The organism is Rhodococcus kronopolitis (assembly GCF_042654025.1).
Taxonomy (GTDB): domain Bacteria; phylum Actinomycetota; class Actinomycetes; order Mycobacteriales; family Mycobacteriaceae; genus Rhodococcus_G; species Rhodococcus_G kronopolitis.
The window spans coordinates 1-57,671 of the sequence record NZ_JBHSFO010000012.1 but is presented as its reverse complement, the minus strand read 5'-3'; the positions used below and the strand labels follow the sequence as shown (position 1 = coordinate 57,671).

The window sequence follows — 57,671 nt, the reverse complement described above, 5'->3', positions numbered from 1 at the left end:
CGATGTGGTGTCAAGGAACTCCCCGGCTCCGCTTCCTGCCGAGTCAATGCCGTCTGCCGCCGCCGAGCCGGCACCGCCGACCAGGGCTCCCGCCAAGGCAGTAGCCACCACGATCGTAGAGATGATTCGACGCGCGGAATGATGGGACATCTGGATCCCCTTCTGTGAGAGAACGCTAGACCTCCGGTAAGGCCCGCGATGGCGGCCGAGACCCTGGAACACTGCAACCATCAGGCCGCCGGCCAGCGGAAGATCCGATACGCGAACCCACCACGTCGGCACCATACCCTGACTTCACTGTCGCAATTGTCGATATAATCAACTGCACCACAAAATGATTCGTCAAACGCAACGAGGATCGTTCGGCGTCGCAACCGGGCGATCACGACCGACGACCACTCGTAACTCGGCCCCAAAACACCAACGACACCGCCGACGCGGCCTGCGCGCAGCAGCGCCTGTCACGAACCCCACACGCGACGGCGACGGCACGGAAACTCACCACCCGATCGCCCGCTTGCCACAGATACCCATGTGGGTATGTTCGCCGCGGGATACCCCCACCCCACATAGGTATAAAGAGACAGCGATGGACACCGCCACCTACTATTCGGTCGCTACGAGCACGCCTACCTCGTTGCGAACGAACGCTTCCCACGCAAGACCGAGTCCGCCGACCCGATCGACCGGGACGTGCGCACCTTCCTACACATGCACCCGGCGAGCGAGTTCAGCACGGTCGGCGAGATCCTTTCCGCCGAGACCAACCCGACCCCCAGAAGCCGTCGGCATCCGCACCGTGATGCACGCCAGGACCACGCGGAGTTCGAGGCGATCCACAACATCGACCGGGCCCGCGAGGTCGGTTCGGTGCACTCCATCGTGCCTGCCGCGGACCTGCGTCCGCGCCTGGTCGACGCCGTCGAGCGCGGCATGGGACGGACGCTGGCGCAGTCCACGGAGTGAGCTGACCGCGAGTCGGACCGACTGAGGCCACCGAGGCCCGGCACCTGCACAGGTGCCGGGCCTCGGCGCTTTTCGAAGCCCGCGATCGAGGACAGCAGCTGTCCGCGATCGGTGGCAGGGTGGAGCCATGCGCGAGACCTCGGCGAGACTGCTCCGGCTCCTGTCACTGCTGCAGATGCGCCAGGAGTGGGCCGGCGCGGACCTCGCCGAGCGACTGGCCGTCACCACCCGGACCGTCCGCCGCGACGTCGACAAGCTGCGCGACCTCGGCTACCCGATCGACGCCCACGTCGGCGTCGGCGGCGGCTACCGGCTGGGTGCCGGCGCGCAGATGCCGCCGCTGCTGCTCGACGACGAGGAGGCGGTGGCCGTCGCGTTCGCGCTGCAGTCCGGCGCGGTCGGGCCGGTGCAGGGCATCGGTGACGCCGCGCTGCGGGCGCTGACCAAGCTCCGGCAGGTGATGCCGTCGAGGCTGCGGCACCGCCTCGATGCCCTGCGGATCGAGGTGGTGCCGCAGGGCCCGACGCCCTCGGCCGTCGACGCGAAGGTGCTCACGGCCCTGGCCGCCGCCTGCCACGCCCACGAGCGGCTGCGCTTCGACTACCTCGCCCACGACGGCACGCCGACCCGACGGGAAGTCGAACCGCACCGACTGGTGCGCTCGGGTGCCCGCTGGTACCTCGTCGCGTGGGACCTGCGCCGCGCCGACTGGCGCTCGTTCCGGGTCGACCGGATGACCCCGAAGACGCCCACCGGTCCCCGCTTCACGCCCCGCGAACTGCCCGCAGGCGACGCCGCGGAGTTCGTCTCCCGCGGCATCGGCCGGGCGCTGGCCCAGGCCCGGGCCCGGGTGCGGCTGGACGCGCCGATCGAACAGATCGCGCCGATGGTCGACGAGTTCTGGGGCGCGGTCGAGTCGGTCGACGAGCACAGCTGCGTGGTGGAACTTCGCGGCGAGTCACTGGCGGGCATCGCCGGCTGGCTCACCGCGTTCGGCGTCGGCTTCACCGTGCAGGACCCGCCGGAGCTGCGCGCGGAGTGCCGCCGGCTGGCGCAGCGGCACTCCGAGTTCAGCGAGCAGTACCGCCGGGCCGCGGACGCACCCTCGCCTGCAGCGCCGCCAGCGCACACCCCGCGGCGCACCGCAGCACGGCCCTGAGCCGGGGGTCGTCCAGCCGCGCCGCCACCTTCACGCGGGCCATCAGAGCGCCACCGACTCGGGCTCGCGCTCGGGCACCCGCGAGCCGCGCAGCGTGAGCGCCGCCAGGGCGGCCCCGACGAGCGCGATCACCGCGGCGACCACGAAGGCCGCGGAGAACCCGTCGGTCAGCGCGCCCAGGTCCCCCAGCGCACCCGCACCCGCCGTCGCCGCAACGGCCGTCGCCGCCGCCAGCCCGAGCGCCGACCCCAGCTGGTAGCTGGTGTTGACGATGCCCGATGCCAGGCCGCCCTCCTCCGGTCGCGCGCTGGAGATCGCGGTCCCCAGGGAGGGGATGAAGGCCAGCGCCATGCCCAGCGCGGAGACCAGCGACGCGGGCAGCACGTCCACCCAGAAGTTGCCGTCCGGCCGGACCAGCGACAGCCATCCCAGGCCCGCCGCCAACAGCACCAGGCCGGCCACCACCATCGCCCTGGGCCCGAACCGCGCGATCATCCGGGGCGCGAGCACGATCATCACGATCATGACCAGCGCGGTCATCGGGATGAGGGCCGCTCCGCTGGGGAACGCCGAGTAGCCGAGCACCTGCTGCAGGTACAGGTTCAGGAAGAACCACATCGGGATCCAGGCGGCGCCGAGCAGGAACTGCGCGAGGTTGGCGGCGCCCAGATTGGGCGTGCGGAAGATCGCGAGCCGGACCAGCGGTTCGCGCCGCCGGGCCTGGATCACGACAAACCCGGCGAGCAGCACCGCGGCGGCGAGCAGGGTCCCCCACGTCTGCGCCGCACCCCAGCCGACCTCGGGCGCGCGGACGATGCCGAAGACCGCCGCGCCGATTCCGAGCGTGGCGGTGAACGCGCCGAGCAGGTCGACTCCACCCGTTGCGGCGCCGCGGCCGCCGGGCAGCAGGGCGGGCGCCGCGACCAGGGCCAGGATCGCGATCGGGATGTTGACGAAGAACACCCACGGCCACGACGCGTACTCGGTGAGCAGCCCGCCGAGGAACACCCCGGCCGTGCCGCCCGCGGGGGCCGCGGCGCCGTAGACGGCGAGCGCCCTGGTCAGCTCCCGGGGACTCGACCCGAACAGCATCATCAACAGGGTGAGGGCGGCCGGCGCGATCAACGCGGCACCGACACCCTGCACGGCGCGACCGACCAGCTCCACCGGCACGTTTCCGGCGAACCCTGCGATCGCCGAACCGACCAGCAGGATCAGCCAGCCGAGACCGAACATCCGTCGGGCGCCGTAGAGGTCCGACAGCCTCCCGCCGAGCAGCAGCAGTCCGCCGAACACGACGACGTATGCATTGAACACCCAGGTCAGGTTCTCCTGGGTGAAGCCGAGATCAGTGCTCATCGCGGGCAACGCCACCCCGATGATCGAGGTGTCCATGATGACCATGAACTGGGCTAGCGCAATCAGGCTGAGTGCCAACCACTTTCGTGTCGGACCCGGAATCTTCCTCTGGTTCACTTCGATCACTCCTCGATACGTTCGAACGACTGTCACGGTGATCACCGCATTCGATTCATACCCCCCAGGGGTATAAATCCGCAAGCAGGACCCGGGGGTTGCGCCAGGTACCCCCTATGGGTATGTTCGTCTCTCGTAAGCCCTACCCCCCACCGGTATGGGATACTGAATCAGAGGAGATTGACATGGAGACCACGAACTACACCGTCACCGGCATGACCTGCGGACACTGCGCGGGTTCCGTGCGCACAGAGGTCGCCAAGCTCGACGGGGTCACCGACATTTCCATCGACGTCCCCACCGGCCGCCTCACCGTCACCAGTTCCGCCCCTCTCGCCGCCGCGGCCGTACTCGGCGCGGTCGAAGAGGCCGGATACGCAGCCAGCCCCGCCTAGGAGCGGTCATGAAAACCTCCACCACACTCGTCGCCTACACCGGGGGGCTCGCCGTGATCTTCGCGGCGGCCCTCGGGGTGGGCGCCGCCACCGGGAGCCCGATCGACATGTCAAACGACCACAGCAGCCACACCACGACCACCACCGTCGACGCCGGCCACGACAGCCACGACGCGGCTGCCGGTCCGGCCACCCCGGCCGGCCTGCAGACCTCCGAGCAGGGCTACACCCTCTCGGAGATCACCGCCCCCGCCGAGGTGAACCGCCCCGGCACCCTCGACTTCCGCATCCTCGGTCCGACCGGGGAGCCCGTCACCGCCTTCGACGACCAGCACGAGAAGAAGCTGCACCTGATCGTGGTCCGCACCGACACCAGCGGATTCCGGCACGTGCACCCGAGCCTCGCCGCCGACGGCACCTGGTCTCTCGACTGGACCTGGGACCGCGCCGGCAGCTACCGGGTGTTCGCCGACTTCCAGGCGACCGGCGGACCCGCGCTCACCCTCGGCCGGGGCGTCGACGTCGCGGGAGGGTTCGTACCCGTGGCCCTGCCTGCGGAGTCCCGCGTCGCCGAGGTCGACGGCTACCGCGTCACCCTCGACGGCGACCTGAGCACCGCAGGCGGACCGCTGCGCCTGAGCGTCTCACGCGACGGTGCACCGGTGACCGACCTGCAGCCCTACCTCGGCGCCTACGGGCACCTGGTCGCGTTGCGCGCCGGGGACCTCGCCTACCTGCACGTACACCCGCAGGGCGAGCCGGGCGACGGCGTCACCCCCGCGGGCCCGGACGTCAGCTTCCACGCCCAGGCACCGAGCGCCGGAACCTACCGGCTGTACCTCGACTTCCAGCACGAGAACGTGGTCCGTACCGCGGAGTTCACGGTCTCCACCCACGAAGGCCACTGACATGAGCGCCGAGTACCTCACCCCCACCGCACCCGGGTCCACCGACAGCATCGAACTCGCCATCGGCGGCATGACCTGCGCGTCCTGCGCGGCCCGTATCGAAAAGCGACTCAACAAGCTCGACGGCGTCACCGCGTCGGTGAACTACGCCACCGAGAAGGCCAAGGTCGTGTTCGACGACTCGGCCGCCGCGCTGTCCGCCGCCGACCTCGTCGCCGAGGTCGAGAAGGCCGGGTACTCGGCGACCGTGCCCACCCCGCCCGCCCAGCAGCCGGACGCGGCCGCGTCCGACGAACCCGACGACGAGCCGTCCCGGGCGCTGGCCGCGCTGCGGACCCGACTGATCGTCGCGACGGTGCTGTCCGTCCCGGTGATCGCCATGGCGATGGTCCCGGCGCTGCAGTTCACCAACTGGCAGTGGCTCTCGCTGACGCTGGCCGCGCCGGTCATCGTGTGGGCCGGCCTGCCGTTCCACCGCGCCACCTGGGCAAATCTCAAGCACGGCGCCGCCACCATGGACACGCTGATCACGGTCGGCACGTCCGCGGCCTTCCTGTGGTCGCTGTACGCGCTGTTCTTCGGCACCGCAGGCACCCCCGGAATGACCCACCCGTTCGAGCTGACCATCGGGCGTTCCGACGGCGCCGCGAACATCTATCTCGAGGTCGCCGCCGGCGTCATCACCTTCGTGCTGGCCGGTCGCTACTTCGAGCAGAAGTCCAAGCGCCAGGCAGGCGCGGCACTCCGGGCGCTCTTCGAGCTCGGCGCCAAGGAGGTCTCGGTGCTGCGAGACGGCACCGAAATCCGCATCCCGGCAAGTGAACTCGTGGTCGGCGAGGAGTTCGTGGTCCGTCCGGGCGAGAAGATCGCCACCGACGGCGTGGTCACCTCGGGCCGTTCCGCGGTGGACCTGTCCATGCTCACCGGCGAGTCGGTGCCCGTGGAGGTCGAGGCCGGCGACGCCGTCGTCGGCGCCACCGTCAACGCCGGCGGCCGGCTCGTGGTCCGTGCCACCCGCGTCGGCGCCGACACCCAGCTCGCGCAGATGGCGGCGCTGGTCGAGGACGCGCAGAACGGCAAGGCCGACGTGCAGCGCCTGGCGGACAAGATCGCCGGTGTGTTCGTGCCGATCGCCATCGCGATCGCCGTTGCCGCGCTCGGCTACTGGATCGGCACCGGCAACCCCCTGGAGATGGCGTTCACCGCCGCCGTCGCCGTGCTGATCATCGCCTGCCCCTGTGCCCTCGGGCTCGCCACGCCGACCGCGTTGCTGGTCGGCACCGGGCGCGGGGCCCAGATGGGCATCCTGATCAAGGGACCCGAGGTGCTCGAGTCGACCCGCAAGGTCGACACCATCGTGCTCGACAAGACCGGCACGGTCACCACCGGCGTGATGACCCTGCAGGACGTGATCGTCGCCGACGGCGTCGACCGGGCCGAGGCGCTGCGCCTGGCCGGGGCGCTCGAACACGCCTCCGAGCACCCCATCGCCCGAGCCATCTCGGCCGCGGCCGCCGCCGCGGGTGAGCTCCCCGAGGTGGAGGGCTTCGAGAACGTCCCCGGCCGCGGTGTGCAGGGCATCGTCGACGGCCACTCCGTCGTCGCCGGCCGCACCGCGCTGCTCGAGGACTGGTCGCAGCACCTGCCGGAGTCGCTGGAGCGGGCCAAGCTCGAGGCCGAACACGCCGGCGGCACCGCCATCGCCGTCGGCTGGGACGGGCAGGCGCGCGCCGTCCTGGTGGTCGCCGACGCGATCAAGGAGACCAGCGCCGAGGCGATCGAGCAGTTCCGCAAGCTCGGGCTCGAACCGGTGCTGCTCACCGGCGACAACGAGGCCACCGCGCGGACCGTCGCGGCCCAGGTGGGCATCTCGACCGTGCTGGCCGAGGTCATGCCGTCGGACAAGGTGGACGTGATCAAGGACCTGCAGGCCCGCGGCAAGGTGGTCGCGATGGTCGGCGACGGTGTCAACGACGCGGCCGCACTGGCCCAGGCCGACCTGGGACTGGCGATGGGCACCGGCACCGACGTGGCGATCGAGGCCAGTGACATCACCCTGGTGCGCGGCGACCTGCGCTCGGCCGCCGACGCGATCCGGCTCTCCCGCCGGACGCTCGGCACCATCAAGGGCAACCTGTTCTGGGCGTTCGCCTACAACGCGGCGGCGATCCCGCTGGCCGCGGCCGGCCTGCTCAACCCGATGCTGGCCGGCGCCGCGATGGCGTTCTCGAGCGTCTTCGTGGTGAGCAACAGCCTGCGGTTGCGCCGGTTCAAGTAGCAGCAGCTCCGCTGCTCGTGCGCGGTTGACGGGTCCACAGACCCGTCAACCGCGCACCGGGCTTCAGCCCTGTTCGGCCAGGCGGACGAAGGCCGCGGCGTCGAGGGTCTCGCCGCGCGCGGACGGGGCGATGCCCGCCGCGACCAGTCGCCGTTCCGCCTCCGCGGGCGAGCCCGCCCACCCGGCGAGCGCGGCTCGCAACGTCTTGCGCCGCTGTGCGAACGCCGCGTCGACGACGGCGAACACCTTGCGGCGGGTCGCCTCGTCGAGCGACCACGGCGCGACGGCGTAGCGGTCCACCCGGACCAGGCCGGAGTCCACCTTGGGCACCGGCCAGAACACGTGCGGCCCGACGGACCCGGCGCGACGCACCTCGCCGAAGAAGCAGGCCTTGACGCTGGGGATTCCGTAGATCTTGCTGCCCGGGGCCGCGGCGAGGCGGTCCGCGACCTCGGCCTGCACCATCACCAGCGCGGTGCGCAGGCTCGGGAACTCGCAGAACAGGTGCAGGAGCACCGGCACCGCGACGTTGTACGGCAGGTTCGCCACCAGCGCGGTCGGCGCGGCGGGCAGGTCCGCCGGCATCACCCTCATCGCGTCCGCGCCCACCACGGTGAGCCGGTCGGCGAGTTCCGGGGCCCGCTCGGCGGCGGTCGTGGGGAGCCGGGCGGCGAGCACCGGGTCGATCTCCACTGCGATCACCGAGTCGACGGCGTCCATCAGCGCGAGGGTCAACGAGCCCAGGCCGGGCCCCACCTCGAGCACCACGTCGTCGCGGCCGACGCCTGCGGTGTTGACGATGCGGCGCACCGTGTTGGCGTCGTGCACGAAGTTCTGGCCCAGCTGCTTCGTCGGTCGCACGCCGAGCTCCGCGGCCAGCGCGCGCACCTCGACGGGGCCGAGCAGTGCGGCCTGGCCACGCGGGCCTACCTCGGGGTTGGGCTGGTTCAGCTCGGCGTCGGACACACCGGTGAACCTATCGCCTGGTCGAGCCGGGCGGAAATCAGCCACGTGCGGAAATCACCGCATGCCCAGGCGGGAGGTGCACGACGGCCACGCACCCCAGCCCTGGGTCCGCTGCGTCTGCGAGGCGATCGCAATCTGCTCCTCGCGGGTGGCGAGGTCCGCGCGGGCCGCGTACTTCAGGCCGCCCTGGCGCTCCCAGGTGTTCTGGTCGAACTGCACGCCGCCGTAGTAGCCGTTGCCGGTGTTGATCGCCCAGTTGCCGGTGGCCTCGCACTGCGCGAGCGCGTCCCAGGTGGCGCCGTTGGTGACCTCGGGCACCTCGGTGCCGGGCTTGGCGCCGACCCGCACGACCTTGGGCTGGCCGGGGGTGGTGACGACCTTGCCGATCTCGGTGCGTCCGGACTCGACGCCGTTGACCGTGGTGACCGCGAAGGTCACGTCGTGCACGCCGGGCGCACCGGCGTTCTCCACCACGGTCCGGCTCATGTTCATGGTCGGATCCTCGATCCGCTGCGGCTCCGGCTCGAACGGCAACGTCTCGGTGCGGTTCTCGGTGCGGGTACGGGTGACCGTGACCTGCATGCCGTCGACGACCGGGGTCTCGACGGCCGGCTCGACGATGTCGGCCGCCTCGAGCGGCGCACCGTGGGCGGTGAGCAGGTCGCCGACCGTCGGGGCCGCCAGTCGCACCTCTGCGGGCGCCGCGGCGCCGTCGAGCAGGCGCACCAGCTTGGGGCTGACCACGTCGAGAGCGGCGCCCTCGAGGGGCAGCCGCTGCGACCGGGACGCCGAGACGTGCACGTCACCGCCGAGGCGTTCCTGTGAGAGGGCCTCGTCGACGGTGAGGGCGGTGGTCCACAGGGTGCGCGGCTCGCCGTCGACGGTGAGCGTCACCTCACGGGCCCGCCGCAGCACCACGGTCTCGCCGTCGGCGACCTTGGCGTCGGTGGACGGGGCCACCACGTCCTTGTCCCCGACCGTGTACCCGGCGTCACGGAGGACGCCGCTCACGTCGGAGGACATCGTCCTCAGCGCGACCGTCTCGCCGTCCACGTCCAGGGTGATCGTCTTGTGCGAGAGCACCGCCAGACCACCTCCCGCGAGCAGTGTCAGCAGCAGTGCGCCGATGACGAGGCGGAGGAGGGGCGAATTGGACTTGTTGATCCGTTCGAGACGCGACACACGAGTTCCTGAGGCTGTTTGGTAACCGAATGACAACACCCGGTCCTAATCGATCACAATACGGTAACGAGAGAACCGCGACCCGGCAACCAGTCGGCCGCCGCGGATCGCCGGAATGCCGACACACGTGCCTTCGTGACCTGTACGAACGGGCTTCGGGGTTAATCTCGAATCCCTCGTCACACCCCCGCGAACGGCACCTCGGAAAGCTGGTTCGGATGCGCACACGTTCACGCCGGAGGCTCACTCACCTGCCCGCCGTACTGGCGGTCCTCAGCGTCCTGGCCCTGATGTTCGGCACCGGCACCGGCGCCGCCGCCGCGCAGACCGACCCCGACAAGACCTACGTCATCGCGACCGACGTCACGTTCGCACCGTTCGAGTTCCAGAACGAGCAGGGCGACTTCGTCGGCATCGACATGGACCTGCTCAAGGCGATCGCCGCGGACCAGGGCTTCAAGTACACGGTCAAGCCGCTGGGTTTCAACGCCGCCGTGCAGGCCCTGCAGTCACGTCAGGTCGACGGTGTCATCGCAGGCATGTCGATCACCGACGACCGCAAGCTCGTCTTCGACTTCTCCGACCCCTACTTCGACTCCGGCGTGCAGATGGCGGTGGCGAAGTCGAACGACGACATCGAGTCCTACGAGGACCTGCGCGGCAAGCGGGTCGCGGTCAAGACCGGCACCGAGGGCGCGATGTTCGCCGACTCCGTCAAGGACAGGTACGGCTTCACCACCGTCACCTTCGACGACTCCGCCAGCATGTACGACGACGTCAAGACCGGGAACTCCGTCGCGGTCTTCGACGACTACCCGGTGCTGCTGTACGGCATCGCGCAGGGCAACGGGCTCAAGGCGGTCGGCGAGAAGGAGGCAGGCAACTCGTACGGGTTCGCGGTCTCGAAGGGCGAGAACGCCGAACTGCTGACCAAGTTCAACGCCGGCCTGGCGAACCTGCGGGCCAGCGGGCAGTACGACGAGATCCTGCAGACCTACCTCGGTGAGGGTGCGCAGCAGGCGCAGGGCGGCAACACCTTCTTCTCCCTGTTCAAGGACAGCTTCCCGCTGCTGATGAAGGGCCTGTGGCTGACGCTCGTCCTCACGGTCACCTCGTTGGCGATCGCATTGGTGCTCGGCCTGGTCTTCGGCTTCTTCCGGGTCTCGACCAGCCGGATCCTGCGCGGCATCGGCGTCACCTACGTCGACATCTTCCGCGGCACCCCGCTGCTGGTGCAGGCCTTCTTCATCTACTTCGGCATCCCTGCCGCGCTGAACTTCCAGATGCCGGCGATGACCGCGGGCATCATCACGCTGAGCCTCAACGCAGGCGCGTACATCACCGAGATCATCCGCGGCGGCATCCAGTCCGTCGACAAGGGACAGATGGAGGCCGCGCGCAGCCTCGGCATGGGCTACCTGCCCGCGATGCGCAAGGTGGTGCTGCCGCAGGCGGTGCGCACGATGATGCCGTCGTTCGTCAACCAGGCGGTGATCACGCTCAAGGACACCTCGATCCTGTCGGTGATCGGCATCGCCGAGCTCACCCAGACCGGCAAGATCATCATCGCGAGGAACTTCGAGTCCTTCAACATGTGGCTGATCGTCGGCATCTTCTACTTCGTCATCATCATGGCGCTGACCAAACTGTCCGACCGGCTCGAGAAGAGGATCAACGCATGAGCACCTCGCCCGCGTCCCCCGCCGACGCGCAGGCCCCGACCGCGAAGATCCGGGTCACCGAACTGCGCAAGTCCTTCGGCGACAACGAGGTGCTCAAGGGCATCGACGTCGACATCGAGAGCGGCGAGGTGGTCTGCGTGATCGGGCCGTCCGGCTCCGGCAAGAGCACCTTCCTGCGCTGCCTGAACAAGCTCGAGGACATCACCGGCGGCACGGTGGTCGTGGACGGGTTCGACCTGACCGACAAGAAGGTCGACATCGACCAGGTCCGTCAGCACATCGGCATGGTGTTCCAGCACTTCAACCTGTTCCCGCACATGACCGCGCTGGAGAACGTGATGCTCGCGCCCGTGCAGACCAAGCGGACCACCAAGGCGGAGGCCCGCGAGACGGGGCAGCGACTGCTGGCGCAGGTGGGGCTGGCGGAGAAGGCGGACGCCAAGCCGGCCAACCTGTCCGGCGGCCAGAAGCAGCGGGTCGCGATCGCCCGGGCGCTGGCCATGAGTCCGGACATCATGCTCTTCGACGAGGCCACCAGCGCGCTGGACCCGGAGATGGTCGGCGAGGTGCTGCAGGTGCTGCGAGACCTCGCCGCGCAGGGCATGACCATGGTGGTGGTGACCCACGAGATGGGCTTCGCCCGCGAGGTCGCCGACCGGGTGATCTTCATGGCCGACGGCGTCATCGTCGAACAGGGCCCGCCTGCCGACCTGTTCGGCAGCCCGCAGCACCCGCGGACCCAGGACTTCCTCGCGAAGGTGCTCTGAGGGTCACAGGTCGGCCAGGAAGACGTACTCGGCCGAGGATGCGACGTTCGGCACCGCGGTGCCGCGCGGCACCGCCAACTCGATCGCCACCCCGGTCTGCACTCGGCGCTCCTCGCCGTATTGCAGCCGTTCGCTGCCACGAAACCATCTGGGGCTCTTCCAGATCCGTTGCAGAACCGCCGAACTGGGCACCGGCCGCCACACACCGACCGCGTCCTGCCGGTAGTTCTGGGTCAGCAAGTGCACGCTCAGCACCGTGCCGGTGACGGTGCGCGTGATTCGTTTCCCGCCGTGGGCCGTGCCCCACACGTGCCCGTCGGACTCGCCTTCGAGCAACTGCCAGGTGGACTGCCCACCCACCTGCGGTGGGGACGCACAGCATTCGATCTCCCACGCGGCGATGCGGATGCTGACGATCTCGACGGTCGAGTCGACCGGGGTGGGTTCCGTGAACCGATGACGCATGTGTCGCGCCCGCGCACTAGGGAGGTCCGGGGCGCGACGGCCCCGGGCGCGGGCGTACCTGTGCGGCCCAATCTACGCGCCGAGTGCGCAGTTGCCGTCCGTCGCTCTCGGCGATGCCCCGAGAACTGCACACTCGGCGGGCGGCTAGATGCGGTAGACCCGCCGGGCCGTCGCGGTCGTCGCTGCGGCCAGGTCGAACGGGTCCTGGCCGCGGGTCTCGGCGAGCGCACGGACCGTGTACGGCAGGCAGTACGACTCGTTCGGCGCGCCGCGGAACGGATGCGGGGTGAGGAACGGCGCGTCGGTCTCGACCAGGATCTGGTCGTCGGGCACCAGCTTCGCGGCCTCGTGCAGCTCGCGGGCGTTGCGGAAGCTGACGGTGCCGGAGAAGCTCAGCACGTAGCCGGCCTCCACGCAGGCGAGCGCCATCGTCGCGTCGGAGGAGAAGCAGTGGAAGATCACGGTCTCCGGGGCGCCCTCGTCGAGCAGCACGGCCAGCAGGTCGTGGTCGGCCTCGCGGTTGTGGATCATCAGCGGCTTGCGCAGCCGCTTGGCCAGGTCGATGTGCCAGCGGAAGCCCTCCACCTGCTCCTCGACGGTGGCGCAGCCGTCGAGCTTGCCCGGCCAGTAGTAGTCGAGTCCCGTCTCCCCCACCGCCACGGTCCGCGGGTCCGCGGCGAGCCGCTCGATCTCCGCCTTCGTCGCGTCGTCGAGCACGTTGGCCCGGGTGGGGTGGATCGAGACCGCGGCGTACACCCGCGGGTCCCAGTGCGCGGCGGCCACCGCGAACCGGGCCGCCGCCAGGTCGTCGGCCACGGTGACGACCTGGCCGACGCCGACCTTCTCGGCCCGGTCCACGATCGCCGCGACCGACTCCGCATCGGTGGCGCCGCAGGCGTCGAGGTGGGTGTGCGAGTCGATCAGCGGCGCGAGCGGGGTGGGCAGGTCCGGGGCCGGACGGTCTTTGCTCATGCGCCCATTGTCCCCACCGGCGGCGACCGCCGGGCCGCGGCCACCCCGTCCGGTGGACCGCACCGGGCGTTCCCCAGCGCAACCTCGGCTCCAGGCGGCACCATGTCAGCAGGTGACCGACCTACCTGAGAGCGAGACCTACGTGAAGCAGAGAACCCTCGCCGGACGAGTCGTCGCGGTGACCGGCGGCGCCCGGGGCATCGGGCGCGAGATCGCCGCCCAACTCGCGGAGGCAGGCGCGAAGGTGGCCATCGGAGACCGGGACGGCGACGCGGCCCGCGCCACCGCGGCCGAGCTGACCGGCACCGCGCTCGGCCTCGACCTCGACGTCGCGGACCGGGACTCGTTCGCCGCCTTCCTCGCCGCGGTCGAGGAGCAGTGGGGCCCGCTCGACGTGCTCGTGAACAACGCGGGCGTGATGTGGGTCGGCCCGTTCGACGTCGAACCCGAGTCGGCCCGTCGCCGCATGTTCGACGTCAACGTCCACGGCGTCATCAACGGCGTCACCCTCGCCGCGCCCGGCATGCGCGCCCGCGGCCACGGTCACATCGTCACCGTGGCGTCCGCCGCCTCGAAGCTGGCGCCGCCCGGCGAGTCCAGTTACGCCGCAACCAAGCACGCGGTGTTCGGCTACCTCAGCGGGGTCCGCGCCGAACTGCACCGCAGCGGCGTCCAGCTCACGGTGGTGATGCCGACGGTGGTGGACACCGAACTGGCCGTCGGCACCGCCACCGGTGCCGCCGCGATGCTGCAACCGGCCGACGTGGCCCGAGCGGTCGTCGGGGCGATCACCCGACCGCGGTTCGAGGTGACCGTGCCCGGCTACCTCGGCCCGCTGGTCCGCGCGGTGAACGTGCTGCCGCGGCCGATCCGCGACCTGATCACCCGGCAGATGGTGCCGGACCAGGTCCGGGCGGTCCGGGGCACCGCGACCCGCACCGAGTACGAACAACGCGCCCTCGACCGACGGTGACCGGTCTGCCCGTCACGCACGACGGCTGCGCGGATAGAGTGTGGGCACCATGACTTCGCCCGCTCCCTCCTCCCGGCCCTCGTTCTACGTCACCACCGCGATCGCGTACCCGAACGGCGTCCCGCACGTCGGGCACGCCTACGAGTACATCTCGTCGGATGCGATCGCGCGGTTCAAGCGCCTCGACGGGTTCGACGTGTTCTTCATGACCGGCACCGACGAGCACGGTCTGAAGATGCAGCAGACCGCCGTCAAGGAGGGCGTCGACGTCCGCGACCTGGCGGCGCGGAACTCCGACCGGTTCGAGGCGCTGGACAAGGCCCTCGACATCTCGTACGACCGGTTCATCCGGACCACCGACGAGGACCACACGGCCGCCTGCCAGGCGCTCTGGCAGAAGATGGTCGAGGCCGGCGACATCTACCTCGACACCTACTCGGGCTGGTACTCGGTGCGTGACGAGGCGTTCTACACCGAGGCCGAGACCACGGTCGAGGAGGACGGCACCCGACTCGCGACCGAGACCCGTACCCCGGTGGAGTGGACCGAGGAGTCCACCTACTTCTTCAAGCTCTCCGCGTACCAGGACCGGCTGCTCGCGCTCTACGAGTCCGACCCCGGATTCCTCGAGCCCGCGACCCGCCGCAACGAGATCGTCAGCTTCGTCAAGGGTGGCCTCAAGGACCTGTCGATCTCCCGCACCACCTTCGACTGGGGCGTCCCGGTCCCCGGCGACCCCGAGCACGTGATGTACGTGTGGGTGGACGCGCTGACGAACTACCTCACCGGCGTCGGCTACCCCGACACCGAGTCGGCGTCCTTCCAGCAGCGCTGGCCCGCGGACCTGCACATCATCGGCAAGGACATCTCCCGCTTCCACACCGTCTTCTGGCCGGCGTTCCTGATGTCGGCCGGCCTGGAGCTGCCCAAGCGCGTCTTCGTGCACGGGTTCCTCTACAACAAGGGCGAGAAGATGTCGAAGTCGGTCGGCAACGTCGTCGACCCGCTGGAGATGGTCGAGCAGTACGGCCTCGACGCGCTGCGGTTCTTCCTGCTGCGGGAGATCTCCTTCGGCCAGGACGGCAGCTACAGCCACGAGGCCATCGTCACCCGGATGAACGCCGACCTGTCCAACGAGCTGGGCAACCTCGCACAGCGCTCGCTGACCATGGTCGCGAAGAACTGCGACGCCCAGGTGCCCACGCCCGGCGAGCTGTCCGAGGACGACGAGGCACTGCTCGCGAAGGCCGACGCGCTGCTCGAGACCGTGCGCGCGGACTTCGACAAGCAGGCGCTGCACCTCGCGCTCGAGTCGGTCTGGGCGGTCCTCGGCGAGACCAACCGGTACTTCTCCCAGCAGGAGCCGTGGGTGCTGCGCAAGACGGACCCGGCCCGGATGGCCACGGTCCTCTACACCACCCTCGAGGTGGTGCGGATCGTCGGCATCCTAGTTCAGCCGGTCATGCCGGGATCGGGCGCGAGGATCCTGGACCTGCTGGGACAGGGCCCCGACGCGCGTGACTTCGCGGCCATCGGCACCCGGATCGTGGCCGGTCACCCGCTGCCCGCACCGGCGCCGGTGTTCCCGCGGTACGTGGAGCCCGAGACCGCCTGACCTGTCGGAGAAGTGGCTGCGGTGAGCAACGACGGGCAACCTGCCGACGAGGCCCTGGCCCTGCTGGCCGCGATCACGGACGCGTACGAACGTGGCTGGCAGCCGGCGGACCTGCCGCACCTGACCCGACGCGGTGACGAGTCGCCGCCCGAGTTGGCCGCGGCCGCCGTGCTGTACCAGGCCCGGGTGGCCCGCGCGGCGGAGCGGGCGCCTGCGCACTGGAACGGCCAGCTCGACGCCGTCGCCGAGCAGTACCCGGCGCAGGCCCGACTCGCGGCACAGGTGCCGGTTCCCGATCCGCGCGGCGCGGCGTTCGCCGCCGCCCTGGTCGCAGGCCGGGCAGGATTCCTGGGCTACCAGCTGACCGAACTGGCCGCGGAGTGGAACCGACTGCCGCGGTGGACCCTGCTCACCGCACCGCCGTCGCAGTGGCCGGCCGACGCCGCCGAGGCCGGGAACCCGACCGTCGAGACGGACGCGGACCCCAAGATGCTGAACCGGGTGCGGGGCCTGCTCGCCAAGGCCGAGCGCACCGACTTCGACCAGGAGGCCGAGGCGTTCACGGCCAAGGCGCAGGAACTGATGACGCGCTACGCGATCGACGCCGCCCTGCTGCGCTCGCGCGCCCACCAGGGACCGACGAACATCCGCAGTCACCGGGTGCACCTGGACAACCCGTACATCAAGGAGAAGGTGCACCTGCTGACCGCGATCGGCGAGGCGAACCGGGTCCGGGCCGTGTGGTTCGACGATCTCGCCATCGCCACCGTGGTCGGCACGCCCGCCGACCTGGCACAGGTGGACCTGCTGTTCACCTCGCTGCTGGTCCAGGCGAACCGCACCCTGCAGTCGAGCGCCGGGCAGGGCCGGGCAGGCGCCCGGACCACCGCGTTCCGTAAGGCGTTCCTGGCCGGGTTCGCCGGCCGGATCGGGCAGCGTCTGCGCGAGGCCGAGGCACGCGCCACCGAGTCGGCCGCCGCCGCCGAGTCCATGGCGGTCGGCGACCTGCTGCCGATCCTCGCCACCACCGCCGCGGCGGTGGACACCGAGTTCGAGCGCCTGTTCCCGGGTACCCGGCGGGCCCGGGCCCGGTCGGTGGACGCCGCGGGCTGGCATGCGGGCCGAGCCGCCGCGGACGACGCCTCGCTGTCGCCGGGCGCGCGTCGGGTCGGCCGCAAGTAGCTCCTGACCTGCAACGGGGAAACTTGTCGGTGCTCCGGTGCACACTGCCGACATGAAAAGTAATCGAACTGACATTCGAGGTCTGATCGGCTGCCTGTCCACCCTGTCGCAGGCGTACGAGCGCGGCTGGCAGCCCGCGGACGTCCTGCACGTGACGAGGCGGTCGCTCCCGGCGACGCTGCTGACGCCCGCCGCCGTGCTGATCCTGCACGAGTCCCGCCGCAGCGACGCCTGGTCGCGCGCACCCCGGCCCTGGCTCGACCAACTGCGGACGATCGCCGAAACGCATCCCGGTGCGGACGCCGCCACCGAGATCGACGAGTCGCAGGCCCAGGTCGTGGCGCGGTTCTGGTGGGGCCTGCACGCGTGGACCGCCCTGTGCCCACCGCCGTCGGCGTGGCCGCCACACCGCGACACCGCGGAGCACCGGCCGGATTCCGAGGCGACGGCCGCAGACACCAAGGTGCTCAACAAGATCCGCGGCCTGCTGGCGAAGGCCGAGAGCACCCAGTTCGTCGAGGAGGCCGAGACGCTCACCGCCAAGGCCCAGGAACTGATGACGCGCTACGCGATCGACGCCGCAGTCCTCGAGGCCGCGGCGCCCGGCGCCACGGTCACCGTGGACAGCCGACGAGTTCACCTCGACAGCCCGTACGTCAAGCAGAAGGCACTGCTGCTCAGCGCGATCGGCGAGGCCAATCACGTGGCGGCGGTGATCACCGAACGAACTGCCACCGTCACCATGGTCGGGGCGCCGGTGGACGTGCGGCAGAGCGAGATGCTGTTCACCTCGCTGCTGGTCCAGGCCACCCGGGCGATGCAGGTCGAGGGCGACAAGGGCTCCCGCTCCACCGAGTTCCGCAAGGCCTTCCTCTTCGGCTTCGCGGTGCGGATCGGCCAGCGGCTCACCGAGGCAGGTAAGGCAGGCACCGCCCAGGCGGTGGCCGACTCACAGATCGAGTTCGCGGACCTGCTGCCGATCCTGGCCGCGCGGGAGGTGGCGGTGCGTGCCGAGGTGACCCGGATCTTCGGCCGGACCAAGACCATGCGCGGCTCGGCGACAGACGCGTCCGGGCTGCGGGCCGGCCGGTCCGCGGCCGACGCGGCCACCCTGGGTACCGGCAGCGGCGCCATCGCCGGCTGAGTCCACCGTTCGGCCTGCACGATTCGGGCTGGCGGCCACCGCCGTGACAGGCTGGACGAATGCGGATCGACAGGCTCGGCGAGGGCGGCACCCCGGCCGAGGTGCTGCGCGCCCTGGCCGATCTGGCCACCGCCCAGGGGACGCCGCCGCCGGCCGCGCTGATCGGAGACTGGTTCGGTCGTCGGGCACTGCTCGCACCGAGCCTACTCGCGGTCCCGGTGGATCCGCGGGACGCCTTCGCTGCTCCGCCGGGCCGCGCGGCAGCAGGTGACCGGGTCGGCGACGACTCGATCGACGGCGGCCGGATCGGCGGTGGCTGGATCGGCTACCGCGCCTACCCGGACCTGCCGACCTCCGGACTCACCCCGGCGCTGCCCGAGGCCGCGGGCGGATGGACGGACAGCGTCCTGGTCCAGGACGCCGACGGCTGCTGGTGGTACGAGTCGCTCACCGACCGGCCGTGCCCCGAGCAGTGGGCCGGCGCGGCGACCCGGCCGCGGGCACACCGCCGCCCCTGGCACATCGACTGGACCGCGCCGGACCGCGATGCCCACCGGCACGGAGTCGAGCAGTGCCTCGAGGCGATCCGCGCGGGCGAGGTGTACCAGGCCTGCGTGTGCACCCAGTTCCGTGGGCGCACACACGGCGACCCGGTCGACTTCTTCGCCGACGCCGTCGAGGCCACCCGCCCCGCGCGCGCCGCGTTCGTGCAGGGCAGCTGGGGTGCGGTGGCCTCCCTCTCCCCCGAGCTGTACCTCGCGCGCCGCCAGGACCGGGTGTCCTCGAGCCCGATCAAGGGCACGCTGCCCGTCGCTGCGGACCCGGCCCTGCTGCGCGCCTCGGTCAAGGACATCGCCGAGAACGTCATGATCGTCGACCTGGTGCGCAACGACCTCGGCCGCCTCGCGGTCCCGGGATCGGTCACCGTCACCGACCTGCTCGGCGTGTACCCCGCGCCCGGCGTGTGGCACCTGGTCTCCACCGTGGAGGCGACGGTGCCGGGCGGCACCACCACCGGCGACCTGCTCGACGCCTCCTTCCCGCCCGCCTCGGTCACCGGATGCCCGAAACACCGAGCCCGGCAACTGCTCTCGCAGTGGGAGCCGAGTCCGCGTGGCGTCTACTGCGGCACCGTCGGCTTCGCGGCCGCGCACGCGGGCGTCGAGCTGAACGTCGCCATCCGCACCGTCGAGTTCGACTCGCACGGCAACGCCACCCTCGGTGTCGGCGGCGGTATCACCATCGACTCGGATCCGGACGCGGAGTGGCAGGAGTGCCTGGACAAGGCGTCGAGCATCCTGGCCCTGCACCACTGAGGGCCCCGCACCACTGAGGGCCCCGCGCCCGGACGGGCGCACCGCGCGGTGCTCTCAGTCCGTCGTGCAGGCGCCGCCACCCGAGACCGACAGCTCGAACTCCGCGGCCCGCTCGGCCGACAGTTCCGTCGTCGCCGAACAGATCCGGTCGATGATCGCAGGCGCGCCGAGGCCCCAGGCCCGCAGCACCCCGTCGCCGGCACCGGCCACGACGGTCTGGGTGCGCGGCAGGAAGGCCACCTGCCAGCGGCCGGTTCCGCCGATCGCGATCGGTCCGCCCACCTCGCGTTCGTTCCCCGCGTCGGCGACGTCCCACAGTCGAACCGTGCCGTCGTCGCTGCCACTGACCAGGCGACTGCCGTCCGGACTGAACGAGACCGAGTAGACGGTTCCGCTGTGCCCGGGCATCGGCTCGCGAGGCGTCAACGACCCGACGGAGTCACGGTCCCACACCACAACCGTCTGGTCGTCGGTCCCCGTGGCCAGCATGGTGCCGTCGGGGCTGAAGGAGATCGCGTTGATTCCGCCACCGTCGTCGCCGATGTGCGAGACCTGCACCGCCCCCGGTCGCGTGGGATCGCGCACGTCCCACTCGTACACGCCGCCGTCCGCGTCGGCTGCCACCAGGCTCGTGCCGCCCGGGCTGAAGGCCGCGGTCCGGACCAGGTTGCTCGCCCCACCGAGCGCCGTCCCCCACGGCACCGGCCGGGCGGGGTCGGAGACATTCCACAGCCGGACGCTGAAGTCGTCCTCGCCCATCGCGAGCGTCGATCCGTCGGGGCTGAAGGCGAGTTCCCAGGTGAAGCGTGTGTTCGTCGTGATCGGCTCGCCCAGCCGAATCGGGTGGACGGGATCGCTGACGTTCCACAGCTGCACCGTGCCGCCCTTGGTCGGCGTCGTCGCCATCAGGTCGCCGTCGGGCGACAACACGGCCACGTGTGCCCCGCCGAAGGGTCGTGGCAGCGCGACCGAGCTCAACGCGGACAACCGTCCGTCCGCCCCCGTCCGCCACAGCCGAATCACCGAGTCGTAGCCGGAGGTGACCATCAACGCCCCGTCCCGGCTCGTCGACGGCAGCGTCAACGCCGACTCCGAGATGGCGATGTCGGTTCGCGGCAGCGACCACACCCGCACCGTCGAGTCCTGACCGCCGGTGATCACGGTCTCGCCGTCCGGCGCGAGTGCCATTGCGGGTACCCCGCCGCCGTTGCCCGTCAGCGCCGGCCGCAGGGCGCGCAGCGTCTGGCGGACCGGATCGAGCGCCCACCGCTTGACCGTGCCGTCCCACGATGCGCTCGCGAGCGTCCCGCCGTCCGATGCGAACGCGATGGTCCAGATGGCGCCGGTGTGCGCCTGCAGCGGCGCGCCGACCTCCCGCACTGCGCGCACATCCGTGGCGTCGAACACCCGCAGGAACCCGTCGTCGCTGCTCGCGGCGAGGGTCCGGCCGTCGGGCGCGAACGCGACCGAGTGCACCACGTCGCCGAACCCGGTCAGCACCGACGGCAGCGGCGTCGGCCGCTTCGGGTCCGCGACGTCCCACAGCCGGACACTGCGGTCGTCGCTGGCCGTGGCCAGCACCGCCGAGTCCCCGCGGAACGAGACCGTCCGGACCGCGCCGTGGTGTGCCTGCAACACCGTCGTCGGGAACAGGCGCGATCCCGGGTTGGAGGTGTCGAAGAGCATCACGGTGCCGTCGTCGTTCGGTGCCGCCAGGGTGCGCCCGTCCGGGCTGAAACGGACGTTGTGCACCACCCGCGACCCCGTCGGCGCGGCCTCCAGCAGCGGCCGCGGCGCGGCCCGATCGGATACGTCCCAGATGAACACCGTGCCGTCGCCGCTACCCGCGGCCAGAATCCTGCCGTCCGGGCTGAACGAGACCGACGCCATGTACTGCTCGGAGCCGGTCAGCGGCGCGCCGATCGGTTTCGGATCGGCGCGATCGGTCAGGTCCCACAGTCGCACGGTTCGGTCGTCGCTGGCCGACGCCATCGTCACACCGTCGGACGCGACGGCCACCCCGTAGACCGGGCCGCGGTGCCCGCTCAGCGGACGACCGATCGGGGTCGACTCCGTCGCGATCAGGCTCGAATAGGCCGCGTCGTCGCCGGGCTCCATCTGCCAGGCCGCCAGTGAGAGCTGCGCGGAGGTGGTCGGGTCCGACTCCCGCAACGAGTCGGCCAGCGCGACGACCTGGCGGAACTCCGCGGCCGCGCGCTCCGACTCGGCGCGGCTCTTCGCCGTCCAGGCCGTCACGCCTGCCACCACCGCCACCACAGTGGACAGGACCAGGGCCGCCGTCACCGCCCGCTGCACCCAGGTCTGCCGGCGCACCTGCCGGGTCGAGGCCTCCAGGAACTCCGCCGCCACCGGGTCCAGCGCCACCGCCACCGGGTTCGACGGAGAGTACTCGGCTGCGATGTCCAGCCGGCCACGCTGGTAGAGCAGGCTGTGGTTGCGATCGGAATCGGCCCAGTGCACCGCGTCCGCCTCGATCTGCTGACGCAGCGCCGAGTACGAACGGTCCTCCTGGATCCAGCCCCGAAGCCTGGGCCAGGCATCGATCACCGCATCGTGAATCAGCTCGACGCTCTCCGTGTCCGCTACCAGCACCCGGGCGGCGATGAACTGGTCGACGACCCGCTGTGCGTTCTCCGTGTTCTCGCCGCCGAGCGCGAGCAGCTGTGGGAAGGTCCGGCAGATCTTGACGTCGGTGCCGGTGTCGGTGACGTACACCAGGTGCACCATCATCGACCGGGCCAGCACCCGACCCTCCGGGTCGAGCTCCTCCCAGGTGCGCTCGGCCGTCGCCGCGACGGAACCGCGTACGCCACCGGTCGACCGGTAGCTCGCGAGCGTCAACGTGCCGCCGCGACGCCGCTCCCACATCGTGTCGAGCAGGTGCGAGAGCAGCGGCAACACCGTGTTGCTGCCGTCCGCGGAGGTCAGGGCACCGAGGTCGTGCAGGATCACCTCGACCAGCCCGGACTCGAGCTTGAGCCCGATCAGCTTGGCCGGGCGGGTGATGACGTCCTCCATGTCCTCTCGGGTCAGGGGCGAGACCACCTTGCTGTGACGTTCGAGGGCTCGGGCCAGCACCGGGTACGACAGCGCCGTCCCGTAGAAGTCCGACCGCATGGTCGCCACCACCGAGGGCGTCGCGTCCACCGTCTCGTCGTCGGTGAACGCCGAGGCCGCGTGATCGAGGACCGCGAGGAAGCGACTCCGCTCGTCCGGGTCGGCGCACTGGGTGAACAGTTCCTCGATCTGGTCCACGACGATCACCAGCAAGGTGGCCCCGAGCCGCTCCGCTGCCTCGCGTACCGCGCGCCGCACCGCCTCGCGGTCGGGTAGGTCGACGACACCCGTCAGCTCCGGGATGGCCTCGCACAGCGCCTGCGCCGGAGCCCGGCCCGGGGTGATCACGACGGCGGAACACCGGCCCGGGGCCACCCGCGCCAGCTCCGGCACTACGCCCGCCTGCACCAGCGACGACTTGCCGACGCCCGACGCGCCGGTGACGATCACCATCCCGTGCCCCTGCGCGGCGACGACCGCGTCGACCAGGCCGCCGAGGCTGTGGACGCGACCGAAGAACAGTCGCGCGTCCGCCGCGCGGTACGGCTCGAGCCCGCGGTACGGCCGGACCCCGGCGACCGATTCGGGGGCGGGCGGCACGGCCACCTCGCTGCGCCCGCGCGGCGCACTCACGTCCCGGGCACTCTTCCACCAGGCGTGCCACTGCTTCGTCGAGTAGAGGCCGGCGGTGGGCGGCTGCTTGTGCAACGCGGTCGCGGACCGGATCAGGACGACGAGGACCGGACGCACCGAGTCGAAGGTGGCGGGCACCCGCTTGCCGGATCGCCAGTCGCTGATCCGCTGAACCGAGAGCGGCTTGTCGAGACCGATGGCGCGGGCCACCGCCGTGGCCTCCGAGACGACCGTCTTGAGCGCCGGCCCGCCCGCCGTGGCGAACAGCAGGCGCAGCTGGTCGGCAAAGAACCGGCGCGCCTGTTCCGCGCGGTCGTCCGACTGGTCCGGCCCCTGCTCGAGCATCGACGATCCCTTCCCAGCACCACTGAAATTCCGCTGCGGAAAAGTTCCTCACCCGCTGCGAACTGGGACAATACCCGAATTACCTACAGGACGGTTGTTCACCTGGGTCCGCACCGACCACAGTTGTCCTCGACGCCAGGGGGCTTGCGTCAACTACGCGGCACCGGCGGGGACTGACAATTTCGAGGGGTAGTTCCCGCCGGATCCGCGACCGTCGCTCGTCTCACCCAGGCATTGACCTCTCAAGCACGGAGCGCACCATGATGAGAATCGCCAGCCAACTCGCGACCCGCGTCCCGCCGACCCTGCTCGCCCTCATGGTGATGGCCGCCTCGGTCGCACTGATCCTGATGATGTCCCCCGCGGGCTGACTAGTCCTGGCGCGCGGCCAGCACGGCCTCGTAGAGTTCCCGCTTCGACACTCCCGCGGTGGCCACCACGGCGCACGCGTCCTTGAGTCGCTCGCCGCCGGCGACCATCCGCTCGACCGCCTCGACGAGGTCCTCCGGTTCCGCAGCCACCACCGTGGCGCCCTCGAGCACCACCGTGATCTCACCCCGCACCCCGTCGGCCGCCCACTCGGCGAGCTCGGCCAGGGTGCCGCGCTTGACCTCCTCGTAGGTCTTGGTCAGCTCGCGGCACACCGCCGCACGACGATCCCCACCCAGTACCTCGACCGCGTCGGCCAGGCAGTCCGCGATCCGGTGCGGCGCCTCGAAGAACACGCACGCCCGCGGCTCGGTCCGCAGCGCCTCGAACCACGACCGACGCTGGCCCTGCTTGCGCGGCGGAAACCCGTCGAAGCAGAAGCGCTCGACCGGCAGCCCCGACAACGCCAGCGCGGTGGTCACCGCGGACGGCCCCGGCAGGCAGGTGACCGGCAGGTCCTGCGCCACGCACGCCGCCACCAGTCGGTACCCGGGATCACTCACCGACGGCATCCCGGCATCCGTGACCAGCAGCACCGTCCGCCCCTCCTCGACGTCGGCGACCAGCCGCGGCAGCCGGGCGGTCTCGACCTGGTCGTAGAAGCTGACCACCTTGCCGGTGATGGTGACGCCGAGCGCCGACGCGAGCTGCCGGGTGCGCCGGGTGTCCTCGGCCGCCACCACGTCGGCGGTTGCCAGCGCAACCTTCAACCGCTCCGAGGCGTCGCGGACGTCCCCCATCGGCGTCGCGGCAAGGACCAGGGAACCATTCATGTTCGACAGCCTACGATCGTCTGGTGACCCAGTTGACCGACGAGCGCCCCATGCCCTCCGTCGACCCCCGTGGTCACCTCTCCCCCGCGCCCCTGATGCCCGAACCCGAGCACGGCCCGACCGACCGGTTCCGCGGCTGGGTGGTCACCGGCTTCCTCACCCTGATCGCCGCCATCACCCGGTTCACCATGCTCGGCTACCCCACCGACGCCGGCACCCCGGTGTTCGACGAGAAGCACTACGCGCCGCAGGGCTGGCAGGTGCTCACCGGCGGCTGGATCGAGAACAACCCGGGTTACGGGCTCGTGGTCCACCCGCCGGTCGGCAAGCAGTTGATCGCCGTCGGCGAGGCACTGTTCGGCTACAACGGCTGGGGCTGGCGGTTCTCCGCCGCCGTCGCCGGCACGCTGCTGGTGCTGCTGGTGATCCGGATCGTGCGACGGATGGCGCGGTCCACGCTGGTCGGGGCCATCGCGGGGCTACTGCTGATCGCGGACGGGGTCACCTTCGTCTCGTCGCGGCTCGGGATGCTCGACATCTTCATGGCCCTGTTCGTGGTGGCCGCGTTCGGCGCCCTGATCGTGGACCGGGACGAGGTCCGGTCCCGAATGGCCCGGGTCTACGCACAGGGTCGGATCGGCGTCACCGGGTACGGCCCCCGACTCGGGGTCCGGTGGTGGCGGTTCGGCGCCGGCATCATGCTCGGGCTCGCCTGCGGGACCAAGTGGTCGGGGATGTACTTCATCGCGTTCTTCGGCCTGATGAGCGTGGCCTTCGACGTCGCGGCCCGACGCCGCTACGGCGTCCGGCACCCGTGGCGCGGGACCGCACTCCGCGATGTCGGCCCCGCACTGTACGCGCTGGTGGTGGTGCCGGTCCTGGTCTACCTCGCCACCTACTGGGCGTGGTTCGCCTCGGAGACCGGCGTCGACCGGCACGCGGTCGGCGACCAGGTCGGCATCGGCGGCAGCTTCTCGTTCGTCCCCGCGGCACTGCGCTCGCTCTGGTACTACAGCGCCAACGTGCTCGACTTCCACTCCGGCCTGACCAACTCGGCGGGCAACCACCATCCGTGGGAGTCCAAGCCGTGGACGTGGCCGATGGGCCTGCGCCCGATGCTGTACTACTTCGCCGAGGGCGACCAGGTCTCCGGCTGCGGCGCCGCCAGCTGCGTGAAGGCGGTGATGCTGATCGGCACCCCGGCGATGTGGTGGCTGGCACTGCCGATGCTGGGCTGGGCGCTGTGGCGCTCCGTCGTCGGCCGGGACTGGCGGTACGCCGCGGTACTGGTCGGCTACGGCGCAGGCTTCCTGCCCTGGTTCGTCACCATGGACCGGCAGATGTACTACTTCTACGCGGTCGCGCTGGCCCCGTTCCTGGTGATGGGCCTGGCACTGGTGTGCGGCGAGGTGATCGGCAGCGCCCGAGCCAGCCTGGAACGCCGACGCACCGGCATGCTCGCGGTCTCGCTGTACCTGGGCCTGGTGATCGCGAACTTCGTCTGGCTCTGGCCGATCCTGACGGCCGTCCCGATCACTCCGGAGATGTGGCAGCAGCAGCTGTGGCTGCCCAGCTGGCGCTGACATCCAGCCGGCGCTGAACCCACGACGGCCGCCGGAACCCGCTAGTGACCGACCCGCTTCGCGCGGGTGCGGCGCCGCGCCGGCCGCTGGCGCTCCCGTCGGGCCTCGAGAATCATCGGGTCGTGGCACAGGTCCCGGTAGAGCGAGACGCACAGACCGATCATCACCAGCACGAAGGGCGCGGCGACGATGATGGTCATCGTCTGCAGCCCGTTCAACGCGTCCTCGCCGCCGGTCCACAGCAGCAGCGCCGCGACGCCACCGGTCAACATGCCCCAGAACACCACCACCCACCGACTCGGCTGCAGGGTGCCGCGCTGGGAGAGCGAGCCCATCACCATCGACGCCGCATCCGCGCCGGAGACGAAGAAGATCGCGACCAGGATCATCACCAGGACCGTCGTGACACCTGCCAACGGCAGGTTGTCCAGCATCCCGAACAGTTGGGACTCCGAGCTGCCCCGCTCCGCGAGCGGGATGCCGTCGCGCTGTTCGCCGATGGCGGCACCACCGAACACCGAGAACCACAGCAGGCTGACCACGCTGGGCACCAGGATCACACCGACCACGAACTCGCGGATGGTGCGGCCCCGACTGATGCGGGCCAGGAACATCCCGACGAACGGGGTCCAGGAGATCCACCAGGCCCAGTAGAAGATCGTCCACGAGGACAGCCACTCGGCGGTCTCCGGGTTGCTGGACGCCGCGGTGCGCGCGGACATCTCCGCGATCTGGCTGGCGTAGGCACCGAGGGTGTTCGGGATCAGGTTGAGGATCAGGACGGTCGGCCCCAGCACGAACACGAATACCGCCAGCACCAGCGCCAGCACCATGTTGATGTTGGAGAGCCACTGGATGCCCTTGGACACCCCGGAGACGGCCGAGGCGACGAAGGCCAGCGTGAGCACCGCGACGATCGAGACGAGCAGCAGCGTGCCCGCCTCCTCGAGCCAGCCGGTGACCTCGAATCCGGAACCGATCTGCAGGGCTCCCAGTCCGAGGGAGGCCGCGGTGCCGAACATCGTCGCGAAGATGGCGAGGATGTCGATGACCTTGCCGATCGGCCCCTCCGCGCGGCGGCCGAGCAGGGCGATGAACGCCGAGCTGAACAGCTGCTTGCGGCCGCGGCGGTAGGTGCCGTAGGCCAAAGCGAGGCCGACCACCGCGTACGTCGACCACGGGTGCAGGCTCCAGTGGAACATGGTGGTCGCCATCGCGGTGCCGACCCCACCGTCGGTGCCCGGCGGCGGGGTGACGAAGTGCGCCAGCGGTTCCGCGACGCCGAAGAACATCAGGCCGATGCCCATCCCGGCGCTGAACATCATCGCGATCCAGCTGACGGTCTTGAACTCCGGCTTCTCACCGTCCTTGCCGAGCGGGATCCGGCCGAACGGACTGATGGCCAACCAGAGCGCGAACAGGACGAAGCCGGTCGCGGCGAGGACAAACAACCAGCCGAGGTTGGTGACCAGCCAGTCGAGCATGGATCCGGTGACCCGGTCGAGGCTGTCCGGACCGACCAGCCCCCAGATCAGGATCGCGGCGACAATGCTGGCGGTGGCGCCGAAGACCACGAAATCGGTGCGGACGACGACCGGCCCGCCCGCCGTCGGCCTTGGGTCAGAATCCTGTTCGGGTAGATCGGCATTCATCACCATGCAAGGTCACGTTGCTTGCCCTGCGGGGCAATTGCAAGCCGACGCGGCCGAACCGTCGTGAGTCGGCCGCGTCACCTGCCTCGTCAGACGGCGGACTTGGAACCGAATTTGCCGCCGAGGAGCGCGTCGATGCTCAGCCGACCCGCACCGCTCGCGGCGATCAGCAGCGAGCCGACGCCGAGCGCGAGGACCAGTTCGTAGCCACCGTCGGTGACGAAGATGCCGTTGTTGACGTGCACGATGAAGAAGGCGCCGACCATGTTGAGGAACAGCAGGATTCCGGCGATCGGGGTGGCGATGCCTGCGATCAGCGCAAACCCGCCGACGAGTTCGATGGTGGCGGACACGATCGCCGACACGTCGGGCATCGGCGCCCCCATCGCGTCGAATCCGGCCTGGGTCTTCTCGATGCCGTTGGTGAAGAACTTCTGCCAACCGTGGGCGACGAAGATCACGCCGATCCCGACGCGGGCAATGAGCAGAGCGAGGTCTCGGAAGGCACTCGACTTCATGTGCGGATCCTTTGCTGGGTGTGCGGACAGTCTGGAAGCAGGACAACCGTGACACACACAGGTTGAAGCGTCAACCTTGTTCGGCTCCCGGCGCGCCGCCCAACTCACGCCCCTCGGATCGCGGCGGCCACCAGTTCCGCGGCGAGGTCGTCACCGAGGCCGAGCTCGCGGATCGTCGCGACGTACTCGGTCGCCGCCCGCTGCGCGGCCGTCAGCGTCGGGTCGCCGGACGACGACACGAAGGTGCCGGCACGGCCGCGGGCCTCGAGCGCGCCGACCGCCTCGAGTTCCTTGTACGCCCGGGCCACCGTGTGCGGCGCCAGTCCCAGCTCCTCGGCCCAGGCCCGCACCGTCGGCAGCTTGGTGCCTGCGATCAGGTCGCCGTCGCGGATCATGGCCAGCACCCGGAGCTTCAGCTGTTCGTAGAGCGGCGTCGCGGAACCCGGGTCGATGACGATGTGCATGCGGCGAGCCTAGGCGGCTCCGGCCGTTCAGTCCGTGAACGCCTGCTCGAGTCCCTCGAACCAGGCCGAGTCCTCGACCAGGCGGCGGCTGCGCCACCCGTCGGCCGTGCGCACCAGGTCGTGGTTGTACCAACCGCCGCAGAAGAACTGCTTGCCCGGCTTGACGACCATCGGGTTGAAGAACATCGCGCGGACCCGGGCGCTGTCGCCGTCGAACTCGACCGAGATGTTGGACACGAAGTGCTGGGTCCGCGTGAACAGGTCGAGCATGGTCGTCAACTGCGCCGCCACCTCCTCCACCCCGCCGCTGGGGCCGCCGGTGGCCGAGTAGTCGATGGCCGCGTCCGTGGTGAACACGGTCCGGTACAGCGCCCAGTCCTTGGTGTCCACGGCGTGCGCGTAGCGGGTGAGCAGGTCCGAGATCTCGAACCTGTCGGAGAGCATCTGCAAGTCCATGCCGGCAATGAAAGCGCACACCCGCCCCGCGCCGCCGGAGAACACGCGGTGCGGGACGGGTGCGGGTGCGCCCTGCTAGGTGGCTTGCGCCACCGGATCCGCGCCGATCGCCGGCGCTGACTGCTCGTCGGACGACCCCCGCGGCACGGTGAATGTCGCTGCCACAGAGAGAATTGCGACGGCGAAGCAGGCCAGCGTGTACCAGAGGTTGCCGATCGGGTCGCCGTCGTCGGTGACGCCGTCGACGGCGCCGAAGAAGTCGGGCAGCGCCGCGGCCCACAGCACGCCCATCACCGCGAGGTACACGACGGCGTAGGTCCGGACGAAGTCGTTCGAGTACGGCGGGACGTCGGCGGCGGAGCTTCGCAACCGCGACCACTGGCGGGCCAGGAGCGGGATCGCGACGACCGTGACGGCGACCAGTTCGGCCGCGTACAGGAACCCGCGGACGGTGTCGCTGCCCATTCCGAAGACGGTCGCCGGGAGCGGGAGTACGAACACCCCGACCGAGGCGGTGAGACCGATGACCACGGTGCGCCACACCAGTTCGAGCCCGGAGAAGTGTCGGCCCGCGTCGACGTGCCGACCGACGAAGAACTGGACGCACAGCGCCAACGACATCGGCCACAGCGCCGCGAACACCACGACGCTCGGCAGCGGAACCGAGTCGAGGAACGGCATGTTGACCTTGTTGTCGAGCGTCCACTCCCACCAGCGCAACTGCGGCCCGAGCTGATCGAAGATCTCGTAGAACGCATGGTGGACGAAGCCGACGCACACCGCGCCGAGGAACACCCCGTAGCGCCGGAACACCCCGAGCATGCGGACGATCTCGAACGCCAGCGTCGCCATCAGCGGATAGATCGCGACGATGTACAGCGGTAGCCGGCCCCACAGGAAGTCCACGGTGAACACGTTGTGCGCGAACATCGTGCCCAGGTATTCCTCGGTGCCGAAGGTCGCCGGGAAGTAGATCGGCGGCTCGATGACGAACAGGAACGCGGTGGCGCCGAACCACAGCACCAGGTTCGTGGGATCACCGTGCCTGCGCAGCCGCAGGATCGCGTACACGAGCGCGAGCACCGCCCCGAGCACGATCATCCACTCGAGCACCGGCAGCGTCCAGTTCTCCAGCGCGGCCGGATTGCGCACCTCGACGAGCCCACCAGCCTCCTCGCACGAGAAGCCCAGGCGGGTCGCGAGATCCGAGAAGGTGGGCGAACAGTGGTCCGACATCAGTTCGCCCCCGCGGAGACCGGCTCGGCCTCGGGCTTCTGCGAGTCCGCGGTGTACCAGCGGGTGCAGTCATAGCCGGCGTCGTAGCGGGTGAACCACTCGTCGGCGAGGACGGGCAGTTTCTCGTGTTCGGGCTTGTGCCCGGGCATCTGGCTGCGGACGGCGCCGGACAGGGCGGTGAGCTGCTCACTGATCGGCAGGCCGTCGAACGCGCGCGGCATCGGCCCCTTGGTCAGGTACGGCGCGAAGGCGGTGAGCACCTTCTGCTTGGCCCGGTGCCGGGCGAACATCGACATCGCGTCGACCTTCCGCTCGGACAGCGGAACGTGCTGGTTGAAACCGGCACACGCAATCCGGATCGACTTCATCACGTGCGCGAAGATCGACGCGGCCATCCGCATCCGGTAGAGCTCGTTGCCGACGACCGAGTTGTAGATGATCAACGCCGAACTGCGGTGCTCGACCTCCTCGACGAAGTGCCAGAGGAACAGGGACGCGACCCGGTCGTCGCCGGGCCGGAACAGGGTGGCCTCGTTGTCGAGCATCAGTTTGAACACCGGGGTGAACGTGGCCTCCAGGTCGGCGGTGTACGCCAGCCGGTAGTTGATCGAGGTTCGCTCGGTGAGGAGGTCGAACTCGCCGGTCACGGCGTCGAGGGTGTTCTGCAGGCCGGGGTACCGCCGGATCAGCGCGTTCACGTGCTGGCGGTGCGCGGTGGAGTGGTGGCCCTCCTGGCGCATGAACGCGACTGCCTCCGCCGCGACCTCCGGATCGGTGATCAGCGGTTTCGCCTGCAGGATCAGCTTGACGATCATCTTCTCGAAGCCGATCGCGAGGAAGGAGACCGCGTTGGACATGCTCGACCACGCCGGGTTCTCCGGGTTCCACAGGAAGGGGACGTCCTCGGCCTCGAACCCGAAGTCCATCTTCCGGGGTTTCAGTTCCGTCATGCGCGATTCCTCGATTCGTCGATGCGTGCGAGCCCCGTCAGGGCAGGTGAAAGCCACATTCGACGTGATCATACAAATATGTGCGGTTGCGTATGATTGCTTTCGCCGAATCCACGGCGCCACACGCCTGCGTGCGTCGCAGCCCTGGTACCGTCCGCCCGGTGGCACGCAGACGTGGATGGGGTGGGCGACCGCCGGTCGATGACGACGAGGCCTCCCAGCGCATCGTCGACGCCGCCGTCGAGGTGATCGGTCGAACCGGTTCGGCCATCAGCATCGCCGACGTTGCGGAGTCGCTGGGGGTCATCCGTCAGACGGTGTACCGGTACTTCCCCAGCGCGGACGCACTGATGAGGGCCGCGGCGATTGCCTCGGTCGCCGGCTTCCTCGATCGGCTCACGCAGCAGGTGCGCGACCTGGAGGATCCCGTCGGCGCGATGACCGAGGGCGTGGTGTTCACGCTCGCCGAGGTGCGTCGCACGCCGCATCTGGGCATCCTGCTCACCGGCACCGACGTCCACCCCGACGGCATCACGTCCGACGAGGCACGCGCCTTCGGAATGACGATGATCAGACGCTTCGACGTCGACTGGGAGCGCCACGGGTACGACGACGAGTCCCTCGGCGAACTCGTCGAGTACCTGCTGCGAACGATGCAGTCGTTCTTCATCTCTCCGGGCAATCCGCCACGGAGCGACGACGATCTGCGGCGGTATCTGCGCCGCTGGATGGGAACGGCGATCATGGCCCAGTCGGGGCGATCGGAAACCGACTAGGCCGGTGGCGTTTCCGCGCCGGCACAGCGCCGCGCCGCCAGCGCCGCGGTCAACCGGACCAGGTCCCGGGGCGAGCCCACCTCCAGCCCCGTCAGCATCGCCAGTTTGCGCAGCCGGTAGACGACCGTGTTCGGGTGCACGTGTAGTGCCGCCGCGGCGGCGCCGCGGTCGTAGCCCGCGTCGACGTAGGCCTCGAGCGTCCGGAGCACCGACTCGTGGGAGTCCAACGGGGACAACAGCTCCGCCAACACCGAGTGTGCCGCACTCGGCCTACTCAGCTGATACTCGACCGGTACGTCCTGGAGACGGAACAGGCCCGTCCGACGCCCGTGACGGCGCGCTACCTCGAGCACCTCCCTGGCCTCCATGAGCGCACCGGGGATCCGGGTGGGCGCGGCGGCGGAGACCGCGGTGACGACGGCGGCACCGATCGCGCGTTCCAGGTCCAGCAGATTCCGGCGCAAGACGACGTACTGCGGACTGTCGGACCAATTGTCCTCGGTCGGTTCGGAATCGACGATCGGGATGAGCACCGTTCCGCCGCTGCCGGTCACCGCACACAGCGCCTTGTCGCGGCCGACGTTGTCGAGTTCGCGCTGGAGCCGCCGGACCTTGCGCCGCTCGGCGACCGCGGTATCCACCCCCGCGGCCGCCTCGTCCGGGTGCGGGTCCACGTGCAGCGCAACCACCCAGTAGAGCCGAGCGAGGGTGAGACCGACCCGGTCGGCCGCCCCCGCCGGGTCCGCGCCCGAGGACAACGCCATCAGGAGGGCCCGTCGAGCGCCGTCGTCCTCGCTCGGCAGCGCATGGTCCGACCCATACCCCGCCACCACCGCAGACGTCGCGGCGAGCAGGTAGACGTGCAGCAACTGCCCCGCCCGCGCGAGTGCCGGACCGTCACCGCCACCGGCCAGCCCTGCGATCGACGCCCACCACTGCTGGACGCCGAGGTGGTACGCATGCAGGATCTCGGCCATGGGCACCAACTCCTCCGCCCGGTGCCCGGCCGAGACCCGCAGGTCCGCCACCTCCGAGGGCGTCGGCTCCCGCGCCGTCCTGAGCATGGCGATGAACAGCTCGAGGTTGCGCCGGACGATCGCGGTGACGTCGTTGCGGATCGCCTCCTCCGGCAGTGACCGGTAGAAGGGAACGTCGGTCCGGATCGCTCGGACGGTCTCGGCGACCAGCGAGTGAGTCCGCTGCGCCAACTGGTCTGCCAGCGACCGACCGCCGATCGAAATGGAACCCTCTCGGTCCGCTTTGCTCTCAGACACAAAAAACCCCCGATTGTTGGTCGCAATCTACAACGACCACCTGCAGTTTCCCGATCAATATGTAATCCACGCCACTCTCGGATGCACAAACGGTGCACCCGAAACGGAGCGGCTCACGAGAGAAGGAGCCTCGGTGACTCAGATGATCAGCCGTGCCACCAGGTCGGGGGCCTCTGCCGCCGCCGCCCTGTGCCTGCTGGCGGCCGCGGCCGCCGGCAATGCCGGCGCCGCGCCCCTTGATACCGGCCGGATCGACTATGTGGCGATCGGCGACTCCGCCGCTGCCGGCCCACTGCTTCCCGACCAGGACATGAGCGCGCCCGGGTGCCTGCGGTCGCACCTGAACTATCCCGCCGTGGTGGCGGCGGAGTTGGGCGCAACGCTCACCGACGTCAGTTGCTCGTCGGCGAGGACCACCAACATCACGAACACCCCGCAGCGCACCTTCTCCGGCGCGGCGGCTCCTCAGCTCGACGCCTTGAGCCCGGACACCGACCTGGTCACCGTCACCATCGGCGCCAACGACTTCAACCTCTTCGCCACCGCCCTGAGCTGCGTCAACCCGCTGCCACAACCGAACGGGTCGTCCTGCCGCGACAAGTTCAACGCCGGCGGACGCAACCAGCAGCGGGACCAGATCGCGGACTGGGCGCCGACCTGGGGAGCGATGCTCGACCAGGTCCGGGAGCGGGCGCCGCACGCGGAGATCGCGGTGGTGGGTTACGGCACCTACCTGCGACCGGGCGGATGCCCCGCGCAGCAACCGATCTGGTCGCAGGACGCCGACTACCTGCAGAGCGTGATGACCGACGCCAACGCCGCGATGGAAGCCGAGGCCACCCGACGCGGCATCCGGTTCGTCGACATCACACAGACCACGTCGGGTCGCGACATCTGCGCGGCGCACGGGCAGTCCGCCTACACCGGCCTCGTCCCGACCGAGCCTGCCGTACCGCTGCACCCGACGGTGCCCGGAATGCAGGCGATCGGCTCACACGTAGCAGCACAACTGCGCTGATGCACCAGTCCTGAACCAAGACTTGTTCTCGCACGGCAATGCCTGCGACAGAACAGGTTTCCGACCCGCTCTCACCGAATCTGCGAGGCCCCATGTCCGTGCACGAATCCGCCGCGCCACCGTTGACGCTGCCCGCGTCACCACCGTCGGCCACCACGACCAATGTCGTCAGCGGAGCGCTGGTCGCGCTCTTCCTGGCCAACCTGGTGAACTTCTTCGACCGCTCGATCCCCTCCGTGGTCGCCGAACCCATCAAGGCCGAGTTCTCCCTCAGCGACCTGCAACTCGGCCTCGTCATGTCGGCCTTCACCCTGGTCTACGCGATCGCGGGCCTACCGCTCGGCCGGCTCGCCGACACCGGCAACAGGCCGAAGATCATCGGCGTGGGCCTGCTGATGTGGAGCGGGTTGACCGCGGCGACCGGCGCGGCGGGCAGCTACCTGCTCTTCATCCTGGCCCGGCTCGGCGTGGGCATCGGCGAGGCGAGCTTCACCCCGGCCGCGAACTCGATGATCGGCGACATGTACCCGGCGGAGCGGCGATCTCGCGCACTGGGCATCTTCATGCTCGGGCTGCCGCTCGGTCTCATGCTGGCGTTCTTCACCGTCGGCAAGATCACCGAGGCCTTCGACTCCTGGCGGGCGCCCTTCTTCGTCGCGGCCGTGCCCGGCGTGGTGCTCGCCGTCGTCCTGTATCGGATGCGGGACCCCGAGCGCGGGGGCTCCGAACACCTCTCCGTCACCGGCGCAGCTCCCACCGGTGCCGCCCCGGTCACGCGACCGATCCGCCGGCTGCTGTCGATCCCGACGCTACGCTGGCTGATCCTCGCGGGGCTGACCTTCAACTTCGCCGCGTACGCCGTGAACTCGTTCGTGGTGCCGCTGCTCATGCGCCAGTACGAGCTGAAGTTGACACCCGCCGCCGCGGTCACCGGAATCATCGTCGGGTTGACCGGCCTCGTCGGACTGGTGGCGGGCGCCAGACTGGCGGACCGCGCCTCGACCAGGTCGCCGAATGCCCGGCTCATGATCGGGGTCTTCAGTTGCGCCGCGGCGGCTCCGTTGACCGCCCTCGCCCTGATGCAGAACGGGCGGAGCGTCGTCGCCTTCACCGCCTTCTTCGCCGCCGGCTGGTTGTTGGCCTACGCGTTCTACATCAGCGTCTATCCCACCATCCACGACGTGGTGGTACCGCCGCTGCGCGCCACCGCGACCGCCTTGTTCTTTGCCGCGATGTACCTGCTAGGCGGCTTCTCGGGACCGGTCGTGGTGGGCGCCATCTCCGACTGGTTCGCCGAACGCGCGCTCGACTCGGCGGGTACCGGAACCCTGGCCCAGTACGCGGGTGAGGGACTGAACTCGGCGATGTACCTGGTGCCGATCATGCTGGCGCTCACCGCCGTCTTCGTCTTCCTGGCCACCCGAACGGTCGCAGCGGACGCGACCCGCATGCGCCTGACGCTGGAGGGACGCTGAGGTCGCCGTCAGCCGGTCGAGCGGACCGGGGGCACAATGGCTGACATGGCGACAGCTGACACGACACCCCCGCACGCGACGATCTACCACAACCAGCGGTGCAGCACCTCGCGCACGGTGCTCAAGCTGATCGAGGACGCAGGCATCGAGCCGACGATCGTCAAGTACCTCGACACCCCGCCCTCGCGCGACGGCCTGCGCAAGCTCCTCGACGACGCCGGGCTAAAGCCCAGCCAGGCGATCCGCCGGAAGGAGGCCGTCTACACCGAACTCGGCCTCGCCCAGGCCAGCGAGGACGAGCTGCTCGACGCGATGACCGAGAACCCGATCCTGATCGAGCGCCCGATCGTCGTCACCGACAAGGGCACCGTCCTGGCCCGGCCGGCGGCCTCGGTCTCCACCATCCTGTAGGCGCCTTCGGCACTCGTGCGCGGTCGACGGGTCCCCCGACCCGTCAACCGCGCACGAGCAGCGGAGCTGCCTACAGCGGGTCGCGACGGACCGGGCAGGACATACAGCGCGGGCCGCCGCGGCCGGAGCCGAGCTCGGATCCGGCGATCCGGAGCACCTCGATGCCCGACGCCTCCAGCCGGGCGTTGGTCTCGACGTTGCGCTCGTAGGCGACCACCACGCCCGGCGCCAGGGCGAGGGTGTTGTTGCCGTCGTCCCACTGCTCACGCTCGGCCGTGACGTGGTCGAGGCCGGTGTCGATCACCCGTAGCTTCCCGATGCCCATCGCCGCGGCCGCCGCCTCCAGGAACGGCTCCGCACCGCGAATGCTGACACCGTCGTCCTCGCGGCGAATCGTGAAGGCGGTCAGGGTGTGCGCGATCGCCGGGTACATCACCACCGCGTCCACGTCGACCATCGTGCACACGGTGTCCAGGTGCATCGACGCCCGCCGTTGCTCGATCGGGACCACCAGCACTGTGTGCGCGAGTTCGTCCTCGAACACGCTGCGCGCCAACGCCTCCGCCCCCGCCGGCGTGGTCCGCTCCCCCACCCCGACCGCGACCACGCCGGGCGAGAGCAACAGCACGTCGCCGCCCTCGACCGGCGCGGTGTGCGACTCGTAGGCCCGCCGCACGCCCAGGAAACGCGGGTGGTGCGCGTAGATCAGGTCGGTCAGCGAGGCCTCCCGGGCCCGGGCCGGCAGCGCCAGCGCGGTGATCGCGACCCGGTCACCGATCCAGAACGACGAGTCCCTGGTGAAGAGCAGGTTCGGGAGCGGCTCGATCACGAAGTCCCCGCCGTGGTGCATCCGCCGGACCAGGGAGGCGCCCGCCGGACCGATCGGCAGCTCGTCGAACGTCATACCCGCGGTGAGCAGGGTCGCGAGCGCATCCGGCCCGACGGTCCGCAGGTACGAAGCCAGCTCCTGGGCCAGTACGTGCCCGAGCCGGCGCGGGTCGACGGCCGCGGAGATGCCCTGCATGCGCGCCGCCCCACTGATCGTCAGCGCCTCCGCGAGCAGGTCCGAGAGCAGCAGCACCTCCACTCCCCGCGAGCGCAGCAGGGCGGCGAACGCGTCGTGCTCGTCCTGGGCGCGGTCCACCCACGGCAACCCGTCGAAGAGCAGCTGGTCGTTGTTGCGCGGGGTCAGACGCTTGAGCTCCCCGCCGGGACGGTGCAGCAGCACCGTCCGCAGGGTGCCCACCTCGGAGTTGACCCCCAGCGCCGTCCCCTGCTCGCTCGTCATTGCTCCGACGGTAGTGCGCGGCGGCTCCCCGCGCACGGGCAGCGACGGCGGGCGGGACCCGCTACTCGATCAGTCCGCGCTCGCGGGCGGCCGCCACCGCGGCGGTCCGGCTGTCCACCCCGAGCTTCGAGAACGCATGCACCAGGTGCGATTTCACCGTCGCCTCGGTAACGAAGAGCTCCTTGGCGATGGCACGGTTCGACAGCCCCTGGGCGACGAGCCCGACGATCTGCGTCTCGCGGGCGCTCAGGTCCACCCGCGGCGATCGGATCTGCCGGTACAGCCGTTGCGCCACATCGGGATTGAGCACCGTCTCACCGCGCGACGCCGCCCACACCGCGTCCACCAGCACCTGCGGGTCGCTGTCCTTGAGGAGGTAGCCCGCGGCCCCGGCCTCCACCGCGCGCAGGATGTCGGCGTCGGTCTCGTAGGTCGTCAGCACCACCACCCGCGGCGGGTCGGGCCGGGCCGTGATGGCCGCGGTGGCCTGCGCACCGTCGATGCCCGCCCCGAGCCGCAGGTCCATCAGCACCACGTCGGGCCGCAGCGACGCGACCAGCTCCAGCGCCTGCTCCCCGGACGACGCCTCGGCCACCACGTCCAGACCCTCGTGCGAGGACAGCAGGGCACGCAGGCCCGCCCGCACGACGGGATGGTCGTCGACGAGCAGGATTCGCAACACGGCCGCGGCGCTCATGACACCCGTCCTGTGGGAAGTGTTGCCGCCAGGGCGGTTCCGTCACCCGGCGCCGACTCGACCACCAGCGAGCCGCCGAACGAGTCGAGGCGCTCGCGCATCGACCGCAGTCCGAAGGAGGCGGGGGTGAACTCGCCGTCCGGCTCGAACCCGATTCCGTCGTCGACCACATCCAGCCGGACCTCGTCGGGGGCGTAGCTCAGCGTCACCCGCACCTGCCGGGCCTGCGAGTGCAGGCGCACATTCGCCAGCGCGCTCTGCGCCACCCGCAGCAGCGCCACGTCGTAGTCCATCGGCAGCCGCGCGGGTTCGCCGTCCACCACCAGTTCGCCGACGATCCCGGTGTGCTCGCCCAGTTCGGCGAGCAGTCGTCGCAGCGCCGACTCCAGCGAGGCGTCGTCGAGCGCCGACGGGGTGAGTGCGGCGACCACCCGACGCGCCTCGCCGAGGTTCTCCTGGGCCGTCGCCGCGATCTGCGCGAGGATCGGGGCGGGATCCTCGCTGCGCCCTCCGGCCCGGGCCAGCAGCACGATCGAGGAGAAGCCCTGGGCCAGGGTGTCGTGGATGTCGCGGGCCAGTCGGGCCCGTTCGTCGACGGCGCCGGCCTCGCGCTGCAACGCCGCCAGTTCGTCCTGCGCGTCGAGCAGTTCGGCGTGCGAACGGGTCAGTTCGTCGAACAGTCGGCGTCGCTGTGCGGCGTCGCGGAGCAACTGCTGGTAGACCAGTGCCATCCCGGCGGCCGCCGCCGCACCGAAGGTCGGGCCCAGGAACGTGGCCACCACGTTGGTCCCCCCGTGCCAGAGCGAGGCCGCGATCACGACCGCGTTGATCGCCACCGTCGCGGCCACCGCGACCCGTGTGGTGAGCACGTGAAAGCACAGGAAGTACAGGGCGAACGCCACCCAGACGAAGTTGACGCTCACCACGGCAAGGACGAGCCAGCCCAGCACCAGCACCCCCAGCCAGAACTGGCCGTACCAGTCCCGACCGGTGGCGGCCGCGGACATCCGGGCGAACCACACCCCCAGCAGGTACCAACCGAGGACGACGCCTGCGAGCACCACGGCCGCCACCGGCCCGTCCGCCAGGCAGCGCGCGACGCCGACCGCGAGCAACAGCACGAACAGCGTGTGCGCTCCGAGTGTCATGACTCGCAGCACCGGCGCCGGGCTGCCGTCGATGTGCGGCCCCGGCGTCGTGACGCCGTCGGGCCGGGGATCCAAGTGCTGCATTGCATCCACGCTAACACCGCCGCGGCGCGCTGACCGGCCCCGACCGGCGACTCCTACTTTCGATTGAGTGCCGCACCCACCGTGCGCGCGATGCGGCGACGGTGGCCGCGCGACCAACATGGAGACCATGTTCCTCAGCCTTCGTGACCTCCGATTCGCCAAGGGCCGGTTCGCTCTGATGAGCACCGTGCTCTTCCTCATCTCCCTGATGGTGGTCATGCTGTCCGGGCTCACCGCCGGACTGGGCAACCAGTCGATCGCGGCGATCAAGAACCTCGACGCGAACCACTTCGCCTTCGGCGTTCCCGCCGAGGGTCAGTCACTCTCGTTCAGTGACTCCCAGGTCACGGCGCGGCAGCAGCAGTCGCTGGCGACGACGGCCGGCGTCGACGACACCGCGCTGATCGGCATCGCGCCCGCCCGGATCACCGCCGGCGGCCATGACGTCAGCGCCAGCGCCTTCGGCGTGGCGGGTGACTCGTTCGCCGCACCGGTCCCGCTGACGTCGGGCCAGGTCGCGGTGGACCGGTCGTTCGCGCAGGACAACGGCTGGAGCGTCGGCGACTCCGTGGAGATGAGCGGACACCCGTTCACCGTCGTCGCCCTGGTCGACGATTCCTTCTACAGCCACCAGCCGGTGGTCTGGCTCGAGCAGTCCGACTGGCGTGCGCTGCCCACCGCGGGCGGCAACGAGGGCAATGTCATCGCCCTGCGCACCTCCGGCGGTTTCGACGCCGGCTCCGCGGCGAGTGCCACCGACACCTCGATCACCGACGAGTCCGGTGCGATCAACGCGATCGGCGGCTACGCCTCGGAGCACAGTTCGCTGCTGCTCATGCAGGTCATGCTGCTGATCGTCAGCGCCCTGGTGGTCGGCGCGTTCTTCACCATCTGGACCATCCAGCGCGGACAGGACCTGGCGGTGCTCAAGGCCGTCGGGGCATCCACCGGTTACCTGCTGCGGGACGCCCTCGGCCAGTCGCTGGTCGTCCTCACCCTCGGCGCCGGCCTCGGCACGCTCGCCGCGGTGGGCCTCGGCACGGTCGCCTCACAGGCAGTCCCGTTCACGCTCACCGTGTCCGGCACGCTGCTGCCGTTCTTCGCGCTGGTCGGCCTCGGCATGCTCGGTGCCGCCGCCGCGCTGACCCGGATCGTCTCCGTAGACCCCCTGACCGCGCTGAGCTCGGCCCGGTAACGACCACTCCACCAAGCGAATTGAAGGAGTCAAGATGAGCCTCACCCTCACCGACGCCGTCCTCACCTATCCCGACGGCGACACCCGCCTGCGTGCGCTGGACACCGTCAACTTCACCGTCGACCGCAGCAAACTCGTCGCGGTCACCGGGCCGTCCGGGTCCGGCAAGTCGAGCCTGCTCGCCGTCGCCGGCCTGCTCATCACGCCCGAGTCCGGCACCGTGCACATCGACGGCACCGACGTCACCGGCCTGGGCCGCGCCGAGCGGACCACGGTCCGCCGCGAACAGCTCGGCTTCGTCTTCCAGCAGTCCAACCTGCTGGCGTCGTTGACCGCGACCGAGCAGTTGCTGATGATCACCCACCTCGGCGGCGGCCGGGTTCGCGGCCAGCGGCAGCGGGCCCGGGACCTGCTGGCCTCGCTGGGCCTGGAGAAGGAACTGGACCGGCGACCGCACCAGCTCTCCGGCGGCCAGCGTCAGCGGGTGGCGATCGCCCGCAGCCTGATGAACGACCCGTCGGTGCTGCTGGTGGACGAGCCGACGTCCGCGCTGGACGAGGACCGCAGCCGCGAGATCGTTCGGTTGCTGGCGGAGCTGAGCCGGGACCGCGACGTGGCGATCGTGATGGTCACCCACGACCTCGGTCAGCTGGACCTCGTCGACGACGTGTACGAGATGCACAGCGGAAGGCTCACCCTGGCCCGCGTGCCGGCCTGACCGCACCGACGACGGCGCCCCGCCCCGGTCTGATCGACCGGGACGGGGCGCCGTGTGCGTTCCTAGGTGCCTACGAGGAACCGAAGAGGTTGCCGAGCGATCCACTGGTGCTCGGCGGAAGGGGCTCGATCACCTCGATGCCGCCCGTCACGTCCGACCCCAGGAACCCGACCGCGCCGGTGTACACCGCGCGAATCTCCTTGTGTCCGAGCGTGGTGAAGGTGTAGGTCTGGGTGGCACGCCCGCTGGCGAGCCGGGTCGGGTTGCCGAGCGGCTCCTCGCCGCTGTAGAAGCGCACCGTGCCGGCATCCGGCATCGGGGACACGTTCGCAGTCAGGAAGACGACCTTGCCCTGCTCGGCCTGGGCCGGGATGCCGAGCGTGACCGTGGTCGCGACATCCGTCGCGCCGGGCTCGGAGATCCTCACGACCTGGGCCGGCGAGGTGGAGGCGGTGAAGCCGGGAGCGCCGGAGAACACCGCGGTGATCGACTTGTTGCCGGTGACCGTGAAGACCTGGACCAGGCTGGCCTTGCCGTCGGGGCCGACATCGACGGTCCCGAGTTCGGCGGTGCCCGCCTTGAACGTCACCGTGCCGGCACCGGGGAACGGCTCGACCTGCGCCTCGAGGAGCACGTCGGTGTTGACCGTGCCCTGGACCGGAACGGTCACGGTGGTCTTCGTGGTCTGGTTGCCCGGGGCAACCGTCAGGGTCTGCGCAGCCGAGGACGACTCCAGCGCGAGCGGCGACGCGACGAAGGTCGCGGTGATCTGGTGATCTCCGGCCTGCGAGGCGGCCGGGGTCCACGTGTACGAAGCCTTGCCCGCGGCGAGCGGCGCGGACCCGAGCAGGGTGGTACCCGAGAAGAACCTCACGAGTTCGCCGTCGTGGCCACCGAGCACCTGGGCATCCATCTTGATGGCGGTGCCTGCCGCGCCGGGCGCGATCGGGCTCAGCACGGTGGTGGTCGCGTTCTTGGGCACGGTGACCGACGGACCCTGGGTCACGAAGCTGCCCGTCGCACCTCCGGATCCGTACTTCATCCCGGTGGTCTGCACCACGTCGCGGGTGCAGTTCGCCTGTACCAGGTACTCGAACGAGAACACCGGCGAGGTCGCCGCGTCCCAGGCTCCTGCGACCCGGATCAGACCGGCACCGACGCTCGCCACCGGTACCGGTAGCCCGCCGACCCTGGCGGTGTTCGGCTTGTAGGTCAGGCAGGTCGGGCGGTTGTCCTCGAACCAGTCGACGGTGCCGACACCGGTGATCGTGGTCGCGACGGTCACCGTCTCGCCCTCGGCCGGCGTCGTGTTGTTCACGGTTCGGGTGAGGCTGTTGCCGCCGTCCGTGAAGTTGACCGTCTCCGGCGCCGCGCCCGCCAGGCCCGCACCTGAAACCACCACGAAACCGGCGGCGATCGCGAACGCACCTACCGTCGCGACCCCGTTACGCACAAAACTACCCGACATGCATATCCTCCCCAGCTGTGGCGGGCACCCGCATCACGCACCGGGCAGCCCGTGTCCTTGTCATCGATTTCGACTCGCCCATCGGGTGGTCGGCGGGCACCGAGCCTCGACGGGTGCGCCTAATCGAGCAGTAGTAGACCACGCGGACACCGTCGCCGATGCCGGTTTCGAAGAAGAAATTGGACGCTTGTGCGACGTGTCCAGGCGACACGCCGACCGACGCCGGAATCCGCCGAGTGTCAGTCCAGGAACTTGCTGAAGTAGTCGTTGGCCTTCTGCATCGCGAACTCGTACGGCGGCGCAAACTTACGTGCCCACCAGTATCCGAAGCGGATGTCGTTGGAGGTGTACACGAGGTAGCGGCGCTTCTTGATACCGCGGACGATGCAGTCCGCCACCTTCTCGGGCGTGACCGCGCGCTTCTCGAACCGGTGCAACAACTTCTGGGCGCGCGGGTCCTCGCGGTCCACGCCTGCGATCTGCACAGTGCCGACCAACGGTGTCTTCACCCCGCCCGGAACCACCAGGCTGACGCCGATGTCGTGACGCTTGAGGTCGAAGCGAAGCACCTCCGAGACCCCGCGCAGCCCGAACTTGCTGGCGCTGTAGGCGGCATGCCAGGGCAGTGCCAGCAGGCCGGCGGCCGACGAGACGTTCACGAGGTGACCGCCCCGACCGGCGCGCACCATCGGCGGCACGAAGGTCTCGATCACGTGGATCGGCCCCATCAGGTTGACGTCGACCATCGACTTCCAGTGCCGGTGCTCGAGGTTCTCCACCGTGCCCCAGGCCGAGATGCCGGCCACGTTCATCACCACGTCCATGCTGCCGTGGGCATCGTGCAGTTCCGCACCCCAGGCGACGACCGCGTCATAGTCGGACACGTCGAGGTCCCGGAACTCGACAATCCGACCGCCCGCCCTGGCGACCATCTCGACCGTCTCCGCGAGCCCCTCGGCATTGATGTCGGTGAGGAACAGGTCGGCGCCCTCCCGCGCCGAGGCCAGCGCCGTGGCGCGGCCGATGCCACTACCCGCGCCGGTGATCAAGCACCGCTTGCCCCGCAGATCCTTCACCGTGAGTCCCCTGCCCGTCGCCCTGCTCGTCAAGCGGAGTCTACGCACGTAGGCAGGGGCCGACCGGGATTCACCCGGCCGGACACGCAGCACGACAGCCCAACCGGTCGGCTCATCGGATCGGCTCGGGCACACCGACTTACAGTCGGGTCGACATCTCTTCCTGGTACTCGTGGATCGTCTTCTCGATGGTGTCGGCGGTCTTGGCGTCGTCGTGGCTGCGGGCCTCGTCGGCACGTTCGCGCAACGTGCGAATCGCCGTGCGCAATTCGGTGTCACTCATCCTGTGCTCCATATCACACAGTGTGCCCGACTTCCCAGCCCGAGGCCAGGGATCGACGAACACCGCAGCGCCCCGTCCCGGGTCGCGAGACCGGGGCGGGGCGCTGCGGAATCGTGCCGAGCCGACCAGCTAGGAGGAACCGAACAGGCTGCCGAGGGAGCCCGTACCGCCGCCGGTGCCGGGGCCCGGGTCCACGGGGGTCTCGCCCGTCACGGTGACGATCAGGACTGCGGAACTGGAGCCGACGTAACCGTTGGTGCCGCCGTACACGGCCTTGAGGGTGCTGGTGCCCGCCGCGGTGAAGGTGTGCGTGAGCGAGACCTTGCCGTCGGCGCCGACCGCTACCGCGTCGCCGACGGCGGTGTCACCGTCGAAGAACTGCACGGTGCCGCCGGCCGGAGCCGGCGCGACCTTGGCCTCGTACGTCACCGCGACGCCCGTCGACGCCGTGGCCGGACCGGTGAGGGTGGTCGCGGTCTGGGCGTCCGACGGCGCCGGAGCGGTCACCGTCACGGTGTGCGCATCCGAGACCGACGCGATGAATCCGGTCGCGCCGGAGAACACCGCGGTGATCGCGTGCGCGCCTGCGGTCGCGAACGACGCGGTGGTCGCCGCCGTGCCGTCGGTACCGACCGCCACCGGGCTACCGATGTCGGTGCCGCCGTCCTTGAACTGCACCGTGCCACCGGCCGGCGTCGGGGAGACGCTGGCGGACAGCGCAACCGGGGTCTCGGTCTGGGCGGTTGCCGCACCGGAAACGGTCGTGGTGGTGGCGACGTCGGCCGGGACCGCCGGGGAGACCGTCACGGAGTGCGCAGCCGAAGTGGAGGTCAGGAACTCACCCGCACCCGAGAACACCGCGGTGATCGCGTAGTCCCCCACCGGCAGGGCCCACGTGATCGACGCCTTGCCCGCAGGGTCCACCGCCACCGGAGCGCCGAGATCGGCGGCGCCGTCCTTGAACTGCACCGTGCCACCCGAGGGGGTCGGCGCAACCTGCACGTCCAAGGTCACGTCCGTGCCCTCGACCGCCGTAGCCGGACCCGTCACCGAGGTGGTCGTCACGACATCAGCCACGGTCGCCGACACGTTCTGCGCCGCCGAGACCGACTCGTTGGCCTTCGTCGTCCCCAGGAACTTCGCCGTCAGCGAGTGCCCACCAGCGGCCGCAGGCGTCCACGCCAGCGTCGCCTTGCCCCCGGCCAGCGCACCCTGCCCGACCTTGGTCGTCCCGTCGAAGAACTCGACGACATTGCCGTCCACACCACCGGTGACCGTCGCGGTCAACGGAACCGACTGACCCACCTTCACACCCGCCGGCACCGCGGCCAACACCGACGTGGTGACGTTCTTGCTCACCGTGACGGTCGCGCCATGGTTCGGGTAGCTACCCGAACCCAGCCCCCCGGAGTAGTCCGTCCAGGTGTTCATCGCGACGTCACGGTCGCAGTTCGCGCCGACCTTGTACGAGAACTCGAACGTGTGCGACTTCGGGTTGATGTTCGGGTACACCGCCCAGCTGCCGGTGACCCGGGCGAAGTCCGCACCCTGGCTCTCGAGGCCCTGGGGACTGCCGTCGACCTTCGCCGAACCGTCCACGTACGTCAGGCACGCGGGATGGAAGTCCTTGACCGCCTGGACGTACTCAACAGTGGTGAGAGCCTTCCGCATGAACTTCATCGAGGTCGTGACGATCTCACCCTCGACCGGCGTCGTGTTGCTGACGGTCCGGGTGAAGTTGCTGTTGCCGTCGGCCCAGGACACCGAACTCGGTGCCGCAGCAGCGATCCCGACGCCGGCGGTGACCGCAAACCCGGCCGCCACCGCAAACGCACTCACACCACCGACAACCCGGCGGGCGTTACCTACAGACATGTCTTCCTCTCAATCGACGAACCGAGACGGCCACGGGAACCGCAGGGGCCGAGAACAATCGGGCCTCGGGTCAACCGCCACGCTGTGGCTGCGATCGACCCGAGGCCCTGATCAGGTGTGGTACTGGTACTAGCTGCCGAAGATCGAGCCGAGGCTGCCGTTGCCGGTCTCGCCGCCGCCGGGGCTGCTGCCCTCGGCCACGGCCACCGAGACACTGTCCGCGGACGCGTTGACGGTGCCGGCACCGGAGAACTCGGCCGTGATGCTGCGCTGGCCGGCGACGGCAGGCGTCCACGCGCTGCTCGCCTCGCCGTTGGCGTCGACGGTGGCGGTGCCGATCACGACGCCGTTGTCCTTGAAGGTGACCGACCCGCCGGCGTTACCGGGGGTGACCTTCGCGGACACGGTCGACGCCTGGCCGACCTTCAGGTTCTCGCCGACGGTGAGCACGGTGGTCGAGCTGGTGTTCTCGGTCGGCTGCGCCGCCACGGTCACATTGGCGGAGGTGTTCGAGCCGGCAACCCCGCTGCGCCCGGAGAACGTCGCGGTGATCGCGTGCGCACCCGGGGTTGCCGGCACCCAGGAGTACACGGCTTCGCCGTTGGCGCCGACGGGAACCTCTGCCAGCGTCGCGGCGCCGTCCTTGAACACCACGTTGCCCCCGGCGCCCGCCGGGGAAACGGTCGCCTTCAGGGTGCTCGACCGACCGACCTGCGCACCGACGATGGGTGCCAGCGCGGTCGTAGAGACCGCGTCGGACTGCGCAATCTGGACGTTCACCGCGGCCGACGCCGAGGCGTTCGCCTTGCCGGTTGCCGCGAACGTCGCGGTCAGCGCGTGTGCACCGCGAACCGCGGGGGTCCACGTCGCGGTCGCGACGCCGCCGGCGAGTGCACCCTGGCCGATCTTGGCCCCACCGTCGAAGAACTCGACGATGTTGCCGTCGGCGCCGCCGGTCACGGTCGCCTTCAGCGGCACGGCCTGACCCACCTGGATGCCTGCCGGAACCGCGTCCAACACCGTCGTGGTGACGTTCTTGCTCACAGTGACGTTCGTGCCCTTGTTCGGGTAGCTGCCCGAACCCAGCGAACCGGAGTAGTCCGTCCAGGTGTTCATTGCGACGTCACGGTCGCAGTCCGCGCCAACCTTGTACGAGAACTCGAACGTGCGCGACTTCGGCTCGATGTTCGGGTACACCGACCAGTCACCCGTGACCCGGACGAAGTCCGGGCCCGAACTCTGGAGCCCACGAGGACTGCCGTCGACCTTCGCCGAGCCGTCCACGTACGTCATGCACGCGGGGTGGAAGTCCTTGACTGCCTGGACGTACTCGACGACAGTGAGAGCCTTCCGCATGAACTTCATCGAGGTCGTGACGATCTCACCCTCGACCGGCGTGGTGTTGCTGACGGTCCGGGTGAAGTTGCTGTTGCCGTCGGCCCAGGACACCGAAGCCGGCGCGGCACCTGCCACACCGGCACCGAGAACTGTCGCGAATCCAGCCGCGACGGCCAACGCGCTGACACAACCGACCGCACGACGGGCACTGCTCTGAGTCATTGATTCCCTCTCGCCGACAGTCTGAGACGACCGTCCAACTGGTTTCGATTCGGCCCAGGGTAACGCAATTCGCGGTCAATCACGGTTGGATCACCCGATAAAGAAGTGGTGCATGAACGACCCGCGCCATCCACCCCAACCGGAAGCGGGACGTATCGGACAAACCAGTTCTGACCACTATATTTCCCCCTCCTCGGCCGCAGAGCAGCCGACAAGGGGAGGTCACCGAGCCGTTACCGGAGGCCACCTGTTTCGCATTGCTGACGATATTTCGAACCGTGAATCGATTCGTGCGCCTCGCGAAATTCCGCGCTTTGAATGAAATCGTCCACCAAAGGGGTGTGGCCCCCGCCGGAGATTCGACGGGGGCCACACTCACATCACCAGTTCAGTCGTCAGGACGAACCGAACAGGCTGCCGAGGGAACCGCTGGCACTGCCGGAACCGGGCTCGGGAGCCTCGCCGACCGAGACGGTGCCCGCATCGGAGTCCGAGCCGAGGAAGCCGGCCGTCCCGGTGTAGACCGCGGTGATCTGGTGGTCACCGACGGTCGGGAAGACATACGAGCGGGTCGCCTTGCCGTTGGTGAGCCCGACCGGGCTGCCGATGTTGACGCCGCCGTTCTTGAACTGGACGGTGCCACCGGTCGGAGTCGGGGAAACCGTCGCGACCAGGTTCACCGCGACACCGGCCTTCGCGTCGACGGGAAGGGTCAGCACCGTGGTGGTGGCCTCGTCGGTCGCCGCCGCCGGGGTCACGGTCACGTTGTGTGCGGCCGAGGTCGAACCCTGGTGGTCACCGAAGCCGGAGAACACCGCAGTGATCACGTGGCTGCCCTCGGCCATCGGCACCGCAATTGTGCCGTTGCCCTGATCGTCCAGCGTCACCGGAGCACCGATGTCGTCCGCACCGTTCTTGAACTGCACCGTGCCACCCGCCGGAGTCGGCGAAACATTCACCGTCAGAGCGACATCGGAACCAACGACACCGGCCGAGTCACCGGAAACCGTCGTCGTGGTGTCGACATTCGCCGGCGTCACCGCCACATTGTGCGCACCCGACGTCGAACCCTGGAACTCACCCGCACCGGAGTACACCGCGGTGATCGCATGGTTGCCCGCAGCCAACGGCACCGAGAGCGAGCCGTTCCCCGAAGCATCCAACGTCACCGGAGCGCCGAGATCGTCCGCACCGTTCTTGAACTGCACCGTGCCACCCGCCGGAGTCGGCGAAACATTCACCGTCAGAGCGACATCGGACCCGACCACACCGGCCGAGTCACCGGAAACCGTCGTCGTGGTCGCGACATTCGCCGGAGTCACCGTCACGTTGAACGCACCCGACGTCGAACCCTGGTGCTCGTTGAAACCGGAGAACACCGCAGTGATCGCATGGTTGCCCGCAGCCAACGGCGCCGCGATGGAGGCATTGCCCTGCGCATCGAGGTCGACCAGACCACCGATGTTGTCGTCGCCGTTCTTGAACTGCACCTTGCCGCCGAGAGCCGGAGCCGGCGAGACATGCGCGGACAGAGCGACATCGGTGCCGACGACACCGGTGGCGTCACCGGTGACCGTCGTCGTGGTCGCGACATTCGCCGGAGTCACCGTCACGTTGAACGCAGCCGACGTCGACGCCTGGTGCTCGTTGAAACCGGAGAACACCGCAGTGATCGCATGGTTGCCCGCAGCCAACGGCGCCGCGATGGAGGCATTGCCCTGCGCATCGAGGTCGACCAGACCACCGATGTTGTCGTCGCCGTTCTTGAACTGCACCTTGCCGCCGAGGGCCGGAGCCGGCGAGACATGCGCGGACAGAGCGACATCGGACCCGACGACACCGGTGGCGTCACCGGTGACCGTCGTCGTGGTCGCGACATTCGCCGGGGAGACCGCCACGTTGAACGCAGCCGACGTCGAACCCTGGAACTCACCCGCACCAGCGAACACCGCGGTGATCGCATGGTTGCCCGCAGCCAGCGGCACCGAGAGCGAGCCGTTGCCTGCCGCATCCAACGCCACCGGAGCACCGATGTCGTCCGCACCGTTCTTGAACTGCACCAAAGCACCTGCTGCCGGAGCCGGCGAAACATTCACCGTCAGAGCGACATCGGAACCGACGACGCCAGTCGTGTCACCGGAAACCGTGGTGGTGGTGTCGACATTCGCCGGCGTCACCGTCACGTTGTGCGCACCCGACGTCGAACCCTGGTGCTCGTTGAAGCCGGAATACACCGCGGTGATCGCATGGTTGCCCGCAGCGAGCGGCGCGGCGATCGACGCGTTGCCTGCCCCATCCAACGTCACCGGAGTACCAAGATCGTCCGCACCGTTCTTGAACTGCACCGTGCCACCCGCCGGAGCCGGCGAAACATTCACCGTCAGGGCGACATCGGAACCGACGACGCCGGTCGTGTCACCGGAAACCGTGGTGGTGGTGTCGACATTCGCCGGCGTCACCGTCACATTGTGCGCACCCGACGTGGAGGCCTGGAACTCGCCCGCACCCGCGTACACCGCGGTGATGCTGCGAGCACCCGTCGCGAACTGCTGAGTGATGCTGCCCTTGCCGTCCGGACCGAGGGTGACCGGGCCGCCGATGTTGGTGGCGCCGTCCTTGAACTGCACCGTGCCACCCGACGGAACGGGCGAGACCTGCACGTCCAGGGTGACGTCTGCTCCCGCGACAGCGGTAGCCGGACCGGTCACCGTGGTCGTCGTGGTGACATCCGCCGGGGTGACGGTGACATTCTGCACCGCCGAGACCACCTGGTTCGCGGTCGCCGTGCCCAGGAACTTCGCGGTCAGGCTGTGCCCGCCCGCGGTTGCCGGGGTCCACGCGAGGGTGACATTGCCGGCGGCGTCGAGATTTCCCTGGCCGATCTTGGTGGCACCGTCGTAGAACTCGACGGGGTTGCCCGTTGCGCTGCCGCCGCCGGTGACGGTGGCGGCCAGCGTGGTCGACTGGCCGACCTTGACCGCACCCGCGACGGGGGCGAGCGTGGTGGCGGGGTTGCCCTTGCCTGCCGTGATGTTGGGGCCGCCGAACCCGTAGTAGCCGGCGCCGCGGTCGCCGCTGTAGTCCATGCCGGTCTGCAGGGTGCTGCCGAGGGCACAGTTGGCGCCGACCTTGTAGTCGACGCTGTATGAGGGATTGTTGGTGCCCGGCGCGTTGACCAGGGTGAGCCCACTGACGGTGACGGTGCCGGACGGCGGCGTGCCACCACGGTTGGGGTTGACCGCGGGCGTGACCGGGTTGCCGTTCACCTTGGCGGAGCCTGGGACGTAGGTCAGGCAGGGCGGGTTCACGTCGGTGATCCAGTTGATCGTTTCGGTGATGTTGTCGGTTCGCCGAAACTTGGTGGTGACCGTGATGGTCTCGCCCACTCCGGGGGTGCCGTTACTGATGGTGCGGTTGAAACTGGTCTTTCCGTCGGCCCAGTCACGCACAACGGGGGCAGCGTTGGCGACACTGGTCCCGAAGATGGTCAGCGTGCCGATCGCCAGTGCGGTGGCCGCTCCGGCGGCGACGCCGCGCCGTGTTGCTCGATACATCATGGACGTTCCTCTGATTCTGTGAACTTGCGACTGGCACTGCTCCGAGTCATGGTTCGTTCTCACCGAAAGTCCAGGACGAGCGTCCAGGACGCTCGTCCAGTTGATTCGATTCGACACAAGGTAGCGCAGGATTTGTTATTCGCGGGCTAATTGCCACCCAATGGCTCAACCATTCGTCCAATTGAACGACACGCCATCAGGCCGCAACTCACCGCCAAAAACATGCCCCGAACAGCGTCTTTACGGTTCACCGAAGGAACAGGCCCCGACCCGCAGAATTCACTGAATAGTCACCAGGGGAAATTTAATTCGTATCGCTGACGAATTGCCCAAAATCGGCAGGAAACCGTTCTTGCGGCTCAAATTCCTTGTCATGAATGGGAGGTGAGCAGAGATGAGTGTGGCCCCCGCCGGAGATCCGACGGGGGCCACACTCACTCGATCAGCTCAGAAGCCAGAAACCCCTACGAGGAACCGAACATGTTCCCGAGAGATCCACCCGCACCGCCGCCGACGGGCGCGTCGGTGACGGTCACCGTGCCGACCTCGGCGCTCGAGCCCAGGTGGCCCGGGGCCCCGCTGTAGACCGCGGTGATCTGGTGATCACCGGCGGCCGGGAAGGCGTACGAACGGGTCGCCTTGCCGTTGGTGAGCCCAACCGGGCCGCCGATGTTGGTCGCGCCGTCCATGAACTGGACGGTGCCGCCGGCAGGAGTCGGGGAAACCGTCGCGACGAGGTTCACCGCATCGCCGGTCGTCGCCGATGCGGGCAACGTCAGCACCGTGGCCGTGACCACGTCGTTGGCGTCGGGCGCCGACACCTCGACGGTGCCCACCGTGGAGGCCGATGCCAGGAACCCCGCCGCGCCGGAGAACTCCGCGGTGACGGAGTGGGGTCCCACGGTCGCGAAGGTGTGGTTGACCTTCGCCTGACCGTTGACGAGGTTCACGGCGGTACCGATGGTGGTGCCGTCGACCTTGAAGGTGACCGTTCCGCCGGACTGGATCGGATCGCCGTTCGGAGCCTTCACGGTTGCCCAGATGTCAACGCCGACACCGGTCTTCACGTTCGCGGGAAGCGCCAGCACCGTGGTGGTGGCCTCGTCGACGGCAGCCGCAGGCGTCACCGACACGCTGTGCGCGGCTGAGGTCGAGGTCAGGAACTCGCCGGAACCGGAGTACACCGCCGTGATCGCATGGTCACCGGCAGCCAACGCCACCGAGATCGAACCCTTGCCCGCCGCATCCAACGTCACCGGAGCCCCGAGGTCGTCGGCACCGTTCTTGAACTGCACCGTGCCACCGGCCGGAGCCGGCGAAACCTGCACGCTCAGAGCGACATCGGTACCGACCACACCGGTCGTGTCACCGGCGACCGTGGTGGTGGTCGTCACGTCGGCCGGCGCAGCCGGGGTGACGGACACGTTGTGCGCAGACGAGGTCGAGCCCTGGAACTCGTTGGAACCCGAGTACACCGCGGTGATCGCATGGTCACCGGCAGCCAACGGCACCGAGATCGAGCCCTTGCCCACCGCATCCAAGGTCACCGGAGCCCCGAGGGCGTCGGCACCGTTCTTGAACTGCACCGTGCCACCGGCCGGAGCCGGCGAGACCTGGACGTCCAGGCTCACATTCTCACCGGCGACACCGGTCGTCGCGCCAGTCACCACGGTGGTCGTCGTGACCTCCGCCGGCGACACCGCAACCGAATGCGCAGCCGAGGTAGAGGTCAGGAACTCACCCGCACCGGAGAACACCGCGGTGATCGCGTGGTTGCCCACCGGCAGGGCCTGCGTGATCGACGCCTTGCCGTCCACGCCCACCGCCACCGGAGCGCCGAGATCGGTGGCGCCGTCCTTGAACTGCACCGTGCCACCCGAGGGAGTCGGCGAAACCTGTACAGCGAGAGTGACATCCGCACCGGCGACAGCCGTCGCCGGACCCGAAACCGTGGTCGTCGTCGCAACGTCAACCGGAGCCGGCGGCGAAACCGCGACAGTGTGCGCAGCCGACGTCGAGGCCTGGAACTCACCGGCACCCGAGAACACCGCGGTGATGCTGCGGTCGCCCACCGGCAGGGCCTGCGTGATCGAGGCCTTGCCGTCCACGCCCACGGCCACCGGGCCGCCGAGGTCCGCGGCGCCGTCCTTGAACTGCACTGTGCCACCCGACGGAGTCGGCGAAACCTGCACGTCCAAGGTCACGTCCGTACCCTCGACCGCCGTCGCAGGACCCGTCACCGAGGTGGTCGTCGCGACATCAGCCGCGGTGACCGACACGTTCTGCGCCGCCGAGACCGACTCGTTGGCCTTCGTCGTCCCCAGGAACTTCGCCGTCAGAGAGTGACCACCCGCGGCCGCAGGCGTCCACGCCAACGTCGCCTTGCCCCCGGCCAGCGCACCCTGCCCGACCTTCGTCGTCCCGTCGAAGAACTCGACGACATTGCCGTCCACACCACCGGCGACGGTCGCGGACAGCGGAACCGACTGGCCCACCTTCACACCGGCCGCAACCGCGTCGAGCACCGTGGTGGTGACGTTCTTGCTCACCGTGATCGTCGGGCCCTTGGTGGAGTAGCCACCGCTACCGAGAGTGCCGGAGTAGTCCATACCCGTGTTCAGCGCGACCGCGCGGTCGCAGTTCGCGCCGACCTTGTACGAGAACTCGAACGTGTGCGACTTCGGGTTGATGTTCGGATACACCGCCCAGCTGCCCGTGACCCGGGCGAAGTCCGCACCCTGACTCTCGAGTCCCTTCGCCGAACCGTCGACCTTCGCCGAACCGTCCACGTACGTCATGCACGCCGGATGGAAGTCCTTGACCGCCTGGACGTACTCGACGACGCCACCCGTCCGCTCGAACTTGATCGCCGACGTGACGGTCTCGCCCTCGACCGGAGTCGTGTTGCTGACAGTGCGAGTGAACTTGCTGCTGCCGTCGGTCCAGGTAATCGAGCCCGGCGCCGCACCAGCGATCCCGACGCCGGCGGTGACCGCGAACCCGGCCGCAACCGCGAACGCGCTCACACCACCGATCACCCGGCGGGTGTTTTCTACAGACATGTTTTCCTCTCAATCGACGATCGGAGTGGTCGCCCACCGAAGCTGGACGCATGATTTTCAGACACGGATCCCCCGCCGCGGTGCCACGGCAAGGGGATCCGAGCCCGGGACCCCGAAGGGGGAAACTAGCTACCGAAGAGCGAGCCGAGGCTGCCGCCGCCGACGTTGCCGCCGCCCGGGTTGCCCGTCGCCACGTCCACCGACACCGCATCACTGGAGGCGTTCACCGTGCCCGCACCGGAGAACTCGGCGACGACGTTGCGCAGACCGGCCTCGGACGGAGTCCAGAGGGTGCTGGCCGCGCCACTCGCGTCGACATTCGCGGTACCGACCACCACACCGTTCTCCTTGAACGTCACCGAACCACCGGCGTTAGCCGGGGTGACCTTCGCCGAGACCGACGACTCCTGACCGACCTGCGGGTTCGCGCCCACAGTGAGGACCGTGCTCGACGCGGTGTTCTCGGTCGAAGAAGCCGCCACCGTCACGGTCTGGGATCCGGTCGAACCGGTGACACCGCTACGACCGGAGAAGGTCGCGGTGATCGCGTGGTCACCCGCGGTGGCCGGCACCCAGGCGTAGGTGGCCTCGCCGTTCGCCGCCACGTTGACCTCGGCCAGCGTCGCGCCGCCGTCCTTGAACACCACGGTGCCGCCGGCACCGGCCGGGGACACGGTTGCCTTCAGCGTGCTGGAGCGAGCGACCTGAGCTCCGGAAACCGCGGCCAAGGCAGTCGTGGAGACCGCGTCGGACTGCGCGACCTGGATGTTCTGCTGGGCCGACGCCGAGGCATTCGCCTTGCTGGTTGCCGCGAACTTCGCGGTCAGCGCGTGGGCGCCGCGAACGGCGGGGGTCCACGACACGGTCGCCACGCCGGCGGCGTCGAGGGTGCCGGAGCCGATCTGGGCGGTGCCGTCGAAGAAGTCGACGTTGCCGCCGGCCGCACCGCCGGTGACCGTCGCCGTCAGCGGCACGGCCTGACCCACCTGGACGCCGGCCGGAACCGCGGCCAACACCGTCGTGGTGACGTTCTTGCTCACCGTGACGTTCGTGCCCTTGTTCGGGTAGCTGCCCGAACCCAGCGAACCGGAGTAGTCCGTCCAGGTGTTCATCGCGACGTCACGGTCGCAGTTCGCGCCGACCTTGTACGAGAACTCGAACGTGTGCGACTTCGGGTTGATGTTCGGGTACACCGCCCAGCTGCCGGTGACCCGGGCGAAGTCCGCACCCTGGCTCTCGAGGCCCTGGGGACTGCCGTCGACCTTCGCCGAACCGTCCACGTACGTCAGGCACGCGGGATGGAAGTCCTTGACCGCCTGGACGTACTCCACGACGCCGGGAGCGCTCCGCGTGAACTTCATCGAGGTCGTGACGACCTCACCCTCGACCGGCGTCGTGTTGCTGACGGTCCGGACGAAGTTGCTGTCACCGTCGGACCAGGACACCGAACCCGGGGCGGCACCTGCCACACCGGCACCGAGAACTGTCGCGAATCCAGCCGCGACGGCCAACGCACTGACGCCACCGACCACGCGACGGATACTGCTCTGAGTCATTGATTCCCTCTCGCCGACAGTCTGAGACGACCGTCCAACTGCTTCCGATTCGGCCCAGGGTAACGCACCTCACCGCCAATCACGGGCGGATCACCAATTGAAAACTAATTGGCCGTTTCGGCGCCTCTCGCAATGGCATCGAGGCGATTCGACAACCATCTGACCTGCCATTTTCCCGCCCCAACGAAGCCAACCCGGCCCGACGGCCAAAATGTTACTAGGTGGTAACCGCGAAATCCGGGCAATTCCGTCACCAAGCCAACGGAGGAGATTCTCGGCACGCGTGAGTGTGGCCCCCGCCGGACTTCCGACGGGGGCCACACTCACGAACTCAGCTCAGTTCAGCGGCCGAAGCCTCAGGAGGAACCGAACAGGGTGCCGAGCGATCCACCCGCGCCATCTTCCTCGACGGGAGCGTCGACCACCGGAACCGTGGTGACCTCGGTGCTCGACGTGAGGTAGCCCGCCGCACCGCTGTAGACCGCGGAGATCTGGTGGTCGCCGGCGGTCGGGAAGGCGTACGAACGGGTCGCCTTGCCGTTGACCAGCGCAAGCGGGGTGCCGATGTTGTTCTCGCCATCCTTGAACTGGACGGTGCCGCCAACCGGAGACGGTGAAACCGTCGCGATCAGGTTCACCGCGACGCCGGTCGTTGCCGCCGCAGGCACCTTCAGGACGGTGGTGGTGACAACGTCCTCGACGGGCGTAACCGCCACCTCGACGGCGAGGGGCTGCGAGACCGATGCCAGGAACGTCCCGGTGATGCCGGAGAACTCCGCGGTGACGGAGTGCGCGCCCCCGGTCTTGAACGTGTGGCTCAGCTGCGCTTGCCCACCGATCGCATTGGTGGTCTTGCCGATGACGGTGCCGCCGTCCTTGAAGGTGATCGTTCCGCCGGACGCGATGGGTGCACCGTTCGAGCCGACCGTCACCTTCGCCCGCAGGTCAACGGGCCCACCGGTGGTGGCGGTCGCGGGTCCGGTGACACTCGTGGTGGTGACCTCACCGACCGGCGCCGGCGGCGTCACCGACAGCGCGTGCGCAGCCGAGGTGGAGGTCAGGAACTCACCCGCACCCGAGAACACCGCGGTGATCTGACGATTGCCCGCGACGAACTTCTGCGTGATCGAGGCCTTGCCCGCAGCGTCCACGGCCACCGGACCACCGAGGTTGGTGGTGCCGTCCTTGAACTGCACCGTGCCACCCGACGGAGTCGGCGAAACCTGTGCGGCGAGAGTGACATCCGCACCGGCAACAGCCGTCGCCGGACCCGTCACCACCGTCGTCGTCACAACATCCACCGGAGCCGGCGGAGCAACCGCAACAGTGTGCGCAGCCGAAGTGGACGTCAGGAACTCACCCGCACCCGAGAACACCGCGGTGATCTGACGGTCGCCAGCGGCGAACTGCTGCGTGATGCTGCCCTTACCGGCCGCATCCAACGTCACGGCCTGACCCAGATCGGCCGCACCGTCCTTGAACTGCACCGTGCCACCAGCCGGAACCGGCGAAACCTGCACGTTCAACGTGACATCCGCACCCGCAACCGCGGAGGCCGGACCCGTCACCACCGTGGTCGTCGCGACA

At 69.5% G+C, this 57,671-nt stretch carries 46 protein-coding genes (1 of these 46 running past the window's edge); 19 read left to right on the top strand and 27 right to left on the bottom strand.

All coding sequences use genetic code 11. The features are described from left to right. A protein-coding gene (locus ACFO6S_RS17300) for a hypothetical protein (protein WP_378419085.1) crosses the window boundary here: on the bottom strand, positions 1 to 150 show its 5' portion. It extends 123 nt beyond the left edge of the window; 150 of the gene's 273 nt are visible here — the first part of the coding sequence; it begins with the start codon at positions 148 to 150; its stop codon lies off the left edge, out of view. Positions 151 to 693: 543 nt separating this feature from the next. Between ACFO6S_RS17300 and ACFO6S_RS17295 the strand changes: the two genes are divergently transcribed. Together ACFO6S_RS17295 and ACFO6S_RS17290 are read left to right on the top strand one after the other, a co-directional pair. Beyond that, positions 694 to 966: a hypothetical protein gene (locus ACFO6S_RS17295; protein WP_378419474.1), complete on the top strand. Its 273-nt coding sequence runs from the start codon at positions 694 to 696 to the stop codon at positions 964 to 966. Between the two features lie 127 nt (positions 967 to 1,093). Then, a complete protein-coding gene (locus ACFO6S_RS17290; protein WP_378419083.1) occupies positions 1,094 to 2,125 on the top strand; it encodes a helix-turn-helix transcriptional regulator in 1,032 nt (343 codons plus the stop codon). 42 nt (positions 2,126 to 2,167) lie between these two features. Here ACFO6S_RS17290 and ACFO6S_RS17285 read toward each other — a convergent pair whose 3' ends face one another. Further along, positions 2,168 to 3,601: an MFS transporter gene (locus tag ACFO6S_RS17285; protein ID WP_378419081.1), complete on the bottom strand. Its 1,434-nt coding sequence runs from the start codon at positions 3,599 to 3,601 to the stop codon at positions 2,168 to 2,170. A gap of 185 nt (positions 3,602 to 3,786) precedes the next feature. Between ACFO6S_RS17285 and ACFO6S_RS17280 the strand changes: the two genes are divergently transcribed. From ACFO6S_RS17280 to ACFO6S_RS17270, 3 genes are read left to right on the top strand one after another with little or no spacing between them, the layout of a single operon-like run. Continuing rightward, positions 3,787 to 3,996: a heavy-metal-associated domain-containing protein gene (locus tag ACFO6S_RS17280; protein ID WP_378419079.1), complete on the top strand. Its 210-nt coding sequence runs from the start codon at positions 3,787 to 3,789 to the stop codon at positions 3,994 to 3,996. An 8-nt stretch (positions 3,997 to 4,004) separates the two neighbouring features. Next, positions 4,005 to 4,904, top strand: a complete 900-nt coding sequence (locus ACFO6S_RS17275) for a hypothetical protein (protein WP_378419078.1) — start codon at positions 4,005 to 4,007, stop codon at positions 4,902 to 4,904. Between the two features lies 1 nt (position 4,905). After that, positions 4,906 to 7,182: a heavy metal translocating P-type ATPase gene (locus tag ACFO6S_RS17270; RefSeq protein WP_378419076.1), complete on the top strand. Its 2,277-nt coding sequence runs from the start codon at positions 4,906 to 4,908 to the stop codon at positions 7,180 to 7,182. A gap of 63 nt (positions 7,183 to 7,245) precedes the next feature. Here ACFO6S_RS17270 and rsmA read toward each other — a convergent pair whose 3' ends face one another. Both rsmA and ACFO6S_RS17260 read right to left on the bottom strand, forming a co-directional pair. Beyond that, positions 7,246 to 8,148, bottom strand: a complete 903-nt coding sequence (gene rsmA / locus ACFO6S_RS17265) for a 16S rRNA (adenine(1518)-N(6)/adenine(1519)-N(6))-dimethyltransferase RsmA (protein ID WP_378419074.1) — start codon at positions 8,146 to 8,148, stop codon at positions 7,246 to 7,248. Positions 8,149 to 8,202: 54 nt separating this feature from the next. After that, positions 8,203 to 9,330, bottom strand: coding sequence for a transglycosylase family protein (locus tag ACFO6S_RS17260; RefSeq protein WP_378419073.1), 1,128 nt, complete (start codon positions 9,328 to 9,330; stop codon positions 8,203 to 8,205). A gap of 290 nt (positions 9,331 to 9,620) precedes the next feature. Here ACFO6S_RS17260 and ACFO6S_RS17255 point away from each other — a divergent pair, with 290 nt between their 5' ends. Next, entirely contained in the window at positions 9,621 to 11,012 is a 1,392-nt protein-coding gene (locus ACFO6S_RS17255) for an amino acid ABC transporter substrate-binding protein/permease (RefSeq protein ID WP_378419454.1), read from the top strand. Then, positions 11,009 to 11,779, top strand: a complete 771-nt coding sequence (locus tag ACFO6S_RS17250) for an amino acid ABC transporter ATP-binding protein (RefSeq protein ID WP_378419071.1) — start codon at positions 11,009 to 11,011, stop codon at positions 11,777 to 11,779. The genes ACFO6S_RS17255 and ACFO6S_RS17250 overlap by 4 nt, the downstream gene beginning before the upstream one ends. A gap of 3 nt (positions 11,780 to 11,782) precedes the next feature. Here the strand turns inward: ACFO6S_RS17250 and ACFO6S_RS17245 are convergent, their stop codons facing one another. Both ACFO6S_RS17245 and ACFO6S_RS17240 read right to left on the bottom strand, forming a co-directional pair. After that, the gene (locus ACFO6S_RS17245; RefSeq protein WP_378419069.1) at positions 11,783 to 12,244 is read right to left on the bottom strand and encodes a DUF6578 domain-containing protein; all 462 of its coding nucleotides are present in this window, start codon (positions 12,242 to 12,244) and stop codon (positions 11,783 to 11,785) included. Between the two features lie 144 nt (positions 12,245 to 12,388). After that, positions 12,389 to 13,216: a TatD family hydrolase gene (locus ACFO6S_RS17240; protein ID WP_378419067.1), complete on the bottom strand. Its 828-nt coding sequence runs from the start codon at positions 13,214 to 13,216 to the stop codon at positions 12,389 to 12,391. A gap of 112 nt (positions 13,217 to 13,328) precedes the next feature. Here ACFO6S_RS17240 and ACFO6S_RS17235 point away from each other — a divergent pair, with 112 nt between their 5' ends. From ACFO6S_RS17235 to ACFO6S_RS17215, 5 genes are read left to right on the top strand one after another with little or no spacing between them, the layout of a single operon-like run. Next, positions 13,329 to 14,189 carry an SDR family oxidoreductase gene (locus tag ACFO6S_RS17235; RefSeq protein WP_378419065.1) on the top strand — a complete coding sequence of 287 codons (861 nt, stop codon included), beginning with the start codon at positions 13,329 to 13,331 and terminating at the stop codon, positions 14,187 to 14,189. Positions 14,190 to 14,238: 49 nt separating this feature from the next. Next, positions 14,239 to 15,804 carry a methionine--tRNA ligase gene (metG, locus tag ACFO6S_RS17230; RefSeq protein ID WP_378419063.1) on the top strand — a complete coding sequence of 522 codons (1,566 nt, stop codon included), beginning with the start codon at positions 14,239 to 14,241 and terminating at the stop codon, positions 15,802 to 15,804. Between the two features lie 21 nt (positions 15,805 to 15,825). Further along, entirely contained in the window at positions 15,826 to 16,986 is a 1,161-nt protein-coding gene (locus tag ACFO6S_RS17225) for a DUF2786 domain-containing protein (RefSeq protein ID WP_378419061.1), read from the top strand. Positions 16,987 to 17,038: 52 nt separating this feature from the next. Then, complete coding sequence (locus ACFO6S_RS17220) at positions 17,039 to 18,130, top strand: DUF2786 domain-containing protein (RefSeq protein WP_378419059.1); 1,092 nt, start codon at positions 17,039 to 17,041, stop codon at positions 18,128 to 18,130. A 59-nt stretch (positions 18,131 to 18,189) separates the two neighbouring features. Continuing rightward, the gene (locus ACFO6S_RS17215) at positions 18,190 to 19,446 is read left to right on the top strand and encodes an aminodeoxychorismate synthase component I (protein WP_378419057.1); all 1,257 of its coding nucleotides are present in this window, start codon (positions 18,190 to 18,192) and stop codon (positions 19,444 to 19,446) included. A gap of 54 nt (positions 19,447 to 19,500) precedes the next feature. Here the strand turns inward: ACFO6S_RS17215 and ACFO6S_RS17210 are convergent, their stop codons facing one another. Both ACFO6S_RS17210 and rsmI read right to left on the bottom strand, forming a co-directional pair. After that, positions 19,501 to 23,502, bottom strand: coding sequence for an nSTAND1 domain-containing NTPase (locus ACFO6S_RS17210; RefSeq protein ID WP_378419055.1), 4,002 nt, complete (start codon positions 23,500 to 23,502; stop codon positions 19,501 to 19,503). A gap of 371 nt (positions 23,503 to 23,873) precedes the next feature. Next, complete coding sequence (gene rsmI / locus ACFO6S_RS17205) at positions 23,874 to 24,704, bottom strand: 16S rRNA (cytidine(1402)-2'-O)-methyltransferase (RefSeq protein WP_378419054.1); 831 nt, start codon at positions 24,702 to 24,704, stop codon at positions 23,874 to 23,876. Positions 24,705 to 24,754: 50 nt separating this feature from the next. Here rsmI and ACFO6S_RS17200 point away from each other — a divergent pair, with 50 nt between their 5' ends. Continuing rightward, positions 24,755 to 26,287, top strand: a complete 1,533-nt coding sequence (locus ACFO6S_RS17200; RefSeq protein WP_378419453.1) for a dolichyl-phosphate-mannose--protein mannosyltransferase — start codon at positions 24,755 to 24,757, stop codon at positions 26,285 to 26,287. 41 nt (positions 26,288 to 26,328) lie between these two features. Here the strand turns inward: ACFO6S_RS17200 and ACFO6S_RS17195 are convergent, their stop codons facing one another. From ACFO6S_RS17195 to ACFO6S_RS17170, 6 genes are all read right to left on the bottom strand, one after another. After that, positions 26,329 to 27,945 carry a BCCT family transporter gene (locus tag ACFO6S_RS17195; protein WP_378419052.1) on the bottom strand — a complete coding sequence of 539 codons (1,617 nt, stop codon included), beginning with the start codon at positions 27,943 to 27,945 and terminating at the stop codon, positions 26,329 to 26,331. Between the two features lie 83 nt (positions 27,946 to 28,028). After that, the gene (locus tag ACFO6S_RS17190; RefSeq protein ID WP_378419050.1) at positions 28,029 to 28,457 is read right to left on the bottom strand and encodes a DoxX family protein; all 429 of its coding nucleotides are present in this window, start codon (positions 28,455 to 28,457) and stop codon (positions 28,029 to 28,031) included. Positions 28,458 to 28,561: 104 nt separating this feature from the next. Next, positions 28,562 to 28,921, bottom strand: coding sequence for a GntR family transcriptional regulator (locus ACFO6S_RS17185; RefSeq protein ID WP_378419049.1), 360 nt, complete (start codon positions 28,919 to 28,921; stop codon positions 28,562 to 28,564). Positions 28,922 to 28,948: 27 nt separating this feature from the next. Continuing rightward, entirely contained in the window at positions 28,949 to 29,377 is a 429-nt protein-coding gene (locus tag ACFO6S_RS17180) for a nuclear transport factor 2 family protein (RefSeq protein ID WP_378419047.1), read from the bottom strand. A gap of 75 nt (positions 29,378 to 29,452) precedes the next feature. Continuing rightward, complete coding sequence (locus ACFO6S_RS17175) at positions 29,453 to 30,613, bottom strand: hypothetical protein (protein WP_378419045.1); 1,161 nt, start codon at positions 30,611 to 30,613, stop codon at positions 29,453 to 29,455. Beyond that, on the bottom strand, positions 30,613 to 31,563 hold the full coding sequence (locus tag ACFO6S_RS17170; RefSeq protein ID WP_378419043.1) for a metal-dependent hydrolase: 951 nt from the start codon (positions 31,561 to 31,563) through the stop codon (positions 30,613 to 30,615). The genes ACFO6S_RS17175 and ACFO6S_RS17170 overlap by 1 nt, the downstream gene beginning before the upstream one ends. Positions 31,564 to 31,724: 161 nt before the next feature. On the opposite strand from ACFO6S_RS17170, the gene ACFO6S_RS17165 reads away from it, so the two are divergent. Next, complete coding sequence (locus ACFO6S_RS17165) at positions 31,725 to 32,339, top strand: TetR/AcrR family transcriptional regulator (RefSeq protein WP_378419042.1); 615 nt, start codon at positions 31,725 to 31,727, stop codon at positions 32,337 to 32,339. On the opposite strand, the gene ACFO6S_RS17160 is transcribed toward ACFO6S_RS17165, so the two are convergent. Further along, positions 32,336 to 33,547 (bottom strand): PucR family transcriptional regulator, encoded by a 1,212-nt coding sequence (locus tag ACFO6S_RS17160; protein WP_378419040.1) that lies wholly within the window; start codon positions 33,545 to 33,547, stop codon positions 32,336 to 32,338. The two genes, ACFO6S_RS17165 and ACFO6S_RS17160, sit on opposite strands and share 4 nt — an antisense overlap. Positions 33,548 to 33,755: 208 nt before the next feature. Between ACFO6S_RS17160 and ACFO6S_RS17155 the strand changes: the two genes are divergently transcribed. The 3 genes from ACFO6S_RS17155 to arsC all read left to right on the top strand — a co-directional run bounded on the left by ACFO6S_RS17155 (position 33,756) and on the right by arsC (position 36,517). Continuing rightward, complete coding sequence (locus ACFO6S_RS17155; protein WP_378419452.1) at positions 33,756 to 34,631, top strand: SGNH/GDSL hydrolase family protein; 876 nt, start codon at positions 33,756 to 33,758, stop codon at positions 34,629 to 34,631. 92 nt (positions 34,632 to 34,723) lie between these two features. Next, positions 34,724 to 36,106 carry a spinster family MFS transporter gene (locus ACFO6S_RS17150; protein WP_378419038.1) on the top strand — a complete coding sequence of 461 codons (1,383 nt, stop codon included), beginning with the start codon at positions 34,724 to 34,726 and terminating at the stop codon, positions 36,104 to 36,106. Positions 36,107 to 36,142: 36 nt separating this feature from the next. Then, the gene (arsC, locus tag ACFO6S_RS17145) at positions 36,143 to 36,517 is read left to right on the top strand and encodes an arsenate reductase (glutaredoxin) (RefSeq protein ID WP_378419036.1); all 375 of its coding nucleotides are present in this window, start codon (positions 36,143 to 36,145) and stop codon (positions 36,515 to 36,517) included. A 70-nt stretch (positions 36,518 to 36,587) separates the two neighbouring features. On the opposite strand, the gene arcA is transcribed toward arsC, so the two are convergent. The 3 genes from arcA to ACFO6S_RS17130 form a co-directional block, all read right to left on the bottom strand. Next, on the bottom strand, positions 36,588 to 37,805 hold the full coding sequence (gene arcA, locus ACFO6S_RS17140) for an arginine deiminase (RefSeq protein ID WP_378419034.1): 1,218 nt from the start codon (positions 37,803 to 37,805) through the stop codon (positions 36,588 to 36,590). Between the two features lie 61 nt (positions 37,806 to 37,866). Further along, complete coding sequence (locus ACFO6S_RS17135; RefSeq protein WP_465269196.1) at positions 37,867 to 38,487, bottom strand: response regulator; 621 nt, start codon at positions 38,485 to 38,487, stop codon at positions 37,867 to 37,869. Between the two features lie 11 nt (positions 38,488 to 38,498). Beyond that, a complete protein-coding gene (locus ACFO6S_RS17130) occupies positions 38,499 to 39,734 on the bottom strand; it encodes a sensor histidine kinase (RefSeq protein WP_378419031.1) in 1,236 nt (411 codons plus the stop codon). A 127-nt stretch (positions 39,735 to 39,861) separates the two neighbouring features. Between ACFO6S_RS17130 and ACFO6S_RS17125 the strand changes: the two genes are divergently transcribed. Further along, complete coding sequence (locus ACFO6S_RS17125; RefSeq protein WP_378419029.1) at positions 39,862 to 40,929, top strand: ABC transporter permease; 1,068 nt, start codon at positions 39,862 to 39,864, stop codon at positions 40,927 to 40,929. A gap of 34 nt (positions 40,930 to 40,963) precedes the next feature. Beyond that, positions 40,964 to 41,647, top strand: coding sequence for an ABC transporter ATP-binding protein (locus ACFO6S_RS17120; RefSeq protein ID WP_378419028.1), 684 nt, complete (start codon positions 40,964 to 40,966; stop codon positions 41,645 to 41,647). Between the two features lie 70 nt (positions 41,648 to 41,717). On the opposite strand, the gene ACFO6S_RS17115 is transcribed toward ACFO6S_RS17120, so the two are convergent. The 9 genes from ACFO6S_RS17115 to ACFO6S_RS17075 form a co-directional block, all read right to left on the bottom strand. Continuing rightward, positions 41,718 to 43,115, bottom strand: coding sequence for an Ig-like domain-containing protein (locus ACFO6S_RS17115; protein WP_378419026.1), 1,398 nt, complete (start codon positions 43,113 to 43,115; stop codon positions 41,718 to 41,720). 239 nt (positions 43,116 to 43,354) lie between these two features. After that, positions 43,355 to 44,191, bottom strand: coding sequence for an SDR family oxidoreductase (locus ACFO6S_RS17110; RefSeq protein ID WP_378419024.1), 837 nt, complete (start codon positions 44,189 to 44,191; stop codon positions 43,355 to 43,357). A gap of 139 nt (positions 44,192 to 44,330) precedes the next feature. Continuing rightward, entirely contained in the window at positions 44,331 to 44,474 is a 144-nt protein-coding gene (locus tag ACFO6S_RS17105; RefSeq protein WP_378419022.1) for a hypothetical protein, read from the bottom strand. Between the two features lie 129 nt (positions 44,475 to 44,603). After that, positions 44,604 to 46,349 carry an Ig-like domain-containing protein gene (locus ACFO6S_RS17100; RefSeq protein ID WP_378419020.1) on the bottom strand — a complete coding sequence of 582 codons (1,746 nt, stop codon included), beginning with the start codon at positions 46,347 to 46,349 and terminating at the stop codon, positions 44,604 to 44,606. 129 nt (positions 46,350 to 46,478) lie between these two features. Beyond that, entirely contained in the window at positions 46,479 to 47,909 is a 1,431-nt protein-coding gene (locus ACFO6S_RS17095; protein ID WP_378419018.1) for an Ig-like domain-containing protein, read from the bottom strand. A 395-nt stretch (positions 47,910 to 48,304) separates the two neighbouring features. Then, positions 48,305 to 51,466, bottom strand: coding sequence for a beta strand repeat-containing protein (locus ACFO6S_RS17090; RefSeq protein WP_378419016.1), 3,162 nt, complete (start codon positions 51,464 to 51,466; stop codon positions 48,305 to 48,307). 464 nt (positions 51,467 to 51,930) lie between these two features. Then, positions 51,931 to 54,528 carry an Ig-like domain-containing protein gene (locus tag ACFO6S_RS17085; RefSeq protein ID WP_378419014.1) on the bottom strand — a complete coding sequence of 866 codons (2,598 nt, stop codon included), beginning with the start codon at positions 54,526 to 54,528 and terminating at the stop codon, positions 51,931 to 51,933. Between the two features lie 125 nt (positions 54,529 to 54,653). Further along, positions 54,654 to 56,084: an Ig-like domain-containing protein gene (locus ACFO6S_RS17080; protein ID WP_378419012.1), complete on the bottom strand. Its 1,431-nt coding sequence runs from the start codon at positions 56,082 to 56,084 to the stop codon at positions 54,654 to 54,656. A gap of 356 nt (positions 56,085 to 56,440) precedes the next feature. Then, positions 56,441 to 57,671, bottom strand: a 1,231-nt coding sequence (locus ACFO6S_RS17075; protein WP_378419010.1) for an Ig-like domain-containing protein, incomplete at its 5' end; no start/stop codon positions are given.

What these genes read in the sequence shown, in the direction of transcription:
- ACFO6S_RS17280 (WP_378419079.1), top strand. Translation starts at nt 3,787, where the DNA reads ATGGAGACCACGAACTACACCGTCACCGGCATGACCTGCGGACACTGC.
- ACFO6S_RS17155 (WP_378419452.1), top strand. Translation starts at nt 33,756, where the DNA reads ATGATCAGCCGTGCCACCAGGTCGGGGGCCTCTGCCGCCGCCGCCCTG.
- ACFO6S_RS17150 (WP_378419038.1), top strand. Translation starts at nt 34,724, where the DNA reads ATGTCCGTGCACGAATCCGCCGCGCCACCGTTGACGCTGCCCGCGTCA.
- ACFO6S_RS17255 (WP_378419454.1), top strand. Translation starts at nt 9,621, where the DNA reads ATGTTCGGCACCGGCACCGGCGCCGCCGCCGCGCAGACCGACCCCGAC.
- ACFO6S_RS17105 (WP_378419022.1), bottom strand. Translation starts at nt 44,474, where the DNA reads ATGAGTGACACCGAATTGCGCACGGCGATTCGCACGTTGCGCGAACGT.
- ACFO6S_RS17085 (WP_378419014.1), bottom strand. Translation starts at nt 54,528, where the DNA reads ATGTCTGTAGAAAACACCCGCCGGGTGATCGGTGGTGTGAGCGCGTTC.
- ACFO6S_RS17095 (WP_378419018.1), bottom strand. Translation starts at nt 47,909, where the DNA reads ATGACTCAGAGCAGTGCCCGTCGTGCGGTCGGTTGTGTCAGCGCGTTG.
- ACFO6S_RS17120 (WP_378419028.1), top strand. Translation starts at nt 40,964, where the DNA reads ATGAGCCTCACCCTCACCGACGCCGTCCTCACCTATCCCGACGGCGAC.
- arcA (WP_378419034.1), bottom strand. Translation starts at nt 37,805, where the DNA reads ATGACGAGCGAGCAGGGGACGGCGCTGGGGGTCAACTCCGAGGTGGGC.
- ACFO6S_RS17080 (WP_378419012.1), bottom strand. Translation starts at nt 56,084, where the DNA reads ATGACTCAGAGCAGTATCCGTCGCGTGGTCGGTGGCGTCAGTGCGTTG.
- ACFO6S_RS17240 (WP_378419067.1), bottom strand. Translation starts at nt 13,216, where the DNA reads ATGAGCAAAGACCGTCCGGCCCCGGACCTGCCCACCCCGCTCGCGCCG.
- ACFO6S_RS17180 (WP_378419047.1), bottom strand. Translation starts at nt 29,377, where the DNA reads ATGGACTTGCAGATGCTCTCCGACAGGTTCGAGATCTCGGACCTGCTC.
- ACFO6S_RS17195 (WP_378419052.1), bottom strand. Translation starts at nt 27,945, where the DNA reads ATGGTGATGAATGCCGATCTACCCGAACAGGATTCTGACCCAAGGCCG.
- ACFO6S_RS17170 (WP_378419043.1), bottom strand. Translation starts at nt 31,563, where the DNA reads ATGACGGAACTGAAACCCCGGAAGATGGACTTCGGGTTCGAGGCCGAG.
- ACFO6S_RS17125 (WP_378419029.1), top strand. Translation starts at nt 39,862, where the DNA reads ATGTTCCTCAGCCTTCGTGACCTCCGATTCGCCAAGGGCCGGTTCGCT.
- rsmI (WP_378419054.1), bottom strand. Translation starts at nt 24,704, where the DNA reads ATGAATGGTTCCCTGGTCCTTGCCGCGACGCCGATGGGGGACGTCCGC.
- ACFO6S_RS17175 (WP_378419045.1), bottom strand. Translation starts at nt 30,613, where the DNA reads ATGTCGGACCACTGTTCGCCCACCTTCTCGGATCTCGCGACCCGCCTG.
- ACFO6S_RS17270 (WP_378419076.1), top strand. Translation starts at nt 4,906, where the DNA reads ATGAGCGCCGAGTACCTCACCCCCACCGCACCCGGGTCCACCGACAGC.
- ACFO6S_RS17190 (WP_378419050.1), bottom strand. Translation starts at nt 28,457, where the DNA reads ATGAAGTCGAGTGCCTTCCGAGACCTCGCTCTGCTCATTGCCCGCGTC.
- ACFO6S_RS17210 (WP_378419055.1), bottom strand. Translation starts at nt 23,502, where the DNA reads ATGCTCGAGCAGGGGCCGGACCAGTCGGACGACCGCGCGGAACAGGCG.
- ACFO6S_RS17245 (WP_378419069.1), bottom strand. Translation starts at nt 12,244, where the DNA reads ATGCGTCATCGGTTCACGGAACCCACCCCGGTCGACTCGACCGTCGAG.
- ACFO6S_RS17090 (WP_378419016.1), bottom strand. Translation starts at nt 51,466, where the DNA reads ATGATGTATCGAGCAACACGGCGCGGCGTCGCCGCCGGAGCGGCCACC.
- ACFO6S_RS17200 (WP_378419453.1), top strand. Translation starts at nt 24,755, where the DNA reads ATGCCCTCCGTCGACCCCCGTGGTCACCTCTCCCCCGCGCCCCTGATG.
- ACFO6S_RS17100 (WP_378419020.1), bottom strand. Translation starts at nt 46,349, where the DNA reads ATGTCTGTAGGTAACGCCCGCCGGGTTGTCGGTGGTGTGAGTGCGTTT.
- ACFO6S_RS17250 (WP_378419071.1), top strand. Translation starts at nt 11,009, where the DNA reads ATGAGCACCTCGCCCGCGTCCCCCGCCGACGCGCAGGCCCCGACCGCG.
- ACFO6S_RS17185 (WP_378419049.1), bottom strand. Translation starts at nt 28,921, where the DNA reads ATGCACATCGTCATCGACCCGGGTTCCGCGACGCCGCTCTACGAACAG.
- ACFO6S_RS17275 (WP_378419078.1), top strand. Translation starts at nt 4,005, where the DNA reads ATGAAAACCTCCACCACACTCGTCGCCTACACCGGGGGGCTCGCCGTG.
- ACFO6S_RS17215 (WP_378419057.1), top strand. Translation starts at nt 18,190, where the DNA reads ATGCGGATCGACAGGCTCGGCGAGGGCGGCACCCCGGCCGAGGTGCTG.
- metG (WP_378419063.1), top strand. Translation starts at nt 14,239, where the DNA reads ATGACTTCGCCCGCTCCCTCCTCCCGGCCCTCGTTCTACGTCACCACC.
- ACFO6S_RS17290 (WP_378419083.1), top strand. Translation starts at nt 1,094, where the DNA reads ATGCGCGAGACCTCGGCGAGACTGCTCCGGCTCCTGTCACTGCTGCAG.
- ACFO6S_RS17115 (WP_378419026.1), bottom strand. Translation starts at nt 43,115, where the DNA reads ATGTCGGGTAGTTTTGTGCGTAACGGGGTCGCGACGGTAGGTGCGTTC.
- ACFO6S_RS17220 (WP_378419059.1), top strand. Translation starts at nt 17,039, where the DNA reads ATGAAAAGTAATCGAACTGACATTCGAGGTCTGATCGGCTGCCTGTCC.
- arsC (WP_378419036.1), top strand. Translation starts at nt 36,143, where the DNA reads ATGGCTGACATGGCGACAGCTGACACGACACCCCCGCACGCGACGATC.
- ACFO6S_RS17130 (WP_378419031.1), bottom strand. Translation starts at nt 39,734, where the DNA reads ATGCAGCACTTGGATCCCCGGCCCGACGGCGTCACGACGCCGGGGCCG.